This is a genomic window from Stutzerimonas marianensis (assembly GCF_022810315.1).
Classification (GTDB): domain Bacteria; phylum Pseudomonadota; class Gammaproteobacteria; order Pseudomonadales; family Pseudomonadaceae; genus Stutzerimonas; species Stutzerimonas marianensis.
The window spans coordinates 401773-456918 of the sequence record NZ_JALGRD010000001.1 but is presented as its reverse complement, the minus strand read 5'-3'; the positions used below and the strand labels follow the sequence as shown (position 1 = coordinate 456918).

General features: G+C 64.6%; 55 protein-coding genes, 1 other RNA gene and 1 pseudogene (2 of these 57 cut by a window edge). 31 read left to right on the top strand and 26 right to left on the bottom strand.

All coding sequences use genetic code 11. The features are described from left to right. The 5 genes and pseudogenes from mutY to MST27_RS22500 form a co-directional block, all read right to left on the bottom strand. Nucleotides 1-365, bottom strand: the beginning of a protein-coding gene (gene mutY / locus MST27_RS02005) for an A/G-specific adenine glycosylase (protein WP_243604528.1). Its footprint begins 703 nt before the window's first position; 365 of the gene's 1068 nt are visible here — the first part of the coding sequence; it begins with the start codon at nucleotides 363-365; its stop codon lies beyond the left edge, outside the window. Between the two features lie 11 nt (nucleotides 366-376). After that, a complete protein-coding gene (locus tag MST27_RS02000) occupies nucleotides 377-2596 on the bottom strand; it encodes an AsmA family protein (RefSeq protein ID WP_243604330.1) in 2220 nt (739 codons plus the stop codon). Nucleotides 2597-2728: 132 nt separating this feature from the next. Further along, on the bottom strand, nucleotides 2729-3127 hold the full coding sequence (gene panM / locus MST27_RS01995) for an aspartate 1-decarboxylase autocleavage activator PanM (protein WP_243604329.1): 399 nt from the start codon (nucleotides 3125-3127) through the stop codon (nucleotides 2729-2731). Nucleotides 3128-3215: 88 nt separating this feature from the next. Further along, nucleotides 3216-3491, bottom strand: a complete 276-nt coding sequence (locus MST27_RS22505) for an ANTAR domain-containing response regulator (protein WP_338052416.1) — start codon at nucleotides 3489-3491, stop codon at nucleotides 3216-3218. Between the two features lie 207 nt (nucleotides 3492-3698). Next, nucleotides 3699-4447: pseudogene (locus MST27_RS22500) on the bottom strand (nitrate- and nitrite sensing domain-containing protein); the annotation flags it as partial. Between the two features lie 164 nt (nucleotides 4448-4611). Between MST27_RS22500 and hisB the strand changes: the two are divergent. The 5 genes from hisB (at nucleotide 4612) to MST27_RS01965 (ending at nucleotide 8820) form a co-directional block, all read left to right on the top strand. Further along, nucleotides 4612-5205, top strand: a complete 594-nt coding sequence (gene hisB, locus MST27_RS01985) for an imidazoleglycerol-phosphate dehydratase HisB (protein WP_243604328.1) — start codon at nucleotides 4612-4614, stop codon at nucleotides 5203-5205. Then, nucleotides 5205-5843 carry an imidazole glycerol phosphate synthase subunit HisH gene (gene hisH, locus MST27_RS01980; RefSeq protein ID WP_243604327.1) on the top strand — a complete coding sequence of 213 codons (639 nt, stop codon included), beginning with the start codon at nucleotides 5205-5207 and terminating at the stop codon, nucleotides 5841-5843. Before hisB ends, hisH begins: the two co-directional genes overlap by 1 nt. Before the next feature lie 81 nt (nucleotides 5844-5924). Continuing rightward, on the top strand, nucleotides 5925-6668 hold the full coding sequence (gene hisA / locus MST27_RS01975) for a 1-(5-phosphoribosyl)-5-[(5-phosphoribosylamino)methylideneamino]imidazole-4-carboxamide isomerase (protein WP_243604326.1): 744 nt from the start codon (nucleotides 5925-5927) through the stop codon (nucleotides 6666-6668). A 96-nt stretch (nucleotides 6669-6764) separates the two neighbouring features. Then, nucleotides 6765-7535 (top strand): imidazole glycerol phosphate synthase subunit HisF, encoded by a 771-nt coding sequence (gene hisF, locus MST27_RS01970; protein ID WP_243604325.1) that lies wholly within the window; start codon nucleotides 6765-6767, stop codon nucleotides 7533-7535. A 538-nt stretch (nucleotides 7536-8073) separates the two neighbouring features. After that, complete coding sequence (locus tag MST27_RS01965; protein WP_243604324.1) at nucleotides 8074-8820, top strand: substrate-binding periplasmic protein; 747 nt, start codon at nucleotides 8074-8076, stop codon at nucleotides 8818-8820. Nucleotides 8821-8851: 31 nt separating this feature from the next. Here the strand turns inward: MST27_RS01965 and MST27_RS01960 are convergent, their stop codons facing one another. The 4 genes from MST27_RS01960 to gpmI form a co-directional block, all read right to left on the bottom strand. Next, nucleotides 8852-9670 carry a divergent polysaccharide deacetylase family protein gene (locus MST27_RS01960; protein ID WP_243604323.1) on the bottom strand — a complete coding sequence of 273 codons (819 nt, stop codon included), beginning with the start codon at nucleotides 9668-9670 and terminating at the stop codon, nucleotides 8852-8854. A 3-nt stretch (nucleotides 9671-9673) separates the two neighbouring features. Continuing rightward, complete coding sequence (locus MST27_RS01955; RefSeq protein WP_243604322.1) at nucleotides 9674-11011, bottom strand: S41 family peptidase; 1338 nt, start codon at nucleotides 11009-11011, stop codon at nucleotides 9674-9676. A 43-nt stretch (nucleotides 11012-11054) separates the two neighbouring features. After that, complete coding sequence (locus MST27_RS01950) at nucleotides 11055-12311, bottom strand: murein hydrolase activator EnvC family protein (RefSeq protein WP_243604321.1); 1257 nt, start codon at nucleotides 12309-12311, stop codon at nucleotides 11055-11057. A gap of 100 nt (nucleotides 12312-12411) precedes the next feature. Further along, nucleotides 12412-13947 (bottom strand): 2,3-bisphosphoglycerate-independent phosphoglycerate mutase, encoded by a 1536-nt coding sequence (gene gpmI, locus MST27_RS01945; RefSeq protein ID WP_243604320.1) that lies wholly within the window; start codon nucleotides 13945-13947, stop codon nucleotides 12412-12414. A 140-nt stretch (nucleotides 13948-14087) separates the two neighbouring features. Here gpmI and MST27_RS01940 point away from each other — a divergent pair, with 140 nt between their 5' ends. From MST27_RS01940 to secB, 3 genes are all read left to right on the top strand, one after another. After that, the gene (locus tag MST27_RS01940; RefSeq protein WP_243604319.1) at nucleotides 14088-14501 is read left to right on the top strand and encodes a rhodanese-like domain-containing protein; all 414 of its coding nucleotides are present in this window, start codon (nucleotides 14088-14090) and stop codon (nucleotides 14499-14501) included. Between the two features lie 2 nt (nucleotides 14502-14503). Continuing rightward, nucleotides 14504-14758, top strand: coding sequence for a glutaredoxin 3 (gene grxC, locus MST27_RS01935; protein WP_243604318.1), 255 nt, complete (start codon nucleotides 14504-14506; stop codon nucleotides 14756-14758). Between the two features lie 71 nt (nucleotides 14759-14829). Continuing rightward, nucleotides 14830-15321: a protein-export chaperone SecB gene (gene secB, locus MST27_RS01930; RefSeq protein ID WP_243604317.1), complete on the top strand. Its 492-nt coding sequence runs from the start codon at nucleotides 14830-14832 to the stop codon at nucleotides 15319-15321. Nucleotides 15322-15414: 93 nt separating this feature from the next. Here secB and MST27_RS01925 read toward each other — a convergent pair whose 3' ends face one another. After that, a complete protein-coding gene (locus MST27_RS01925; protein WP_243604316.1) occupies nucleotides 15415-16392 on the bottom strand; it encodes an NADPH:quinone oxidoreductase family protein in 978 nt (325 codons plus the stop codon). A 159-nt stretch (nucleotides 16393-16551) separates the two neighbouring features. Here MST27_RS01925 and MST27_RS01920 point away from each other — a divergent pair, with 159 nt between their 5' ends. Further along, the gene (locus MST27_RS01920; RefSeq protein ID WP_243604315.1) at nucleotides 16552-16959 is read left to right on the top strand and encodes a flagellar basal body-associated protein FliL; all 408 of its coding nucleotides are present in this window, start codon (nucleotides 16552-16554) and stop codon (nucleotides 16957-16959) included. Nucleotides 16960-16965: 6 nt separating this feature from the next. On the opposite strand, the gene MST27_RS01915 is transcribed toward MST27_RS01920, so the two are convergent. After that, the gene (locus MST27_RS01915) at nucleotides 16966-17415 is read right to left on the bottom strand and encodes an EVE domain-containing protein (protein ID WP_243604314.1); all 450 of its coding nucleotides are present in this window, start codon (nucleotides 17413-17415) and stop codon (nucleotides 16966-16968) included. A 194-nt stretch (nucleotides 17416-17609) separates the two neighbouring features. On the opposite strand from MST27_RS01915, the gene MST27_RS01910 reads away from it, so the two are divergent. Continuing rightward, the gene (locus tag MST27_RS01910) at nucleotides 17610-17753 is read left to right on the top strand and encodes a hypothetical protein (RefSeq protein WP_243604313.1); all 144 of its coding nucleotides are present in this window, start codon (nucleotides 17610-17612) and stop codon (nucleotides 17751-17753) included. A gap of 34 nt (nucleotides 17754-17787) precedes the next feature. Here MST27_RS01910 and MST27_RS01905 read toward each other — a convergent pair whose 3' ends face one another. From MST27_RS01905 to MST27_RS01890, 4 genes are all read right to left on the bottom strand, one after another. After that, a complete protein-coding gene (locus MST27_RS01905) occupies nucleotides 17788-18393 on the bottom strand; it encodes a 5-formyltetrahydrofolate cyclo-ligase (protein WP_243604312.1) in 606 nt (201 codons plus the stop codon). 6 nt (nucleotides 18394-18399) lie between these two features. Beyond that, a non-coding RNA gene (gene ssrS / locus MST27_RS01900) (6S RNA) lies at nucleotides 18400-18578 on the bottom strand. Nucleotides 18579-18611: 33 nt separating this feature from the next. Next, nucleotides 18612-18926, bottom strand: coding sequence for a cell division protein ZapA (locus MST27_RS01895; RefSeq protein WP_243604311.1), 315 nt, complete (start codon nucleotides 18924-18926; stop codon nucleotides 18612-18614). Next, complete coding sequence (locus MST27_RS01890; protein WP_243604310.1) at nucleotides 18923-19132, bottom strand: TIGR02449 family protein; 210 nt, start codon at nucleotides 19130-19132, stop codon at nucleotides 18923-18925. Before MST27_RS01890 ends, MST27_RS01895 begins: the two co-directional genes overlap by 4 nt. Before the next feature lie 121 nt (nucleotides 19133-19253). Between MST27_RS01890 and MST27_RS01885 the strand changes: the two genes are divergently transcribed. The 9 genes from MST27_RS01885 to gcvP all read left to right on the top strand — a co-directional run bounded on the left by MST27_RS01885 (nucleotide 19254) and on the right by gcvP (nucleotide 31109). Next, nucleotides 19254-19808 (top strand): YecA/YgfB family protein, encoded by a 555-nt coding sequence (locus MST27_RS01885; protein ID WP_243604309.1) that lies wholly within the window; start codon nucleotides 19254-19256, stop codon nucleotides 19806-19808. 13 nt (nucleotides 19809-19821) lie between these two features. Then, nucleotides 19822-21153, top strand: coding sequence for a Xaa-Pro aminopeptidase (gene pepP, locus MST27_RS01880; RefSeq protein WP_243604308.1), 1332 nt, complete (start codon nucleotides 19822-19824; stop codon nucleotides 21151-21153). 3 nt (nucleotides 21154-21156) lie between these two features. Then, nucleotides 21157-22335, top strand: coding sequence for a 2-octaprenyl-6-methoxyphenyl hydroxylase (gene ubiH, locus MST27_RS01875; protein WP_243604307.1), 1179 nt, complete (start codon nucleotides 21157-21159; stop codon nucleotides 22333-22335). A 40-nt stretch (nucleotides 22336-22375) separates the two neighbouring features. Continuing rightward, a complete protein-coding gene (locus MST27_RS01870; RefSeq protein ID WP_243604306.1) occupies nucleotides 22376-23596 on the top strand; it encodes a 2-octaprenyl-3-methyl-6-methoxy-1,4-benzoquinol hydroxylase in 1221 nt (406 codons plus the stop codon). A gap of 98 nt (nucleotides 23597-23694) precedes the next feature. Then, entirely contained in the window at nucleotides 23695-24696 is a 1002-nt protein-coding gene (locus MST27_RS01865; RefSeq protein WP_243604305.1) for an extracellular solute-binding protein, read from the top strand. 137 nt (nucleotides 24697-24833) lie between these two features. Beyond that, a complete protein-coding gene (locus MST27_RS01860) occupies nucleotides 24834-26453 on the top strand; it encodes an ABC transporter permease (RefSeq protein ID WP_243604304.1) in 1620 nt (539 codons plus the stop codon). 139 nt (nucleotides 26454-26592) lie between these two features. Next, entirely contained in the window at nucleotides 26593-27672 is a 1080-nt protein-coding gene (gene gcvT / locus MST27_RS01855) for a glycine cleavage system aminomethyltransferase GcvT (protein WP_243604303.1), read from the top strand. Nucleotides 27673-27752: 80 nt separating this feature from the next. Continuing rightward, nucleotides 27753-28142, top strand: coding sequence for a glycine cleavage system protein GcvH (gene gcvH / locus MST27_RS01850; protein ID WP_243604302.1), 390 nt, complete (start codon nucleotides 27753-27755; stop codon nucleotides 28140-28142). Between the two features lie 90 nt (nucleotides 28143-28232). Then, nucleotides 28233-31109 carry an aminomethyl-transferring glycine dehydrogenase gene (gcvP, locus tag MST27_RS01845; RefSeq protein WP_243604301.1) on the top strand — a complete coding sequence of 959 codons (2877 nt, stop codon included), beginning with the start codon at nucleotides 28233-28235 and terminating at the stop codon, nucleotides 31107-31109. 177 nt (nucleotides 31110-31286) lie between these two features. Here gcvP and yihA read toward each other — a convergent pair whose 3' ends face one another. Continuing rightward, nucleotides 31287-31913, bottom strand: coding sequence for a ribosome biogenesis GTP-binding protein YihA/YsxC (gene yihA / locus MST27_RS01840; RefSeq protein WP_243604300.1), 627 nt, complete (start codon nucleotides 31911-31913; stop codon nucleotides 31287-31289). A gap of 262 nt (nucleotides 31914-32175) precedes the next feature. Between yihA and MST27_RS01835 the strand changes: the two genes are divergently transcribed. The 5 genes from MST27_RS01835 (at nucleotide 32176) to MST27_RS01815 (ending at nucleotide 37223) form a co-directional block, all read left to right on the top strand. Beyond that, nucleotides 32176-32808, top strand: coding sequence for a c-type cytochrome (locus MST27_RS01835; RefSeq protein ID WP_243604299.1), 633 nt, complete (start codon nucleotides 32176-32178; stop codon nucleotides 32806-32808). Between the two features lie 183 nt (nucleotides 32809-32991). Then, nucleotides 32992-33621 (top strand): thiol:disulfide interchange protein DsbA/DsbL, encoded by a 630-nt coding sequence (locus MST27_RS01830; RefSeq protein ID WP_243604298.1) that lies wholly within the window; start codon nucleotides 32992-32994, stop codon nucleotides 33619-33621. 9 nt (nucleotides 33622-33630) lie between these two features. Continuing rightward, nucleotides 33631-34500 (top strand): endonuclease/exonuclease/phosphatase family protein, encoded by an 870-nt coding sequence (locus MST27_RS01825; protein ID WP_243604297.1) that lies wholly within the window; start codon nucleotides 33631-33633, stop codon nucleotides 34498-34500. Further along, nucleotides 34497-36311: a diguanylate cyclase gene (locus tag MST27_RS01820; protein WP_243604296.1), complete on the top strand. Its 1815-nt coding sequence runs from the start codon at nucleotides 34497-34499 to the stop codon at nucleotides 36309-36311. The genes MST27_RS01825 and MST27_RS01820 overlap by 4 nt, the downstream gene beginning before the upstream one ends. 132 nt (nucleotides 36312-36443) lie before the next feature. After that, on the top strand, nucleotides 36444-37223 hold the full coding sequence (locus MST27_RS01815; RefSeq protein WP_243604295.1) for an N-acetylmuramoyl-L-alanine amidase: 780 nt from the start codon (nucleotides 36444-36446) through the stop codon (nucleotides 37221-37223). 6 nt (nucleotides 37224-37229) lie between these two features. Here MST27_RS01815 and MST27_RS01810 read toward each other — a convergent pair whose 3' ends face one another. From MST27_RS01810 to algB, 3 genes are read right to left on the bottom strand one after another with little or no spacing between them, the layout of a single operon-like run. Beyond that, entirely contained in the window at nucleotides 37230-37637 is a 408-nt protein-coding gene (locus MST27_RS01810) for a DUF1330 domain-containing protein (RefSeq protein ID WP_243604294.1), read from the bottom strand. Between the two features lie 38 nt (nucleotides 37638-37675). Further along, nucleotides 37676-39463 (bottom strand): KinB sensor domain-containing domain, encoded by a 1788-nt coding sequence (locus tag MST27_RS01805; RefSeq protein ID WP_243604293.1) that lies wholly within the window; start codon nucleotides 39461-39463, stop codon nucleotides 37676-37678. Beyond that, nucleotides 39460-40806 carry a sigma-54-dependent response regulator transcription factor AlgB gene (algB, locus tag MST27_RS01800; RefSeq protein WP_243604292.1) on the bottom strand — a complete coding sequence of 449 codons (1347 nt, stop codon included), beginning with the start codon at nucleotides 40804-40806 and terminating at the stop codon, nucleotides 39460-39462. The genes MST27_RS01805 and algB overlap by 4 nt, the downstream gene beginning before the upstream one ends. Nucleotides 40807-41098: 292 nt before the next feature. Between algB and MST27_RS01795 the strand changes: the two genes are divergently transcribed. Then, nucleotides 41099-41536, top strand: a complete 438-nt coding sequence (locus MST27_RS01795) for a ferritin-like domain-containing protein (protein WP_243604291.1) — start codon at nucleotides 41099-41101, stop codon at nucleotides 41534-41536. Nucleotides 41537-41750: 214 nt separating this feature from the next. Here the strand turns inward: MST27_RS01795 and MST27_RS01790 are convergent, their stop codons facing one another. Next, nucleotides 41751-42050, bottom strand: a complete 300-nt coding sequence (locus MST27_RS01790; RefSeq protein ID WP_243604290.1) for a hypothetical protein — start codon at nucleotides 42048-42050, stop codon at nucleotides 41751-41753. On the opposite strand from MST27_RS01790, the gene MST27_RS01785 reads away from it, so the two are divergent. Both MST27_RS01785 and MST27_RS01780 read left to right on the top strand, forming a co-directional pair. Beyond that, nucleotides 42034-42204 carry a DUF1328 domain-containing protein gene (locus MST27_RS01785; protein WP_003282841.1) on the top strand — a complete coding sequence of 57 codons (171 nt, stop codon included), beginning with the start codon at nucleotides 42034-42036 and terminating at the stop codon, nucleotides 42202-42204. The genes MST27_RS01790 and MST27_RS01785 overlap by 17 nt on opposite strands. A gap of 370 nt (nucleotides 42205-42574) precedes the next feature. Beyond that, entirely contained in the window at nucleotides 42575-43804 is a 1230-nt protein-coding gene (locus MST27_RS01780; RefSeq protein ID WP_243604289.1) for a nucleoside recognition domain-containing protein, read from the top strand. A 70-nt stretch (nucleotides 43805-43874) separates the two neighbouring features. On the opposite strand, the gene MST27_RS01775 is transcribed toward MST27_RS01780, so the two are convergent. The 5 genes from MST27_RS01775 to MST27_RS01755 all read right to left on the bottom strand — a co-directional run bounded on the left by MST27_RS01775 (nucleotide 43875) and on the right by MST27_RS01755 (nucleotide 48118). Then, nucleotides 43875-44900: an AbrB family transcriptional regulator gene (locus tag MST27_RS01775; RefSeq protein WP_243604288.1), complete on the bottom strand. Its 1026-nt coding sequence runs from the start codon at nucleotides 44898-44900 to the stop codon at nucleotides 43875-43877. Nucleotide 44901: 1 nt separating this feature from the next. Beyond that, nucleotides 44902-46413 carry a tripartite tricarboxylate transporter permease gene (locus MST27_RS01770; protein ID WP_243604287.1) on the bottom strand — a complete coding sequence of 504 codons (1512 nt, stop codon included), beginning with the start codon at nucleotides 46411-46413 and terminating at the stop codon, nucleotides 44902-44904. A gap of 1 nt (nucleotide 46414) precedes the next feature. After that, complete coding sequence (locus tag MST27_RS01765) at nucleotides 46415-46858, bottom strand: tripartite tricarboxylate transporter TctB family protein (RefSeq protein WP_243604286.1); 444 nt, start codon at nucleotides 46856-46858, stop codon at nucleotides 46415-46417. 54 nt (nucleotides 46859-46912) lie between these two features. Next, entirely contained in the window at nucleotides 46913-47887 is a 975-nt protein-coding gene (locus MST27_RS01760; RefSeq protein WP_243604285.1) for a Bug family tripartite tricarboxylate transporter substrate binding protein, read from the bottom strand. A 63-nt stretch (nucleotides 47888-47950) separates the two neighbouring features. Further along, nucleotides 47951-48118 (bottom strand): hypothetical protein, encoded by a 168-nt coding sequence (locus MST27_RS01755; protein ID WP_243604284.1) that lies wholly within the window; start codon nucleotides 48116-48118, stop codon nucleotides 47951-47953. A gap of 175 nt (nucleotides 48119-48293) precedes the next feature. On the opposite strand from MST27_RS01755, the gene MST27_RS01750 reads away from it, so the two are divergent. Then, on the top strand, nucleotides 48294-48965 hold the full coding sequence (locus MST27_RS01750; protein ID WP_243604283.1) for a response regulator: 672 nt from the start codon (nucleotides 48294-48296) through the stop codon (nucleotides 48963-48965). Then, the gene (locus MST27_RS01745) at nucleotides 48958-50370 is read left to right on the top strand and encodes a sensor histidine kinase (RefSeq protein WP_243604282.1); all 1413 of its coding nucleotides are present in this window, start codon (nucleotides 48958-48960) and stop codon (nucleotides 50368-50370) included. The genes MST27_RS01750 and MST27_RS01745 overlap by 8 nt, the downstream gene beginning before the upstream one ends. Here the strand turns inward: MST27_RS01745 and MST27_RS01740 are convergent. Then, a complete protein-coding gene (locus tag MST27_RS01740) occupies nucleotides 50347-52296 on the bottom strand; it encodes a sensor domain-containing diguanylate cyclase (protein WP_243604281.1) in 1950 nt (649 codons plus the stop codon). The genes MST27_RS01745 and MST27_RS01740 overlap by 24 nt on opposite strands. Before the next feature lie 305 nt (nucleotides 52297-52601). Between MST27_RS01740 and MST27_RS01735 the strand changes: the two genes are divergently transcribed. After that, nucleotides 52602-53567: a TAXI family TRAP transporter solute-binding subunit gene (locus tag MST27_RS01735; protein WP_243604280.1), complete on the top strand. Its 966-nt coding sequence runs from the start codon at nucleotides 52602-52604 to the stop codon at nucleotides 53565-53567. Between the two features lie 129 nt (nucleotides 53568-53696). After that, on the top strand, nucleotides 53697-55146 hold the 5' portion of the coding sequence (locus MST27_RS01730) for a TRAP transporter permease (RefSeq protein WP_243604279.1). Its footprint extends 1103 nt past the window's final position; the window shows 1450 of its 2553 coding nt (coding positions 1-1450); it begins with the start codon at nucleotides 53697-53699; the stop codon falls past the right edge of the window.

Here is a 55146-nt window from a genome sequence, read left to right as displayed (position 1 = left end):
GCGGTCGAGCGACCGATGCCGGGCAGTTCGGCCAGTTGCTCGACGTCTCTTGGAAACTCGCCGCCATGCTCGGCAACGACCAGCTGGGCAGTCTTGTGCAGGTTGCGCGCGCGGCTGTAATAGCCGAGCCCGGTCCACAGGTGGAGCACTTCGTCTTCCGGCGCGGCGGCGAGCGCCTGGACGGTCGGCAGCGCCTGCATGAAGCGGTCGAAATAGCCGAGCACGGTACTGACCTGGGTCTGTTGCAGCATGATCTCCGAGACCCAGACACGGTAGGGCGTGATGCCTCGCTGCCAGGGCAGGTCCTTGCGGCCGTGACGGTCGTACCAATCGAGGATGGCATCGCTGAACTGCTCGGGGCTCATGGGTTCGGCGATCATCGGTTGAACAGGCCCTTGAGGGCGTCTTTCAGCTCCGGACTGACCTTGTCGCCGAGCTTTTCTTCGATCGTCTGGTTGAGTTTCTCGCCAGCGAGCCGCGCGGCGATCTTGCCCAGGCGGTCATTGTCGAAGCGACATGCCTTGGCACCCAGCTCCAGCGGACCGCGGCAGCGCAGTGGCCATTCGATGCCGACGTAGCGTTCGTTCACTTCGCATGCCGGATCGGGCATGGCGCCCTTGTCGCCTTCGACGAGGATACCGACACGGTAGTCCATACCCAGCACGCGCAGGTCGATGTCGCCTTCGCCGTTGACCGTCAGACCCGGAATGCTTGCCTTGAGATCACGGTTGCTGGCAACGCCGTTGCTGACGACCAGGTTGCCCCTGAGTTCACGGAACGGGGTGTCCTTGCCGCGGGGTTCGCCGCTGAGCGCCTTGCGGTTCAGGGTGGCGATGGCGCGGCAGACCTGCTGCTCGAGGTTGGCGTCGACGAGCACGCCGTTATCGATGATGAAACCGGCCTTGCCGTTGAGATTGTCGATCCAGTCTTTCTGACTGTTGCCCTGGGTGCGGAAGTCTCCGTCCAGATTGACCAGCCCCTTGACGGTCACCTTCTCGTCGAGGCTTTGCAGCAGACGCTCGACAGGAACGTGGACCAGGCGGCTCTGCAGGTTGAGCTGTGGCAGGGCCTGGCGCACGTCAAGCTTCGCCGAGCCTTCGACACGGCCGTTATACAGGTCGGCGCGCAGTGTCTCGAGCGTCAGTTGGCCGCCGGCGCTGCGGGCGCTGAGGGTCACATTTTCCAACGGCAGCTTCTTTGCGGTGAGGTTGGCCACGCTCAGGTTCAGCCGCGTATCCAGCCGTCGCAGCGTGTCGATGGGCAGCACCCGGGATTCGCTCCAGGCGTGCTGCGTGGGTTTGTCGGGCAGCGGTGTGGTGCCGCTGCCGACCACGACCGCCTCGGTGGCCTCGACTTCGCTGCGCCGGGCGGCGCCGGCCGAATCGTCCGGCGCCGTGGGCGGCAGGTAGCGATCGAGGTTCAGCCGGTCGCCCTTGAGGTCGAGGCGCACGGCCTGGCGCGCAAAATCGCTGATACCGGCCTGGCCGGTGAAGCGACTGTCGTCGAGCTGCAGGTCCATTTCTTCCAGCATGAGGCTGGTCGGCGTCGCGGCAACGCGGGTGACCAGCTCGGCCTTGCTCAGGGCAGTGCCGTCGGCCATCGCCGGTAACGGCTGGCCAATGCCTTCGAGGAACTCGCGCAGGTTGAAGGCCGCGATCGACAGGGTGCCGGCGACCTTGAGCTGGTCCTGCAGGTCTCGGGCCTTGAGCTCGCCGAGCCCGCGCACCTGGTTGGCGGTGAACTTGAGGCTGGTCCATTCGGCGACGTCGGCGGCGAGGTCGGCGAGCAGCTGGCCCTGTGCGCTGAAGTTGAGCGTCTTGCCCTGCAGCGGCTCACCCGAGGCTTCGCCGCTCAGGCGCATGTCTTCGAGCTGGTAGCGCTGCAGGCGGTTGTCGAAGCGCAACGTGCCCTGCAGTTCGGTGCGCGCGCGCATGACCGGCTTGTTGCTGCCGAAGAAGGCATTGAGCTTGAGCGGGATGGGGCTGCCTTCGCGGATGGCGCCGGTGGTCAGCTCGATGCCTTCGGCGCTGAGCTGCTGACCGGTGCGGGCATCGTGGTAGGCGACACGGGCGTCGGTCACGGTCAGGCTGTCGATATCCAGGCGCAGTGGGCGTGCGTCCGATGTTTCGGCTGTCTCGGCGGGTGCTTCGGCTGGCTCGTTGCTCGGCGCCTGCTCCGGCTCGTTGGCGACGGCGGAGCGGCCGATCCCTTCCCAGTTGCCGCGGCCCTGTTCGTCGCGCGCGAGCATCAGGTTCAAGCCGTTCACGGTGATGTCGCTCATCTGCACCTCGCGGCGCAGCAGCGGCATCACACGGACCGACAGGCCGAGCATGCGCAGGTCGGCGAAGGGCTGGTCGGGCGTCTCGACGCTGGCGAGGGTGGTTTCGTGCAGCTCAAGGCCGAGCCAGGGAAACAGGCTCCAGCCGATATCGCCCGCGATGTTCAGTTCGAGGCCGGCCTTGTCACGGGCCAGTTCGCGGATTTCATCCTTGTAGTCGTTGGGATCGAACAGGTGGGTGAGCGCGAAGCCCAACGCGACGAGGAGCAGCAGCAACCCGAGGATTACCAGGCCCAGGATCTTGCCGAGCGCTTTCATGGACGAGTCCTTGTGTTTGGCGTTCTGAAAGGCAGCGAGTATAGCGCCGCAGCTTGGCCGGGCGGCGCGGTGCGTGTTGGAGTCGTCGGCAAGGCGGCGGTTCCGGCGATGCGATGGCGCGTTGGCGGTGGCCTATAGCCGGTCCAGCGGCAGGTGCGTGCGGGCGGCCAGCGCCTGAGCATCGAGCTGCCCAGCCGGGGCGGCCAGACGCAGGGGTTTGCCGGCCTCACCCGCCAGGCGCTGGCTCTCTTCGAGCAGACGGCGGCCAACGCCGCGGCGACGCGTGACCTTGCGCACGCACAGGTGCGAAAGCTGCCAATGGTCGCCGCCCTGGCGCAGCAGCGCCGCGCCCAGGAGGCGGTCATTGAAGCGGCCGGCGATCAGGCTGCCATCGGCCACGGCGTGGGTGATCAGCGCGTCGGCGTCAGCGTGCGGGGCGAGTAACCAGTTCGGCGCGTCGGCGTAGATCTTCGCCAGGTCGATGCGATCCTGCGGGCTGGGGTCGGTAAGGGTTTCGACATAGACGGGCATAGGGCCGGGCACCTGTTCGAGTGATGCGCAAGCATAACCCTGCTGTCGCACGATCGCACGATGGCCCCTGAATGACGCCGCTTGATCGCTAACGCTGTGCCTGGACCCGACCCGCGGTTGCCAGCAGGCGTCGTGCGACATCCTCGATGCATTGGCTGTGGCGCATGGCTGACTGCCGCAGCATGGCGTAGGCCTCGCCTTCGTCGAGCTTGTGTCGATGGATCAGCAGCTGCTTGGCCTGTTCGATCAGCCGGCGTTCGTCCAGGGACTGCCGGGCCTCGCGCAATTGCTGCTGGGTTTCCTGCAGGCGTTGGGTCTGCGCTTGCAGCAGTTCGAGGGTCGTGCGGGACACCAGGGTGGTCATGCCGTCGTGCTGCGGGTCATTGCGCTGTACCGTGAACAGCTTTGTCTGTTCCATGGCGGCGTGCATGTCGACCAGGTCGTCCAGCAGGCGACGGTGGTCGTGCAGGTCGCGGCGTATGCATGCGATGCTCTGCTGGCAGCGCTCTTGCAGATCAAGCTCCAGGCGGGCCTCGACGGTTTTCATTGCGTCGATGCGTGCCGTCTGCAGCTCGAACCAGATATCACAGAGTGAAGCGTCCACCGGTGCGCCGGCATGGGCGCGTCGCACGACGTCCCGCAGGCGATACGCCTGCGCCTGGGCCTCGCTGTTGCTCAGGGCGTGCCAGAGCGCGAGAGCCGCCGGGCAGGCGCAGCGCGAAAATGTCTGGAACAGCGTGCCTGGTGGTCCAGTACCTGTTCCCACTGCACCAGCATCTGCTCGCTGAAGCAGCCGCTGGCGAAACCGTGCACGCCAAGGGCGCGCTCCTGGCCAGCCAGTTCCTTGCCCTGCATGAAATTGAACAGCGCCACCAGGCTGCGCGTCACTTCCGGGTTGCTGGCGGTGTCGGCAGCCTCGAAGATCACCGCCAGCAGGCCGCCAATCAGACGGGTCATGGCGTGGGTGGCCGCTTGCATGCCAATGTCGTGATCGCGAACGCGTCGTCGCAGGCGGGGCAAATCATCCAGGGCGTGCAGCGCGTAGGCGATGCGGGTGAACAGGCGGGTCTTGTCCGCGCCGCTGGCGTCCTGTTCGATCTTTTCCAGCGCCTGTGAGACCTGGAGGTGCAGGGCGTCAGCCTCGAGGCTGAGGCTGTCCAGCTGGCCGGCATGCTTCGAGGCGCCGCCGCTCAGGTAGACATTCGAGTAGCCGCGTTCCTTCTGCAGCGCATGGATCAGACGGCTCAGGCGCGTGACCAGCTCGCAGGTGGTGGTGAGGTCCTCCAGGCCCAGCAATTCGCTGCGCCGTGCGGCAAGCATGAACCGTAGCGTCGCCGGCATCTTTCGTCCGTGCATGATCAGCCCTCGGGTTCGCGTTCACCGGTTGCCTGCAAAATGCAGTCCATCGCCGGGCGCGTATCCCAGGGGCAGGGTTTGGGCCTATAATGCGTGCCTTTTTCGCCCCACGATCAGCGGAGCTGTTGATGTCCGAACGTACGGCTTGCGTAGAGCGCAACACCCTGGAAACCCAGGTCAAGGTGACGATCAACCTCGACGGCACCGGCAAGGGCCGGTTCGCCATCGGCGTGCCGTTCCTCGAGCACATGCTCGACCAGATATCGCGTCATGGTCTGATCGACCTGGACATCGAATGCCAGGGCGATCTGCACATCGATGACCACCACACCGTGGAGGACGTCGGCATCACGCTCGGCCAGGCCTTTGCCAAGGCCGTCGGTGACAAGAAGGGCATGACCCGCTATGGACACGCCTACGTGCCGCTGGACGAGGCGCTGTCGCGGGTCGTGATCGATTTCTCCGGCCGCCCGGGTCTGCAGATGCACGTGCCCTATACCCGCGCTACCGTAGGCGGTTTCGATGTCGACCTGTTCCAGGAGTTTTTCCAGGGCTTCGTCAACCATGCCCAGGTCACCCTGCATATCGACAACCTGCGCGGGCACAACACCCACCACCAGATCGAGACCGTGTTCAAGGCCTTCGGCCGCGCGCTGCGCATGGCCGTGACACTGGACGAGCGCATGGCCGGGCAGATGCCCTCGACCAAGGGTTGTCTGTAATGCAGACCGTCGCTGTCATCGATTACGGCATGGGCAACCTGCACTCGGTCGCCAAGGCGCTCGAGCACGTTGGCGCGGGCCGCGTGCTGGTTACCAGTGATGAACAGGTCATTCGCGAGGCCGATCGCGTGGTCTTTCCCGGGGTGGGGGCGATCCGCGATTGCATGGCCGAGATTCGTCGTCTGGGTTTCGACAAGCTGGTCCACGAGGTCAGCGTCGATCGACCGTTCCTCGGGATCTGCGTCGGCATGCAGGCCTTGATGGAGCGCAGCGAAGAGAACGGCGGCGTCGACTGCATTGGTCTGTTTCCCGGCCAGGTCCGTTACTTTGGCAAGGACCTGGAAGAAAACGGCGAGCGCCTCAAGGTGCCACACATGGGCTGGAACGAGGTCGAGCACGTCGTGGCTCATCCGTTGTGGCACAACATCCCGGCCGACGGGCGCTTCTATTTCGTGCACAGCTTCTACGTCGAAGCGGCACAGCCGCGCCAGGTCGTTGGCCGCGGTCACTACGGCAAAGACTTCGCTGCCGCGCTGGCCGACGGCTCGCGTTTCGCCGTTCAGTTCCACCCCGAAAAGAGCCACACCCATGGTCTGCAACTGCTGCAGAACTTCGCGGCGTGGGATGGCCGGTGGTAAGTAACTGAGCCCAAGCCCTGAGCTGAAAGCTGGAATCCGTTGCGCTTCAGGCTTCAGGCTCTTTTTCCGAAGGAAATAGCAATGCTGATAATTCCAGCGATTGATTTGAAAGACGGCGCCTGCGTGCGTTTGCGCCAGGGCCTCATGGACGACGCCACGGTGTTTTCCGACGACCCGGTCGCCATGGCTGCGCGCTGGGTCGAGGCCGGCTGTCGCCGTTTGCACCTGGTCGATCTCAATGGTGCCTTCGAGGGTCAGCCGGTCAACGGCGAGGTGGTCACCGCTATCGCCAAGCGTTACCCGGATCTGCCAATCCAGATCGGTGGCGGCATCCGTACCCTGGAAACCATCGAGCACTACGTGCGCGCCGGCGTCAGCTACGTGATCATCGGCACCAAGGCGGTCAAGCAACCGGAGTTCGTCAGCGAAGCGTGCAAGGCCTTTCCCGGCAAGGTCATCGTCGGCCTGGATGCGAAGGACGGCTTCGTCGCGACCGATGGCTGGGCTGAAGTCAGTGGTGTGCAGGTCGTGGACCTGGCGCGCCGTTTCGAGGCCGATGGCGTCTCGGCGATCGTCTACACGGACATCGCCAAGGACGGCATGATGCAGGGCTGCAATGTCGAGGCCACCGTCGCGCTGGCCAATGCCAGCCGCATCCCGGTGATCGCCTCCGGTGGTATCCATAATATCGGCGACATTCAGAAGCTGCTCGATACCAACACGCCCGGCATCGTCGGCGCGATCACGGGTCGGGCGATCTACGAGGGCACCCTCGACGTCGCCGAAGCGCAGGCGCTCTGCGATCTGAAGTTCAAAGACGAATAAATCGCGAGAGGCTGAAAGCCGGACGATAGCCGCGTTGCGCTTACGTCCAGCCTGCAGCCTCGAGCCTCCAGCGGCTTTACAGAGTAGGAGGCCTGCATGGCCCTCGCCAAACGCATCATTCCCTGCCTGGACGTGGACAACGGCCGTGTGGTCAAGGGTGTTCAGTTCGAGAACATCCGAGACGCCGGTGACCCGGTGGAGATCGCGCGTCGCTATGACGAGCAGGGTGCTGACGAGATCACCTTTCTCGACATCACCGCCAGCGTCGATAATCGCGACACCACGTTGCACACCGTCGAGCGCATGGCCAGCCAGGTGTTCATCCCGCTGACCGTGGGCGGTGGCGTGCGCACCGTGCAGGACATCCGCAACCTGCTCAACGCAGGGGCCGACAAGGTCTCGATCAACACCGCGGCGGTCTTCACGCCGGAGTTCGTCGGCGAGGCGGCCGAGCGTTTCGGCTCGCAGTGCATCGTCGTGGCGATCGACGCCAAGCGTGTATCGAAGCCGGGCGAGGCGCCACGATGGGAGATATTCACCCATGGCGGGCGCAAGCCCACCGGGCTCGATGCGGTGCTCTGGGCGCAGAAGATGGAAGCGCTGGGCGCGGGCGAAATCCTCCTCACCAGCATGGATCAGGATGGCGTGAAGAGTGGCTACGACCTTGGCGTGACCCGCGCCATCAGCGAGGCGGTGCACATCCCGGTGATCGCCTCGGGTGGGGTCGGCAACCTGCAGCATCTGGCCGACGGCATCCTCGAAGGCAAGGCCGATGCCGTGCTGGCGGCGAGCATTTTCCATTTCGGTGAATACACCGTGCCCGAGGCCAAAGCCTATCTGGCCAGCTGCGGTATCGTCATGCGCTGAAGCTCGCCGGGGCGGGCCGTACTAACAGGAACGCCCAGCCGCGTCATGCGGCTGTTGCCTTCAGGCGATGTTTGTCCTGCTTGCGCGGTCTATCGCTGAACGCTGTGGTAACTCAGCTGTAACTGCAACAGAACCACCTGCTCGCCGAGACCTTATCTGCCTTCCAGCTTGCTGCCTTCCCAGATGGCAGTCGATGGCACGCCGTCAGTGATGGAGACGTCACCGGCTGCGACCTCTGATCGAAGGCGCCCTTAGCGGGCATCGCCTTCATTCTTCGCCCCATTGCGGGGCGCCACCCATTCCCGATGGGCCTACGGCATTGCGGTGCCGCCCGCAGCTCGCCTTGGCTCATCGCCATTTCGGCTCGTCGTCGCTGCGTAGTAGCGAAACGATCGCGTGGCTGTGAGCTGCTTCTCATTTTCCCGTTTGTACATGGGCGTCTGGTTCACAACTTGCTAAACCTTTTGGAGGAATGCTGGCGTTGTGCCTGTCCAGTAGCAGGGGCGGTGGCGTGTTCGACCAAAAGGGAGTGCATTCGATGAGGCGTTTGTTTGTGGCGGTGCTGTTCATACTGGCGGTCGGCTCGGCCAGGGCCGCAGTGCCTGAGGACTACAAGCTCGTCGTCCTGACCGAGAATTTCCCACCCTTCAACATGGCGGCCGATGGCAAGAACTACGCAGCCGACCGCAATATCAGCGGCATCAACGCTGACATCGTCCGGGAAATGTTCAAGCGCGCCGGCGTTAACTACAGCCTTACGTTGCGCTTTCCCTGGGATCGCATCTACAACCAGGTCCTGGAGCACCATGATCAGGCGTTGTTCTCCACTACCTACACGCCGGAGCGTGAGCCACTGTTCAAGTGGGTCGGGCCGCTGGCAAGCACCGGCTGGGTACTGCTCGCGCCGCCGGGCAGCTCGCTGCGCCTGACCTCGCTCGAGGAGGCCAGGCAGTACCGCATCGGCGCCTACCGCAACGATGCGGTCAGCCAGCATCTGGAAGGCAAGGGCTTCGAGCCGGTCAATTCGCTGCGCGATCAGGAAAACGTCAGCAAGCTGCTCAAGGGGCAGATCGACCTCTGGGCGACTACCGATCCGGTTGGGCCGTATCTGGCCAAGCAGGAGGGTGTCAGCGGCCTGACCACCGTATTGCGCTTCAACGACGCGCAGCTGTTTCTTGCGCTAAACAAGCAAACGCCGGACGAGGTCGTGAATCGCCTGCAGAAGGCGCTGAACGACATGAAGAGCGATGGCTCGATTGACGCCATCCTGCGGCGCTACCTGTAGTGACCCGATCGGCGGTTGGGCTGACGGCCGTTCAGCGATAGATGCCGTTGCGCCCATGCGCCGCCATGGCGCGATTTGAGCGGGTGGCAATCATCTGACCGATATCGACCCAGTCGATGCCGGCCGCTTCCAGGCGGGGCAGCTCTCGCTCGAGCAGTGCCAGGGTGCTGGGGTGGGGATGGCCAATGATGACCACCGATCCCTGCTGTCGCGCCAGCGCCAGGGCCCGTTGAAACTGTAAAGCGACTGCCGCTGGGCTGGGGTCGTCATCGAGAAAGATGTCACGGGACAGGCTCGCCAGGCCTACCCGTTGCGCCGACGCCGCGGCGACGGTGCGTGCATTGGTGCGGCTGTCGAGGAAAAACAGGTGGCGCCTCTGCAGCTCGCTCATCAATGCCAGCATGGCTGACGGACGGCCGGTCATCTCGCTGCCCATATGATTGTTCAGACCGCTGGCGTGCGGCACGGCCTGCAGGGCTTCGTCCAGGCGCCGTTGCAATTCCTCGTCAGCCAAGCCGGGGCGCCAGGCATAGGGGCCACCTGCCGGCGCCATGGGCAGGTGAAGCATGACGGTCTTGCCCGCGCTGTTGGCCTTGTTGGCGAGCGAGGTGGCATGCGGGGTGCCGGGCAGAATGGCCAGCGCAACGGGCCCGGGCAACTGCAGCACCCGTTGATCGCGATGGGGGTTTTGCCCAAGGTCGTCGATGACCAGCGCCAGCCTTGGGCGGCTGGCACGGATGTGCTCGGGGGGTTCCGAGCCCTCGATTCGCACGCCTTCGGCGACAGGCGCCGCCGTGGCGTGCATCCAGGGGACCAAGACCGCCAGCGACAGCAGCGCTGCCCAGCGCATCGCTTACTGACCGCGGGTCAGGTTCAGTCCCTTGAGCAGGTTGAGCGCCTGTCCTAGCTGGAAGTCATCGTCCTGCGGCCGCTCCGAGTCGCTGACAATCTGCGTGCTGCTGGGGCGGTCCGGGCCGCCATTACCGTTGCCCAGGTGGCCGGCGAGGTCCGCCTCGCGGATGCCTTCGGCAGCCTGTTCGCGGGTCAGCTTGGCGCGAGCGACCTCGATGTCCGGTTCGATGCCCTGCGCCTGGATCGAGCGCCCCTTGGGGGTGAAGTACAGCGCGGTGGTGAGTTTCAGGGCGCGGTCATTGTTCAGCGGCAGTACGGTTTGTACGGAGCCTTTGCCGAAGCTGTCGGTGCCCATCACGACGCCACGCTTCTGGTCTTGCAGCGCGCCGGCGACGATCTCGGAGGCCGAGGCGCTGCCGCCGTTGATCAGTACGACCAGTGGTACGCCTTCGCTGGCATCGGCCGGGTCGGCATTGAAGCGCAGCTCGGAATTGGCGATGCGGCCCTTGGTGTAGACGATCAGACCCTTGGTCAGGAAGTGATCAGAAACCTCAACGGCCGCCTGCAGCACACCGCCGGGGTTGTTACGCAGGTCGAGTACCAGGCCGTTGAGCTTGTTGCCGTTGTTCTTGCGCAGCGCCGCCAGCGCCTTGCCAACTTCCTCGCCCGTGTTCATCTGGAACTGCGTGACCCGCAGGTAGCCGTAGCCCGGCTCCAGCATTTGGCTCTTGACGCTGTTGACCTTGATCACCGCGCGGGTCAGCTTGACGTCGAACGGCTTGCCGCCTTCGCGCACCAACGACAGCGAAATGTCAGTGCCCGGTTTGCCGCGCATCAGGTTCACTGCGTCCATCATGGACATGCCCTTGGTGGGCTTGCCGTCGATCTTGACGATCAGGTCGCCGGCCTCGATGCCGGCTTTCGAGGCCGGTGTGTCGTCGATCGGCGAAACCACCTTGATGAAGCCATCCTCGATCCCGACCTCGATGCCCAGCCCGCCGAACTCGCCGCTGGTGCTCTCCTGAAGGTCGGCGAAAGCCTCGGGTTCGAGGTAGGCCGAATGCGGGTCGAGGTTGCTGAGCATGCCCTTGATGGCGTTTTCCAGCAGGGTCTTATCATCGACCGGCTCGACGTATGCCGCCTTGATCCGGTCGAGAACTTCGACGAAGGTGCGCAGTTCGTCCAGTGGCAGCGGCGCCTTGCGGGCCGGATCCTGAGCCTCGATGGAGGTCGGTTCCGTATCGGCTGGCGGCTCCTGAGCCCAGGCGCTACCGTGCAACCCCAGCATGACCGCCAGGGCTAGGGTGGAGGGTTGGGCGAAACGGCGCAGGTGCAGCATGTCTGACTCCAGATAAGAGGGGGTGCGCTTGCGGCCAGGAGGCCTATCCTTGCGCGCGACACCATTGTGCGGGATCGCTCGGGCGACCCTGCTGGCGAATGGCGAAATACAGGGCGGCAGCTTCCTGTCCGCCGCTGTTGCCCACGGTCGCGATCGGATCGCCGGCCTCGACGATGTCTCCCGCGTCGCGGAGCAAGCTCTGGTTGTGGCCGTACAGGCTCAGATATCCGTTGCCGTGATCGAGGATCACCAGCAACCCGGCGCCACGCAGCCAATCGGCGAAAACCACCCGGCCGCCATGCACCGCGCGAACCTGGGTGCCGACGCGGGCGCCGATCAGCACACCATCCCACTTGGTTCGAGCGTCGCCGCCTCGCGGAGTGCCATACCGCGCGACCAGCTGGCCATCCACCGGCCAGGGCAACTTGCCCTTGGCGCTGGCAAAGGGGCCGCCGAAGCTGCCGCCCGCGCTAGAGACCACCGGGCCGCTCGGCTGTGCGGTGTTGCCGGCCCGCTGCTGCCGTGACTGCTCCTCGCGCGCTTGTGCGAGCGCCCGTTGGCGTGCCTGTTCGGCCTCGCGCGCCTGCCGCGCAAGGGTTTCTTCGATGGTTTTCAGCACGCGCTCCAGCTGCGCCTGCTCCTGCTTGCGCGCTTGCAGCTTCTGGTCGCGGCTGGCCCGATCGCGGTCCAGCTTCGCCAGTGTCTGCTGGCGTTCCTGACGCACTTCGGCCAGTTGCTCTCGGCGTTGCTTGAGACCGTCCTGCTGCTCGGCGAGCGTCGCCTGCTGCGCTTCGATGTTCCGCTCGACGTTGGCGAGCTGGCGCAGGGTCTCGTTGAAGCTCTCGACCTGTTCGAAACGCGCCTTGCTGAGGTAGTCGTAGTAGGTCAGGGTGCGGCTGAATTTCTCCGGGCTCTGCTGGTTCAGCAACAGCTTGAGGTATTCCTGGCGGCCGCTCTGGTAGGCCGCGCGGGCCTGGATGCCGATCAGGCGCTGCTGCTCGATGCGGGCGCCCTCGAGGGTCGTCTTTTCCTCGTCCAGACGCTCGAGCTCGGCTTCGCTGCGATCAATTTCCTGCTGGAGGGTGTCGACCTGCTTTTCCAGCTCGCCCATCTCGCTTTCGGTGCTCTGCAGTTGTTTCTGGACGCTGGATTTCTCCTGCTCGATCTGCTTGAGCAGCTTCTGCAGTTCCGCGACGTCCTGGCGTGCCGCCTCGATCTGTCGGCGTGCGTCGGCGCGTTCATCCGCGACGGCCGGGCCGAGCAGGCAGGCAAGCGCGAGGGCGAAAAGAATACGAGGCATGGGGAGCTAACCGAGAGTTCGACGACCGCCGTAGTATGCCTAAAAAATAAGCGGGAAGCTTGAAGCCCCAGCGGGAACCCGGGGCTTCGGCGGGCCGCTGTCAGCCCAGCTCCACGATCGAGTGGCCGGTCATCTCCGGCGGGACGGGCAGGCCCAGCAGGGTAAGCAGGGTCGGGGCCACGTCGGCGAGCACACCGCCTTCGCGAATCCGCGCCGGGCGCTTGCCGACATAGATGAAGGGCACCGGCTCGCAGGTGTGCGCGGTATGCGCCTGCCCGGTCATGACGTCTTCCATTTGCTCGACATTGCCATGATCGGCGGTGATCAGCGCTTCGCCGCCGACTTTCTCCAGGGCGTTGACGATCCGGCCCATGCAGCCGTCCAGGCACTCGACGGCCTTCACTGCCGCTTCGAATACGCCGGTGTGGCCGACCATGTCACCGTTGGCATAGTTGACGACGATGACGTCGTAGCGCTGCTGTTCGATGGCTTCGACAATGCGGTCGGTGACTTCCGGTGCGCTCATTTCCGGTTGCAGGTCATAGGTGGCGACCTTGGGCGACGGGATCAGGATGCGTTCCTCGCCTTCGAAGGGCTCTTCGCGGCCACCGGAGAAGAAGAAGGTCACATGCGCGTACTTCTCGGTCTCGGCGATGCGCAGCTGGGTCTTGCCGTTCTTGGCCAGGTACTCGCCCAACACATTGGTCAGTGCCTCGGGGACGAAGGCCGAGGGTGCCGGGATGCTCGCGGCATACTGGGTGAGCATGACGAAGCCGGCGAGCTGCGGAACGCGGGCCCGCTGGAACCCATCGAAATCGGGCTCGACGAAGCAGCGCGTCAGCTCGCGCGCCCGGTCGGCACGGAAGTTCATGAACACCACCGCGTCACCATCCTCCACGCGCACCGGCTCGCCGATGGTGGTGGCCTTGACGAACTCGTCGCTCTCGCCGCGCTCGTAAGCGGCGATCAGGCCGTCTACGGCATAGTCGGAACGGTACTGAGCCTGGCCATCGACAATCAGTTCGTAGGCCTGCTGAACACGATCCCAGCGATTGTCGCGGTCCATAGCGAAATAGCGACCGATCAGGCTGGCAATGCGTCCCTTGCCCAGGCGTGTGAAGGTGGCCTGCATGAGTTCGATCGAAGCCTGGGCACTTTTGGGGGGCGTGTCGCGGCCGTCGAGGAAAGCGTGCAGGTAGATATTCTCGGCGCCTCGCCTGGCCGCCAGTTCGGCCATGGCAACCAGGTGATCCTGATGGCTGTGAACGCCGCCGTCGGAGAGCAGACCGAGGATGTGTACGGCCTTACCGGCGCCGACCGCCTTGTCCACCGCCGTGCAGATCGAAGGGTTGTTGAAGAACTCGCCGTCGCGAATCGACTTGGTCACGCGAGTGAAGTCCTGATACACCACGCGCCCTGCGCCCAGGTTCATATGGCCCACTTCGGAGTTGCCCATCTGCCCTTCCGGTAGGCCGACATCCATACCGCTGCCCGAGATCAGTCCGTGCGGCTGGGTCGCGAGCAGTCGGTCATAGACCGGCGTGCGGGCGGCATGGATCGCATTGAATTCGGGGTTCTCGCTGTGGCCGAAGCCATCGAGGATCATCAGTACCAGGGGTTTGGGCGCGGCAGGCATGTATCTGGCTCCTTGCACGGGGGCGCGAAAATGGCGGCCAGTCTACTGGCTGGCCGGTTTGGCGTCACGATTCGCAGGGTTCAGCCTGGTAGGGGGGCTGTGTATACTGGCCCGCATTTTATCCCCCGGGTACCCATTAGATGGTCGCTAAGCTGATTGAATTCGTCTCTAACCACTATGTGCTGGTCAGCATCTTTCTGGTGCTGCTGGTTCTCCTGGCCATCACCGAAGCCCGCAAGGGCGGCAAGAGCCTGAGCAACCGGGAACTGACCGGCCTGGTCAACCGTGACGAAGGCGTCGTGTTGGACGTGCGCGCGAAGAAGGAGTTCGATGCCGGTCACATCGTCGACTCATTGAACATTCCCCACGACAAGCTGGTCAGCCGACTGGGCGAGCTGGAAAAACACAAGGCCAGGACGATCGTCGTCGTCGACGCCATGGGGCAGCACGCCGGAGCCGCCTGCCGGGAGCTACAGAAGGCAGGCTTCACCGCTGCGAAGCTGGCCGGAGGGATTTCCAGCTGGCGCGGCGAGAACCTGCCAGTGGTCAAATGAACATGCCTAACGTCGTTATCTATACCACCGCCTGGTGTCCCTTCTGCATCCGCGCCAAGGCGTTGCTGGATCGCAAGGGCGTCGCCTATGAAGAGATCGCCGTCGACGGCAAGCCGGCGCTGCGCTCGGAAATGGCCAGCAAGGCAGGTCGCACCTCGGTTCCACAAATCTGGATCGGTGACGCGCACGTCGGTGGTTGCGACGATCTGCACGCGCTTGACCGTGCCGGACGTCTGGATGCGATGCTGCAGGGCTGAGCGGTGTCGGCTGGGCCCGCGGCGCGGCTGCGGGATGATTGAACACTCCACGCACAATGAGAAGGCTTCACATGACTGAGCAAGCAAACAACGGAGCAGCCGGCCAAGAAGAGCAGGGCGCACAATTCTCCCTGCAGCGCATCTATGTTCGGGACCTGTCTTTCGAGGCGCCGAAGAGCCCTGAAATCTTCCGCCAGGAGTGGAACCCGAGCGTCTCTCTGGACCTGAACACCAAGCAGAAGTCGCTCGAGGGCGATTTCCACGAGGTCGTGCTGACCCTCTCCGTCACGGTCAAGACGGGCGAGGACGTTGCGTTCATCGCTGAGGTTCAGCAGGCCGGGATCTTCCTGATCAAGGGGCTCGAGGCGCAGGCCATGAGCCATACGCTAGGCGCGTTCTGCCCGAACATCCTGTTCCCCTACGCGCGTGAGACGCTCGACAGCCTGGTCACCCGCGGCTCTTTCCCCGCGCTGATGCTGGCACCGGTCAATTTCGATGCGCTCTATGCCCAGGAAATGGCCCGCATGCAGAAGGCAGGCGAGGCCCCGACGACCGCTCACTGATCGAGCCGGTCGCCATGCGCCGCCGCACGTTTGTGCCGGCGCAGTCAGCAGCCGCGGCGTCGCGCCCGGCTGCGTCTCGGGCCCGGTTCCGGGTCAGCGGACCTCCACCACGAGCTTGCCCACCGCCTTGCGCTGTCCGAGCATGTCGATGGCCTGTGGCGTCTGCTCCAGCGTGAACGTTTGAGAAACCAGCGGCTTGAGCTTGCCCTCGGCATACCAGGCGAACAGCTGCCTGAAATTGGCTGCGTTGTCATGCGGTTGGCGCTGGGCGAACGAGCCCCAGAACACGCCGACCAGCGAGGCGCCCTTCAGCAGCGGCAGGTTGGCCGGCAATGAAGGTATTTCTCCGGACGCGAAGCCAACCACCAGCATCCTGCCATTCCAGGCGATGCTGCGAAACGCCTCTTCGAACAAGGGGCCGCCGACCGGATCGTAGATCACGTCCACGCCCTGGCCGTCGGTCAGCGATTTGATGCGGTCCTTCAGGCTCGTCTCGTTGTAGTTGATCAGCTCGTCCGCACCGGCAGCCCTCGCCACCTCGAGCTTCTCGGCTGTCGAGGCGGCCGCGATCACTCTGGCGCCCATCGCTTTGCCGATCTCCACGGCAGCCAGCCCGACCCCGCCCGAAGCGCCCAGGACCAGCAGGGTTTCCCCGGGCTGCAGGTTGGCCCGCTGGCGTAGCGCATGCATCGAGGTGCCGTAGGTCATGCTGAACGCAGCAGCGGTGGTGAAATCCATCTCGGTCGGAATGGGCAGGGCATTTTGGCCCGGTACCGCGACCTGCTCGGCGAAGCTGCCCCATCCGGTCAGCGCCATGACACGGTCGCCGACCTTGAGGTGGGTTACCTTCTCGCCCACCGCGGCGATCACGCCGGCCGCTTCGCCGCCTGGCGAGAAGGGAAACGGGGGCTTGAATTGATATTTGCCCTGGATGATCAGGGTGTCGGGGAAGTTCACGCCGGCGGCATGCACATCGAGTAGCACATCGCCTTTCTTCAGGGTTGGAGTGGGGGCGTCTTCGATGACGAGTTGCTCGGCGGGGCCGAACGCTTTGCACAGGACCGCTTTCATCGGGCTTCCTTCGTTGTTCAGGTCAGTTCGCCTGGAGTCTAGAAGGCTCGGGCGCCCGCGCAACGAGCATGGTCGCCCCTGATAAGTGCTCATACGCCGGGCTTGGGTCGGCGCGGTGCAGTGGTTATGCTGGCGGCCTCGCGTCTGGAGTCGTCAGTTGTGAAACGTATTCTGGTTTTCTGCTTTGCCCTGTTGCTCGCCGTGCCGGCGATGGCCAATTCATCCGAAGGTGAGGAAGCCGCGGCGCCGAAGACGATTTATCACACGCTGGTACCGGCGCTGGTCGGCAACTATGGATCCGGAGCCAAGCTCAAGTATTACAAGGCCGACGTTGCGTTGCGCATCACCGGCACCGAGGCGGAAGCCAAGGTCAAGCATCACGAGCCGTTGATTCGTAATCAGCTGGTCATGCTCTTCTCGCAGCAGACAGACGCCAGCCTCGGCAGCGTCGAGGCCAAGGAGGCGCTGCGCCAGGAGGCGCTCAAGCAGGTCCAGGCCGTACTGAACCAGGAGGAGGGCCAGCCGCTGGTTGAGGACCTCTTGTTCAACAACCTGATCGTGCAGTGACGCCGCTCAGCGCAGCGAGAGAATGGCCTGCCACTGGGCCTCCGTCACCGGCATCACCGAAAGCCTGCTGGCCTTCTGCACCAGCGGCAGCTCAGCCAGTGCGGGCTCCCGCTTCAGGCGCGACAGCGGCAGTACCTGGCTGAAACGTTCACCGAAGCCGACATCGACGGCGCTCCAGCGGTTGGTTGCCGTGTCGGATTTCCCATCGAAGTAGGGGCTCTCCGGGTCCAGTGCCGTCGGGTCGGGGTAGGCTCCGCGGAGAATCCGGCCGATCCCGGCGACGCCGGGTGTTGCGCAGCTTGAATGATAGAAAAGGAATTCGTCGCCCGGCGCCATGGCGCGAATGAAGTTGCGTGCCTGATAGTTTCGTACTCCATCCCAGCGCGCCTGTTGGGCCTGCTCCAGGTCTTGGATGGAGAATTCGTCGGGTTCGGACTTCATCAGCCAGTACGGCATGGACTTTGCTCGTCTTTCAGAGTTATCAGGATTCTCAAGCTGAATCTCCCCGACAGTCGGTGACAGCGCGCGTTTGCGCTGCACCCGGCCATAGCGGAGAATGCCGCGCTTGAGGTTGGCAGTGTCGAGTCCCAGAACTAAAAGAGACCGACTCGACGGCAGCATTTTCGCCTGGCAGGGGGAGGCGAATACATATGAAACGCAAGCCGGATATTTTATGGGTATTGGTGCTTATCTTCGGGCTCGGCGTGGTTACCACGGGCTATACGCAGGGGCTCTGGGAACAGAGCGATGCCACCTCCGCGATCCCCATCAGTCACGCCCAGCAGCAACGCTGAGGTCCGCGCGGCCGCATGGATGCGGCCGCCTGACTCACTTCCCTCCGTACCAGCCGTCATCGGTCACCGTTGCCTGCAGGCTAACGTCCCAGCTTTCCAGCGGTAATCTGTCTACCTTCTGACACTCGTGCGCCAGGCCCAGTAAAGTCGGTTTGTGACATTTTTTGCGCACTTTTCGATAGGCCAGGCTGCGGTCGTAGAAGCCGCCGCCCATGCCGAGTCGCCCACCGAACGCATCGAAGCCCACCAGTGGCATCAACACCAGGTCCAGTGTCCAGATTTTGCGCTGTCGAGCGGGGCGAACGGCCGGCTCGGCAATGCCGAAACGATTGCTCCGCAGCGCTTCGCCGGGCATGAGCCGCTGAAACGCCATCCGGGTTCTCGGCCAGGCGTTCAGGACCGGTAGGTACGTAGACTTGCCGCGTCGCTGGGCTTCGAGCATCAGGGGGCGCGGGTCGATCTCGCCATCGTTGGGCAGGTACAAGGCGATGTGTCGGGCGCGGCGGAACAGCGGGTGTTGGGCGAGTTGGCGCAGGAGTCGGCGGGAGGCCAGGCGCTGCTGCTGTCCGGAGAGCTGCCGGCGTGCCTGGCGCAGGGTGCGTCGCAAAGCCGGGCGGGAAAGGCCGTCGGCCACGATCATGAAAGCAAGCTCCCCAGCATGCCGCTGCCCGCGTAGGCCCTTGAACCCGAGAGTTCAAGGTGGCGACTACAGAGTACCTTAAGGCTTTCCGTCAGGCGGACATGCACACCGGCACTACGTGTAGCCTCCATGGTGTTGCTTATCGGGAGAGGGTCATCGCCGACTGGCGAACATGCCAGGGAGTGGGCGCGAGTATAACGCAAACCGACTACCGTTGATCAGTTGCGCGGTGGGTTTGGATCGGCGGCAAGCGCGCTGTCGACCCGCTCGAGCAGGGTGCGTACGTGCTCGCGTGCGCTGTTCGCTTGGGCATCCAGACGATCATGCTTGTGCAAGAGCTCGTGCGTGATATTCAGGGCGGCCATGACGGCGACACGGTCGGCGCCGATGACCTTGCCGCTGCTGCGGATCTCGCGCATCTTTCGATCCAGATAGCTGGCCGCGCTCTCCAGGTTGCTGCGCTCTTCCGGTGGGCAGGCGATGCAGTACTCCTTGTCGAGGATGTGCACGGTAACGGTGTTCGGCTGGTTCATGAGTCCTGCTCCAAGGCTTTCAGGCGCGAAATCATCGCTTCGACCTTCACTCGAGCGATTTCGTTCTTCTCGATCAGATGAGCGCGCTCTTCGCGCCAGGCCTGCTCGCTGTGCAGCAGCAGACGGTTCTGGGCCTTGAGCTGTTCGACGCGCTGTAACAGCAGCTCCAGCTTGTTCGCCAGCATTTGCAGATCGGCGTCTTCCATGGGATTCCTGATGAGGGCGCTGCGGCGGGGCGGCCGTCTTCGATGGTCTTGGCTCGGGCGCCGATGCTAGGATACGAGGCCTCCATTCTAGTCATTAGCGCCCTTGCGCGCCTAGCAGCCAATGTCCAGTCAGAATTCTCCTTATGCTGCCTTCTCCACATTACTGGCCAGCAGTGCCCAGCCCGTAACCCCTGCCGAACTGCACGGTCTCCTTCTCGGGCGCAGTTGCGCCGGGGCCGGCTTCGATGCGGACGCCTGGATCGCCGACGCTACCGAGCTGCTGGGAGCAGAGCCGGACGAGCCAGTACGTCAGGCCCTTGTCGGCCTGCAGGAAATGGTCAAGGGCGAACTGGCCGGCGAGGATATCGCCATCGTCCTGCTGTTGCCCTCCGATGAGGCATCGCTCACCGAGCGCGCAACCGCGCTGGGGCAGTGGTGTCAGAGTTTCCTGACCGGCTTCGGCCTGATCGCCGGTGACCGCGCCCTGAGCAGCGAAGCGATGGAAGTCCTGCAGGACCTGGCGGCGATCGCCCAGGTACAGGGCTCGCTGGAAGAGTCGGAGGACGGCGAAAGCGACTACATGGAAGTCATGGAATACCTGCGCGTCGCGCCGATGCTGCTGTTCAGCGAATGCGCCAAGCCCGCTGCGCCGGTCCCCAAGCCTTCCCTGCATTGAGAGCTGTCCGTTCATGACCCGCATTCCCCGATCCGAATATGCGCGTCGGCGCAAGGCGCTGATGGAGCAGATGGAGCCCAACAGCATCGCCATCCTGCCTGCCGCACCGATGCACATCCGCAATCGCGACGTCGAGCACGTCTATCGTCAGGACAGTGATTTCCAGTACCTGTCCGGCTTCCCCGAACCGGAAGCGGTGATCGCACTGATTCCGGGGCGCGAGCATGGCGAGTATGTGCTGTTCTGCCGCGAGCGGGACCCGGCGCGCGAGCTCTGGGATGGGCTGCGCGCAGGTCAGGACGGAGCCGTGCGTGACTATGGCGCGGACGATGCGTTTCCCATCGGCGATATCGACGACATCCTGCCGGGCCTGATCGAAGGGCGTTCGCGGGTGTACTACGCCATCGGCAGCAATCCCGAGTTCGATCATCAGCTCATGGAGTGGATCAACACCATCCGCTCCAAGGCGCGGCAGGGTGCCCAGCCACCAAACGAGTTCGTCGCGCTCGATCACCTGTTGCATGACCTGCGACTGTACAAGTCGGCCAACGAGGTGAAGGTCATGCGCACCGCGGCGGAGATCTCCGCCCGTGCCCACATCAAGGCCATGCAGGCCAGCCGGGCCGGGCTGCATGAATACCACCTCGAAGCTGAGCTGGACTATGAATTTCGCAAGGGCGGGGCGAAGATGCCGGCTTACGGCTCGATCGTCGCGGCGGGCAGGAACGCCTGCATCCTGCACTACCGCGAGAACGACGCGCCGCTCAAGGACGGGGACCTGGTGCTGATCGACGCCGGTTGCGAGATCGATTGCTACGCCAGCGACATCACCCGGACCTTTCCTGTCAACGGTCGCTTCTCCGCAGAACAGCGCGCCATCTATGACATCGTCCTGGCGGCCAACCTGGAGGCTTTCAAGCACATTGGCCCAGGTAAGCATTGGAACGAGGCCCATGAGGCAACGGTGCGCATCATCACGGCCGGTCTGGTAGAGCTGGGGCTGCTGCAGGGCGAAGTCGACGAGCTGATCGCGGCTGAAGCCTACAAGCCGTTCTACATGCACCGTGCTGGCCACTGGCTCGGCATGGACGTGCACGATGTCGGCGACTACAAGGTCGGTGGCGCCTGGCGGGTACTCGAGCCGGGCATGGCGATGACCGTGGAGCCCGGTATCTACATTGCGGCGGATAATGCCGACGTACCGAAGAAATGGCGTGGCATCGGCGTGCGCATCGAGGATGACGTGGTGGTGACCCGTACCGGCTGCGAGATTCTGACCGGAGGCGTGCCCAAGGCTGCCGACGAGATCGAGGCGCTGATGGCTGCGGCCCGAGAGGTCGCCTGAAGCATGGCCACGCTGGCGATCGTCGGTGGCGGGCTGGTCGGCGCGAGTCTTGCGTTGGCACTGCAGGCCGGTGCCCGCGAGCGCGGCTGGAAGGTCCTGTTGATCGAGCCCTTCGAGCCGGGCCATGACTACCAGCCGAGCTATGATGCACGCTCCACGGCTCTTTCCTACGGCACCCGGCTGATCTACGAGCGTCTGGGCGTCTGGGCGCGTATCGCCGAGCGCGCCGAGCCCATCAGCCATATCCACGTGTCGGATCGCGGGCATCCCGGTGCGACCCGGCTCGACGCCGCACGCGAGCGAGTCCCGGCCCTCGGCTACGTCGTAGAGAACGCCTGGATCGGGCATTGCCTGTGGCAAGCGCTGGACGACGACGTGGTGACGCGTTATTGCCCCGCCGAGGTCGAGCACATGCAGCCGGTGGCGCAGGGTTATCGGCTTACGCTGACGGACGGGCGGATGCTCGAATGCGATCTGGCGGTACTGGCCGACGGCGGGCGCTCCGGGCTACGCGAGCAGCTCGGCATCGAGGTGCGGCGGTCGCCTTACGGGCAATGCGCGTTGATCGCCAATGTCACCCCCGGACAGGCACACGCTGGACGAGCGTTCGAGCGCTTCACCGAGCATGGGCCGATGGCCCTGCTACCATTGCAGGACAACCGCTGCGCCCTGGTCTGGACCCGGCCGAAAGCCGACGCCGATCGCCTGGCCGCGCTCGACGATGCGGCATTTCTTGTGCACCTGCAGGATGCGTTCGGCTTTCGTCTTGGCGGGTTCCGCCAGGTCGGCACGCGGCATCTCTATCCCTTGACGCTCATCGAAGCCGAGGAGCAGGTGCGCCGTGGCCTGGTGGTGCTCGGCAACGCGGCACACAGCCTCCACCCGATCGCTGGCCAGGGCTACAACCTGTCCCTGCGCGACACCGAGGCGCTGGCCGCGGCATTGCTGTCCAGCTCTTCGGCGCTGGGAGACCTGGCTGTTCTGCAGGCGTACCAGCGTCGGCAACGGCTCGATCAGACCTTCACGGTCGGCTTTTCCGATCGCCTGACCCGCCTGTTCGGCGAGGCCGGGACAACCAGCGTCCTGGCGCGTAACCTGGGGTTGATCGCACTGGACCTGTCGCCCCCGGGCAAAGGGTGGTTTGCGCGCCAGGCAATGGGGCTAGGCGTCCGCGAAGGCTGATATTTCCACACGGCCGCAACTGGCCACGCAGGAGAGAACGATGCATACGGACCTCATCATCGTCGGTGCGGGCATGGTCGGCAGCACGCTGGCGCTGGCGCTGAAGGATGCCGGGTTGACGATCAAACTGATCGACGCCGGGCCGTTGCAGTCGCAACCTTTCGACGAGCGGGGTGCGTTCGAACCCCGTGTCAGTGCGCTTTCGGTGGCGAGCCAGCGCATCCTGCAGCATGTGGGCGCCTGGGCGGGCATCGTCGAGCGCCGCGCCAGCCCCTATGTCGACATGCGCGTGTGGGATGGCTCCGGGACAGGCCAGATCCATTTTTCCGCCGCCTCCGTGCATGCCGAGGTGCTCGGTCATATCGTCGAGAACCGGGTCGTCCAGGACGCTTTGCTCGATGCCTTGAATCGCGCCGGTTCGATCGAGCTGATCGGCGAGGCGCGGTTGGAGCGGCTGCATCGTGATGACACCGGTTGGCGGCTGACCCTGGCTGATGGGCAGGTTCTTCACACCGCACTGCTGGTCGCGGCTGATGGCGCTCATTCGGCGGTCAGGCGCCTGGCCGGCTGTGAAACGCGCGAATGGGATTACCTGCATCAGGCGATCGTGACCAGCGTTCGCTGTGCCGACACGCACCAGCGCACCGCCTGGCAGCGCTTTACCGATGACGGGCCGCTGGCCTTCCTGCCGTTGCAGCGGGACACGGATGATCATTGGTGTTCGATCGTCTGGTCGACCACCGAATCCGAGGCGCAGCGCTTGATGGCGCTGGATGATGAAGGCTTCCGGCAGGCGCTGGGGCGGGCCTTCGAGTATCGCCTGGGTGAGGTGGTCGCGGTCGACCCTCGGCTGTGCATCCCGCTGCGTCAGAGACATGCGAAGCGATATGTGCAGCCGGGGCTGGCATTGATCGGCGACGCCGCCCACACCATTCACCCGCTGGCTGGCCAGGGCGTCAACCTGGGCTTGCTCGATGCGGCGGTGCTGGCCGAGGTGCTCGTCGCGGCAGTTGCTCGGGGCGCCGGGCCGGGGGACCTGCGGGTCCTGTCACGATTCGAGCGACGGCGCATGCCGCAGAACCTGGCGATGATGGCGGCGATGGAGGGCTTCGAGCGGCTGTTCCAGGCTGACGCCTTGCCGCTGCGTTGGTTGCGTAACGCCGGCCTCAAAGGCGTCCAGGCGATGCCCCAGGCCAGGGCTCTGTTTGTTCGTCAGGCGCTTGGCCTGGCAGGGGATTTACCTGCGCTGGCCCGGCCCTGACGCGACCTGTAATGCTTTGCATGAGTTGTCGCATTGAGCTATCAAATAGGATTCACTACTATTTGGCCTCTTTTGTTGACCCAAGATGAGGCGGATCCATGCAGGCAAGCAAAGGTTTAGTCGCCGCTCTGGCGCTCAGCGCGCTATCGAGTGCCGTTCAGGCTGCTGATGAGGTGGTGGTTTATTCCTCGCGGATCGACGAGCTGATCAAGCCCGTTTTCGATGCCTATACGGCCAAGACCGGCGTGAACATCAAGTTCATTACCGACAAGGAAGCCCCGCTGATGGCCCGTATCAAGGCCGAGGGCGAGAACACACCGGCAGACCTGCTCTTGACCGTGGACGGCGGCAACCTCTGGCAGGCCGAACAGATGGGCATCCTGCAGCCGCTGAACTCGGACGTGGTGAAAGAGAACATTCCGGCGCAATACCGCTCCTCCACCGACGCCTGGACGGGCCTGTCGCTGCGCGCGCGGACCATCGTCTATTCGCCCGAGCGCGTCGAGGCAGGTGAGCTGAGCACCTACGAGGCGCTGGCCGATGAGAACTGGGACGGGCGCCTCTGCCTGCGGACCAGCAAGAAGGTCTACAACCAGTCGCTGACCGCCACCCTGATCGAAACCCACGGTGCCGAAAAGACCGAGGAAATCCTCAAGGGCTGGGTGAACAACCTGGTGACCGATGTCTTCGCCGACGACACGGCGTTGGTCCAGGCCGTCGACGCCGGGCAATGCGACGTGGGGATCGTCAACACCTACTATTTCGGGCGTCTGCATGCGCAGAACCCGGAGTTGAAGGCCAAGCTGTTCTGGCCGAACCAGTCCGACCGGGGTGTGCACGTGAACCTGTCGGGCATCGGCCTGACCAAGAACGCGCCGCACCCCGAGGCTGCGCGCAAGCTGGTCGAGTGGATGACCACTCCGGAAGCGCAGAGCATCTTCGCCGACATCAACATGGAGTTCCCCGCCAACCCGTCCGTGAAACCCTCCTCGGAAGTGGCTGCATGGGGTGAATTCAAGGCCGACACCATTCCGGTCGAGGTGGCCGGCAGGCGCCAGGCGGAAGCGATCAAGCTGATGGATCGCGCCGGCTGGAACTGACGGCGCGACCGCAGCCGCGCCTCGTGCGCGGTGGCGGCCGTAGCGCAACGCCCGCCACTGACTAGCCAGTGGCTGAGGTTATACTCGACGCCCCCGATGCTCCGGGGGCGTTGTCATTTCTGCATTCCGAGGCCCGCGTGTCACATCCCGTCGAGCGTCGCTGGTACCCCATTACCCTTTCGGTTGCTGCGCTGGTCCTGTTGCCGTTGAGCGTGCTGCTGTTCAGCTGGAGCGACGTCGACACCAGCATCTGGTCGCACCTGTGGGAAACCCAGATGCCCAGGCTGCTTGGCAATACCCTTTCGCTGGTGGTCGGTGTCGGTGCCGGTGTAGTGCTGTTGGGTGTCAGCCTCGCCTGGCTGACCGCGCTGTGCGAGTTTCCCGGGCGGCGCTGGCTGGACTGGGCGCTGATGCTGCCCTTCGCGATCCCGGCTTATGTGCTGGCGTTCGTCTTCATCGGTCTGCTGGATTTTGCGGGGCCGGTCCAGACGCTGGCGCGAGAGTGGTTCGGCAGCGGCATCCGCTTTCCCCGGGTGCGCTCGACCGGTGGCGTCATCGTGGTGTTGGTGCTGGTGTTCTATCCCTACGTCTACCTGTTGGCGCGTGCGGCATTCATCGCGCAGGGCAAGGGCTTGATGGAGGCCGCCCGTGTGCTCGGTCAGTCGCCCTGGAGAGCCTTCTGGAGCGTGGCGCTGCCCATGGCGCGGCCGGCGATTGGCGCCGGCTTGGCGCTGGCGATGATGGAGACGCTGGCCGACTTCGGTGCGGTTGCGGTGTTCAACTTCGACACCTTCACCACGGCGATCTACAAGACCTGGTATGGCTTCTTCAGCCTGACCAGCGCGACTCAACTGGCCAGCCTGTTGTTGCTGGCCGTGATGCTGGTGCTCTACGGAGAGCGGCGCGCGCGTGGTGCCGCGCGCCCGGTGAATGACCGGGCGCGCTCGGCGCCGCTTTATCAACTGCGAGGTCTGAAGGCCGTGGCCGCGGCCAGCTGGTGTGGGCTGGTGTTCCTCTGCGCGTTCGTCGTGCCGGTGCTGCAGCTGCTGGTCTGGCTCTGGCAGCGCGGGCGTTTCGATCTCGACGAGCGCTACGTGGGGCTGATCCTGCACACCCTGTATCTTGGCGGTCTCGCGGCGCTGATCACAGTGGTCGTGGCCTTGTTGCTGGCGTTCGCCAGGCGGCAGGCGCCGGTGCGCTCGGTGCGTGCCGCGGTCGGGTTGGCCAACCTGGGGTATGCCCTGCCCGGTTCGGTGCTGGCGGTGTCGATCATGCTGGCCTTCAGTTATCTGGATCGCGAGCTGGTGGCGCCGCTGTCCGCCTGGGTCGGCGGAGCGGGCAAGCCGATACTGCTGGGCAGCCTCGGCGCGCTTCTGCTGGCCTACCTGATTCGCTTCATGGCGGTCGCTTTCGGGCCGCTGGAAACCACGCTGGCGCGTATTCGTCCCTCGCTGCCGCAGGCCTCGCGCAGCCTCGGCGTGGGTGGACCGGCGTTGTTCTTTCGCGTCTATTTGCCGCTGTTGGTGCCGGGTACCCTGAGTGCGGCCCTGTTGGTGTTCGTCGACGTGCTCAAGGAGATGCCGGCAACCCTGCTGATGCGTCCGTTCGGTTGGGACACGCTGGCCGTGCGGATTTTCGAGATGACCAGCGAGGGGGAGTGGGCACGGGCGGCTCTGCCGGCGCTGACGCTGGTCCTGGTCGGACTGCTGCCCGTGGTGATGTTGATCCGTCGGTCCGCTCGTCGCGTTGGTGGCTGATGGCGTACATCACCTCACCGTGACCTGTCACAACCTTGGGGCTACAATGCGCGCCATTCCAAAAACGCCGGGCGTCACGGTCCGGCACTAACAAGCTATACCCACGCCGCTTCGGCGACCTGCCCGGAAGGAGAAACCCATGGGTCAGCGTACTCCCCTCTACGATCAGCACCTCGCCCTCGGCGCCAAGATGGTCGACTTCGGCGGCTGGGACATGCCGCTGCATTACGGCTCTCAGGTCGAGGAGCATCACCAGGTGCGGCGCGACTGCGGGGTGTTCGACGTTTCGCACATGACCGTCGTCGACGTCTCTGGCAGCGAGGCCAAGCCCTATCTGCAGCGGCTGCTGGCCAATGATGTCGGCCGCCTCGCTGAAGTGGGCAAGGCGCTCTATACGGCAATGCTCAACGAGCAAGGCGGCGTGATCGACGACTTGATCGTCTACTTGACCGAGTGGGGTTATCGTCTGGTCGTCAACGCCAGCACCCGCGACAAGGACCTGGCCTGGATGACGGCGCAAGCGCAGGGGTTCGCGGTCGAGGTCCACGAGCGCCCCGACCTCGCGATGCTCGCGATCCAGGGGCCGAACGCTCGTGCCCGCACCGCCGAGCTGGTCAACCAGCAGCGCGCCACGTTGATCCAGGAACTCAAGCCTTTTCAGGGGCGCGCGGCCGGTGACTGGTTCATCGGCCGGACTGGCTACACCGGTGAGGACGGTCTCGAGATCATCCTGCCGGCGGTCGATGCGCAGGATTTTCTCAGTGAGCTGGTGGGTGCCGGTATCTCTCCGATCGGGCTGGGCGCGCGTGACACCCTGCGACTGGAAGCGGGTCTGAACCTCTACGGGCAGGACATGACCGAGGCGGTGTCGCCGCTACAGGCGAACATGGGCTGGACCGTGGCATGGGAGCCATCCGATCGCGCCTTCAACGGCCGCGAGGCGCTCGAAGCCGAAAGGACACGCGACGTGCCCAAGCTGGTTGGCCTGGTTCTGGAGGAGCGTGGTGTACTGCGCGCTCACCAGGTCGTGCGGGTCAATGGCAGCGGCGAGGGCGAGATCACCAGCGGCAGCTTCTCACCGACACTGGGCAAATCCATCGCCCTCGCGCGCGTACCCGCCGCCACTGGTGATCGTGCGGAAGTGGAGATCCGTGGCAAGTGGTACCCGGTGCGGGTGGTTCAGCCGACTTTCGTGCGTCACGGCAAAGTCCTGGTGTAAATTCCGCGGAGCGCTTCCCTGCAGCGGGCCGCAGGGCGCCTGTAGCGCCCGTCAATCGACAGCTTTTCGAGGATATGAACATGAGCGACATCCCCAGCGATCTGCGTTACGCCGCCAGCCACGAGTGGGCCCGCCTCGAAGCGGACGGGACTGTCAGCGTCGGCATTTCCGACCATGCCCAGGAGGCGTTGGGCGATGTCGTCTACATCGAACTGCCCGAGGTCGGGCAACAGCTCACCGCGGGCCAGCAAGCGGGCGTGGTCGAGTCCGTGAAGGCGGCGTCCGATATCTATGCCCCGATTTGCGGTGAGGTCGTGGCGATCAACGAACAGCTGACCGATTCCCCGGAAATGGTCAATGGCGAACCTTACGGCAGCTGGTTCTTCCGCGTGCAGCCCAACGATGCGGCCGAGCTGGAAAAGCTGCTCGATGCCGATGGCTACAAGGCCGCCTGCGACGCCGACGCCTGAGTCCCTTTATTCGAGCCCCGCGCTGCTGGCAGGTGAGTTTGTCTCACGTTGCCTGGCCGTCGGGGCTTTTCCTTTTTCGAGAGAGCAGTCATGTCCCAAGTGCCGCGCCTTTCCCAGCTTCAGCAGCCCGATGCCTTCCTTCGTCGCCATCTCGGACCCGATGCGGCCGAGCAGCAGGCCATGCTCGAAGCGCTGGGACTTTCCAGCCGTCAGCAGCTCGTCGAGCAGACCGTGCCGCCAGCGATCCGTTTGCAGGGTGAACTGGCGCTGCCGCCGGCACTGGATGAGCAGGGCGCGCTGGCCAAGCTGCGCAGCTACGCCGAGCAGAACCAGGTCTGGACCAGCCTGATCGGCATGGGCTACCACGGCACCATCACCCCACCGGTGATCCTGCGCAACGTGCTGGAAAACCCCGGTTGGTACACCGCCTATACCCCTTATCAACCGGAGATCGCCCAGGGTCGTCTCGAGGCGCTGCTGAACTTCCAGCAACTGACCATCGACCTGACCGGGTTGGATCTTGCCAACGCATCGCTGCTCGACGAGGCAACCGCCGCGGCTGAAGCCATGACGCTGGCGCGGCGTGTGGCCAAGAGCAAGAGCAACCGCTTCTTCGCCGACGAAAACTGCCATCCGCAGACGCTTTCGGTCATGAAGACCCGTGCCGAGGCGTTCGGCTTCGAGCTGGTTGTGGGGGCGGTCGAGGATATCGAGGGTGAAGATGTTTTCGGTGCCCTCCTGCAATATCCCGACACCCATGGCGAGATTCGCGACCTGCGGCCGGCCATCGAACGCCTGCATGAGCGCCAGGCGCTGGCCTGTGTCGCTGCTGACCTGCTCAGCCTCGTGCTGCTGACCCCGCCGGGTGAGCTCGGCGCCGATGTGGTGCTCGGCACGACGCAACGTTTCGGGGTGCCGATGGGTTATGGCGGGCCACATGCCGCCTACTTCGCGACGCGTGACGAGTTCAAGCGGGCCATGCCGGGGCGGATCATCGGCGTGTCCAAGGATGCGCGTGGCAACACTGCGCTGCGCATGGCCCTGCAGACCCGCGAACAGCACATTCGCCGCGAGAAGGCCAATTCGAACATCTGTACGGCACAGGTGCTGCTCGCCAACATCGCCAGTTGCTATGCCGTCTACCACGGGCCGGACGGACTCAAGCGGATTGCCCAGCGCACCCATCGCCTCACTGCGATCCTGGCGCATGCCTTGGAGCAGGGAGGGATCAAGCGCCTCAACCGGCACTTCTTCGACACGCTCACCCTGGACGTCGGCGGTGCCCAGACGGCTATCCTCGACAGCGCACGGGCGGCACGCATCAACCTGCGCATCCTCGGACGCGGCAAGTTGGGTGTGAGCCTGGACGAGACCTGCTGCGAGAAGACCGTCGAGCAGCTGCTGGCGATCTTTCTGGGCGCCGACCATGGGTTGGATGTCGAGACGCTGGACGCCGGTGACATCCCCAGCGGTATTCCCGAGGCGCTGGCGCGTCAGACCGGGTTCCTCGCTCATCCGGTGTTCAACAGTCATCACAGCGAGACCGAGATGCTGCGCTACCTCAAGCAGCTCGAGAACAAGGACCTGGCGTTGAACCAGGCCATGATCCCGCTGGGTTCCTGCACCATGAAACTCAACGCCACCAGCGAGATGATTCCCATCACCTGGCCCGAATTCGCCAATCTGCACCCCTTCGCGCCCCAGGAACAGGCCCAGGGCTACAAGCTCATGATCGACGAGCTGGAGGCCTGGCTCTGTGCGATCACCGGCTTCGATGCCATCTCCATGCAGCCCAACTCGGGCGCGCAGGGTGAGTACGCCGGCCTGGTCGCGATCCGCAAGTATCACGAGAGCCGCGGCGAGGGGCAGCGCGACATCTGCCTGATCCCGTCGTCGGCTCATGGCACCAATCCGGCCTCGGCGCAGATGGTCAGCATGCGTGTGGTCATTGTCGAATGCGACAAGGCGGGCAACGTTGATCTTGAGGATCTCAAGCGCAAGGCAGCCGAAGCAGGTGACCGGCTGTCCTGTCTGATGATCACCTATCCGTCCACCCACGGTGTGTACGAGGAAGGCGTGCGGGAGATCTGCGAGGCTATCCACGCCCAGGGCGGCCAGGTTTACATGGATGGCGCCAACCTCAACGCGCAGGTGGGCCTGGCACGCCCGGCCGATATCGGCGCCGACGTGTCGCACATGAACCTGCACAAGACCTTCTGCATTCCTCACGGCGGTGGCGGCCCGGGCATGGGGCCGATCGGCATCAAGGCGCACCTGCAGCCTTTCGTGGCGAACCATCCGGTCATCGAGCTGCAGGGCCCGAACCCGGAAAATGGTGCGGTCAGTGCCGCGCCCTGGGGCAGTGCCAGCATCCTGCCGATCAGCTGGATGTACATTGCCATGATGGGCCCGCAGCTGCGTGAGGCCACCGAGGTCGCCATCCTCGGCGCCAACTACCTGGCCAAGCGTCTCGGCGATGCCTTTCCGGTCCTTTACAGCGGCCGCAACGGGCGCGTCGCGCATGAGTGCATCATCGACCTGCGTCCGCTGAAGGCGCAGACCGGGATCACCGAGGAGGACGTCGCCAAGCGGCTGATCGACTACGGCTTCCATGCACCAACCATGTCCTTCCCGGTGCCTGGAACCCTGATGATCGAGCCGACCGAGAGCGAATCCAAGGCCGAACTCGACCGCTTCGTCGAGGCGATGCTGAGCATTCGTGCCGAGATCGCCAAGGTCGCGAGTGGCGGCTGGCCCGTTGAGGACAACCCGCTGGTACGCGCGCCTCACACCCTGGCCGACGTCACCCACCTCTGGGATCGTCCCTATAGCGTCGCCGAGGGCGTCACGCCGACAGCCCACACGCGCGCGCACAAGTATTGGCCTGCCGTGAATCGGGTAGACAATGTCTTTGGTGACCGCAACCTGTTCTGCGCCTGCGTACCGGTTGAGGCGTACAGGGACTAAGGGACCGAGATCAGCGCGCTGGAGGCTGGAGGCTGGACGACCCGGCTCCGGCCTTTGGCGCGCGATAGTGGATAGTCGTGGTCAGGCGATCCGGGCTTGAGGGCGGCCGTCTCGGTACCTGCAAAGACGGCCGTTTACGTCTGAGAGTGCGGCGCCCTGCCTGCACTCGTTCCGCTTTCAGTCTTCGTCCAGCACCCCCAGCAGCTCGGCGAGTTTGAGCTGGGCCTCTTCAACACCCTGGCGCTTCGGCGCGGAAAAAAGCTGAACGCTGACGCCCTCACCCCAGCCTTTGTGGATATCGCGCTGGATGGCCAGCAGGGCATTCTTTGCCGCACCAAAGGCGAGTTTGTCGGACTTGGTCAGCAGGATATGCAGTGGCAATTCGCTCGCGGTGGACCAGTCGAGCATCATCCGGTCGAACTCGGTCAGCGGATGGCGAATGTCCATCATCAGGAACACGCCGGCCAGACTTTCGCGGCTGCTCAGATAGGCTTCCAGGTGACGCTGCCAGTGCTGCTTCAGTGGAATCGGGACCTTGGCGTAGCCATAACCGGGCAGGTCAACCAGTCGATGCTCGTCATCCAGACGAAAGAAATTGAGCAGCTGTGTCCGGCCCGGTGTCTTCGAGGTGCGGGCGAGATTGGCGTGGGTGAGGGTGTTCAGGGCGCTGGACTTGCCTGCGTTTGAGCGCCCGGCGAAGGCGACTTCCAGCCCCTCGTCAGCCGGGCATTGGTCGACCTTGGCGGCGCTGGTCATGAAGGTCGCTTGCTGGCAGAGACCGAGGATCGGGTTTTTAGGGAGCATGGGCAGTCCGGTGAATTGCGCAGGGGTGCGGCAATGGTTCATTTCCGTTTCAGGAGCGCCAGTATATAATGCCGCAGATTTTGTGTGCGCTTTGGTCTTGACATGAATCCCCGTGACGATCACGTCAGCGCCGCGTTCGAGCGCTGTAGGGACGCGCAGGTTTCAAACCAAGCCATGCGACATAACGAGCAATGCCGCGGCTCCGGCGGTCGGCCTGCCGAATAAGATTCTTTTAACCCTTTAGCCGTAGTTGGATGAGCTGATGAACAAAGTACTCGTGAGTCTGCTGTTGACCCTTGGCATCACCGGTATGGCCCACGCGGCTGGAAATGCCGAAGCCGGCAAGGAAAAGGTCGCCGTCTGTGGTGCCTGCCACGGCGCCGACGGCAACAGCCCTGCCCCGAACTTCCCGAAACTCGCGGGTCAGGGCGAAAGCTACCTGCTCAAGCAGCTCCAGGACATCAAGGTGGGCAGCGCGCCTACCGCCGAGCCGGGCGTGGGCCGCAAGGTTCTGGAAATGACCGGCATCCTCGACCCCTACAGCGATCAGGACCTTGAAGACATTGCCGCTTACTTCGCCAGCCAGAAGATGACGGTCGGCATGGCCGATCCGGCGCTGGTCGAGCACGGCGAAAAGCTCTTCCGTGGCGGTAAGGTGGAAGAGGGCATGCCGGCCTGCACCGGTTGCCACTCGCCGAACGGCGCGGGCATCAGCCTTGCCGGCTTCCCTCATCTGGGCGGCCAGCACGCGGCGTACACTGCCAAGCAACTGACCGACTTCCGCGAGGGTAACCGCACCAACGATGGCGATGCCGCCATCATGCGTACCGTCGCGTCGAAGCTGAGCAACAAGGACATCGAAGCCCTGGCGAGCTACATCCAGGGCCTGCATTGATCCTCTAGTCGATCGGTGGACCGAGAGGGCGTTCAAGGCGTGAGCCGGGACGCCCTTTCGTCGTTTTCGGCATCGCTATAATCATGTCAAGAGTTTGAAAAGCCGCGGAAAGCGCTGGCGAGCCGCAACGAATTGCTGCAGCCTGTTGCCATCCGGTCAGCATTCACAGCCAAGGGAGTCACCATGCGTAAACTCGTTCTCAGCGCCGTTCTCGTCACCGCAAGTCTGTTTGGCCTGCCGGCCACTGCGGCGGAATTCCAGGCGGGGAAAGAATACGTCGAGCTGAAGAATCCGGTGCCTGTCGCTGAGCCAGGCAAGATCGAGGTCGTCGAGCTGTTCTGGTATGGCTGCCCTCACTGCTACCAGTTCGAGCCGGTGCTCAACCCCTGGATCGAGCAATTGCCCGAAGACGTCGATTTCAAGCGCATCCCGGCCATGTTCGGCGGTGTCTGGAACGTGCATGGTCAGATGTTCCTTGCGCTCGAATCGATGGGCGTCGAACAGAAGGTCCATGACGCGGTGTTCAATGCCTATCACCGTGAAGGCAACAAGCTCGACACGCCAGAGAAGATGGCCGAATTCCTGGCCGGGCAGGGCGTCGACAGCGACGCCTTCCTCAAGGCCTACAAGTCGTTCGGCGTGAAGGGCCGCGCCGAACAGGCGAAGAAACTCGCCATGGCCTATCAGATCACCGGCGTGCCCGTCATGATCGTCAACGGCAAGTACCGCTTCGACATCGGCTCGGCGGGTGGACCGCAGCGGGCACTGGAAGTCGCCGACTTCCTGATCGAAAAAGAACGCGCTGCGCAATAAGGTCACGGCATGCTGCGCCGTTGGAGTTCGCCGCGTCTGGCCGGTCCGGGTCAGGCGCGGGTCAATCCGCTCTGTCTGGACTCCAGCGGCTTGCCCTGCAATGGCAGGCTGCGACTGCTGAGCTTCAACATCCAGGTCGGCATCAGCACCGAGCGTTACCACCATTACCTCACACGCAGCTGGCAGCACCTGTTGCCGCATCAGGGGCGTGCGCAGAACCTGCAGCGCATCGGTGAGCTGCTCGCCAACTATGATCTGGTTGCGCTGCAAGAGGCCGACGGCGGCAGCATGCGCTCCGGCTTCGTCAATCAGGTCGAGCATCTGGCGCAACTCGGCGCCTTCCCCTATTGGTACCAGCAACTCAACCGCAACCTCGGGCGCTTCGCGCAACACAGTAACGGTGTGCTCAGCCGCCTCGAGCCACAGGGGCTGGAGGACCATCCCCTGCCCGGTCCATCGGGGCGCGGTGCGATCCTGCTGCGTTTCGGGGAGGGCGAGGACGCGCTCGTGGTTGTGGTCATGCATCTCGCCCTCGGCGGCAATACCCGAACACGCCAGCTGGCTTATATTCGCGAGCTGATCGGCCCATACCGGCATCAGGTATTGATGGGCGACATGAACACCCATGCCAGCGACCTGCTGGAACATTCTCCGTTGCGCGACCTCGGTTTGCAGGCGCCGCAGATCGAAGCCACGTTTCCCAGCTGGCGCCCGAGCCGGTGCCTGGATCATATTCTGCTCAGCCCGAGCCTGACGCTCGAACGTGTCGATGTGCTGGCCCGGGCGAGCTCCGATCATTTGCCCGTTGCGGTGGAGATACGGTTACCGGACTCGATGCACGGCGATGCGCTGCCGGTTCCCAAGGTAGGGTTGAAGTGAGCGACGACGCCAAGCGCTGGAAAGAAAAGTACCTAAGCTCGCTGGAGCAGCAGGAGCGCCAGGAAAAACGCTGGGAAACGCGGCTGGATCTGCTGCGACGCAGCCTGGTGCGCAGCAGCTTTGCGGTCGACGGAGCTGACCCCGCCGTCGACCAGTGCATGCGCGAACTGCGCGAAATTCTCAGAGACGATGTCCAGGATGATCGCCTGGGGGCGCTGGTGCCGCGCCTGGAGCGAGCAGTTCTGGATACCGAGCGCAGCAAGCAGGATCGCCTCGAGCAGTTGACCGCGGCGCTTCACCGTCTGGTCTCGCCATTGCTCGAGTTGCCGCTGCCGGGCGAGATCCGCAAGCCCCTGAAAAAATTCGACCGTCAGCTTGACGAGCGGGCGGCGCAATCGCGCGAGCTGCCATCGCTGATCGGCGAACTGGGCGAGCTGCAACACCAGGCATTGGCGGTGCTGGACCAGACCGGGCCCGCTACGGTCGGTTTGCTTGGCCGCCTGTTCGGTACACGGGAGCGTCATGCCCCGCCCCCGAGCGGGGCGGCCACCGACGCGAGTCCGCAGTCCATGGACCGCGCCGAAGACCTGTCTGATTCCACAGCAGCGCCCGCATCGACGCCCTTGCCCGGACGCGATACCACGCCCATGGACGAGCAGACCGCCGCGACGGTCGTGCCACCCGCCGAAATCGAACCGACCCCGGCGCCGGATCTGAGCGCCGACGCCGATGCGCGCTATCGGTTGCCGGAGTCGCCGGAGCAGGCCTACAGCGCTATTGCCGAGCGGGTTGAAAGCACGCTGTTCGGGCTGCTGGACGGGCTGCAGTTACCCGAGCACCAACAACCCCAGGCACAGGCCCTGCGTGAACGCATTCAGCATGGCCTGAACTGGTATGAGCTGGTGCCGGTACTCGACGACCTCGCCCAGCTGTTGCTGATGGTGGCGGATCAGGGTCAGCGCGAATTCGAAAACTACCTCAAGCTGCTCAACGAGCGTCTGGCTAGCATGCAACAGAGCCTGAGCTCTGCCCGCGAGGGTCATGCGCAAAGTCAGGAGGTCGCCCAGGCGCTCGACGAAGAATTGCGCCAGCAGGTCGGTGGGTTGCAGAGCAGCATGCTCGAAGCCAAGGACCTGCCATCACTGAAACAGGCCGTGCAGACGCGTCTGGATGGGCTGCTCGAAACCGTCGACCTCTATGAGCAGCAACGTGGCGAACACGAAAAGCGTCTGAGCGAGCGTCTGAGTGCGCTCGTCGGGCGAGTGGCGAGCCTGGAGGAGGCGGCGGTCGGGATGCAGCAGCACCTCGAAGAGCAGCGTCAGAAAGCGCTGCAGGATCCCCTGACGCAGCTGGCCAACCGGGCGGCCTGGGATGAACGACTCGAGCTGGAGATGGCTCGGCAGCAGCGCTATGGCGGTCATTTGCTGCTCGCGGTACTCGATGTCGATCATTTCAAGCGGATCAACGACAGCTTCGGCCATCTGGCCGGCGATCGTGTGCTGAAGATCATCGCCAATGAACTGCGCAAGCGGTTGCGCAAGACCGACTTCATTGCCCGGTTCGGTGGCGAGGAGTTTGCCCTGCTGCTGCCGGAAACGCCCCTCGAGGCAGGGCTGCCGCTGATCGATGGCCTGCGCGCCGGCATTCAGGCCTGCCCGTTTCACTTCAAGGGCGCGCGGCTGGAGGTCACGCTATCGGGAGGCGTCACCGATTTTCGCGAGCGTGACAGCGCCGAGGCGGTGTTCCAGCGGGCCGATCAGGCGCTCTACCGGGCCAAGGGCAACGGGCGCAACCGAATCGAAACGGCCTGACCAGGCGGTCTGGACCCAGGTTGCGCCCCGCGTATACTGGCCCGTCTCTTCAGGCGCCACGCGAAAATGTCCATGGCACGGCCAGCGGCCTGCCGTCTGCCTGAGTCATTCTGTTGTTGACCCGAGGTGACCATGAAAGCCCTGATCCTAGGTGCGCTGGCCGTTCTGCTGGCCGGCTGCGCCAGCGGCCCCCGCATCGACACCCGCCACACGTCCCTCGGCCAGGACAGCCGCGCGCAGTTCATCGTGCTGCATTACACCTCAAGCGATCTGCAGCGCTCGCTGGAAATCCTCAAGGGGGATGGCGTCAGCAGCCACTACCTGATCGGTGAATTCCCGGCGACCATCTACCGACTGGTCGACGAGGATCGGCGCGCGTGGCATGCCGGCGAGAGTCAGTGGAACGGCCGGACCTGGCTCAACTCCAGTTCCATTGGCATCGAGCTGGTCAATCGCGGCTACGTCGAGGATGCACAGGGCCGGCGCCTTTGGTATCCCTATTCCGAAGCGCAGGTCGACGCCCTGGTCGTGCTGCTCAAGGACATCATGCAGCGCCATGGGCTCAAGCCCGGCGCTATCGTCGGACACAGCGACATCGCGCCTCAGCGCAAGGTGGACCCGGGTCCGCTGTTCCCTTGGAAGCGTCTCGCCGACGAGGGGCTCGTGCCATGGCCGGATGCCGTGGCGGTGGCGCAGCAGCGGCAGGTGTTTGCCGAGCAGCTGCCCGACATCGGCTGGTTCCAGCGGCAACTGGCCGCGCAGGGCTACAAGGTGCCGACACATGAGCATCTGGACCTGGAAACCCGCAACGTCATCGCTGCCTTCCAGATGAAGTATCGGCCGTCACGCTTCGACGGCGAGCCGGACGCCGAAACCGCAGCGCTGCTGGCGGTACTCAACACGCCATCCTGAGCCGTTCTAGCTTCGCTCGGTGCAGCCGATCAGCCGCGAATCGGCCAGCGCGGCGGTGCGGTGGGGGGTCGCGGCGCGGTATTCCGGATCGGCAAGCATCGTCAGAAAGGCTTCCGGCGAGGGGTAGCGGACCAGCAGCATCTCATCCCATGCCTCCTCTTGCGGAGCGATCAGCGCAACGTGGGCTGCGGCCATCAATTGCACGCTACCGCCCACGCCACGGACCTTCGTCAGTGCGGTCCGGCTGTAGCGGGCGTAGGCCTCGCGGCCACTGCAGGGCGTCTGGGTCGGGTCGTCCGCATAGTCCGCCTGATCGCGGAAGCGCAACAGGTTGAGCATGAGGATAGGCGTGCCGGCGGGCATCCGTTCGGCAAATTGCTGCAGCTGTTCGGCGGTGGGGTTGAGGCTCGGCATGGCGGCTCCTGACGCGGGATCGGGATCGCCCTGCCGGCTCAGATCGGCAGGGCGATGTAGAAGATGGTGCCGTGCCCGATGCGCGAATGCACGCCGATGCGACCACCATGCAGCTGGGCGATTTCCTTGCATAAGGCCAAGCCCAGTCCGGCGCCACCGCGCCGCCGGCCGATCTGCACGAAGGGTTCGAAGATCCGCGCCTGTTGGCTGTAGGGAATGCCTTCTCCGTTGTCCTCCACGCTGAGGATCACCCGCTCGCCGTGGTGGCGTGCCAGCAGCCTGATCTCGCCGCCTTTGGGTGTGTGCCGCAGCGCGTTGCTGAGCAGGTTGTCCAGCACGCGCTCCATCTGTTGACGGTCGAGCAGCAGGGTGGGCAACGAGGGCTGCAGTTCGAGCTGGATCTCGATGTCATTCTGCGCCGCAGCATCGACGAAGCGTTCGCGCGCTTCGTTGAGCAGTACGGCCGGATCGCAGGGGACCGGCTCGAGCTTCTGCTGGCCGCTCTGGTAACGCGAGAAGTTCAGCAGGTCGTTGATCAGCGTGACCAGCCGCTGCATCTCCTCGTGCACCGTGCTGAACAGGTCGGCCTCGCGGCTGCTTTCGGGATAGTGGGTGCGCTCGCGCAGCAGGCTGAAGGCCATCTGCATGCCGGTCACCGGCGTGCGCAGCTCATGCGAGGCACGCAGGACGAACTCGTTGCGCACGCGCTCGAAGGTGCGCTGGTCGGTGACGTCGTGAAGCACCATCACCGCGCCGCTGATACGACCGTCGTGATGGTTCACCGGGCTCATGCGCCAGGACAGCAGGCGGCGCTCGCCGTCGGCTTCGATCACCAGGTCGTCGGGCGGGCCGGACAGGGGCTTGTCATCCAGCACCAGGCGTGCCGCTTCGTCCAGCTCGGGATGGCCGAGCGCCTGCCCGAGGGTGGAGCCGATATGTTCGGTTTCCCACGCCAACTGACGCTGCGCGACAGGGTTGGCATGCTCCAGTCGACCCTGGCGGTCGATGATCAGCAGGCCGTCGTCAATGCTGTCGAGCAGGGCCTGCAGGCGCTGTTGGCCGTTGACCAGGGCGTCGATGTTGGTCTGCTTGAAGGTATGCAGCGCCTGCGACATCAGGCCGAAGCGACGGCTCAGCGAAGACAGTTCGGCAATCGGCGACGAGGGCAGCGTGATGTTGAAATCGCCGCGCCCGATCTGGTCCGCCACACTCGATAGTTGCTCGATGGGATCGCCGAATCGCCGAGCGAAGCTGTGCGCCGTGATGAAGCCGATCAGCAGGACCGCGACGCCGGTCAGGCCGAGTAGGCCGGCGAGCAGCTGGGCGCGCTCGCGGCTGCGGATCTCGGTGTCGCGGATCTGGTCGTACGCATCCTGCTGCATCTCGACCATGAGCGAGCGGACCTTGTCGAAGGCGCGGCTCAACCCGTTGTCCTCGAGTAGCGTCAGCGTCTGCGCGGCCGGCGCTTCGAGGGCGGCGAGGAATTCGCCGTAGGCCTCGCCAATGGCGCGGTAGTCTTCCCGGCTGGGTTCGTCGGCCGCTTCGGCCAGGCCTTTCGCCAGGGCCGTTTCGAAGGCCTGACGCGGCTGGGCAAGGGCGGTGTTGTCCCGATCCTGGCGCACCAGGATCAGCAGGTGGTTGCCCAGCGCCTGGCGCAGCTTCTGATTGGCCTCGATCACGCCGAAGTTGTCGCGGATCAGCTTCTCCTGACTCTTGGCCATCTGCACCACGCTGACCAGGGCCAGGACCAGCCCCAGCAGCGCAACCGTCATCAGCGCCGAGAACCCGAGAAACAGCCGGGTCCGGAGCTTCATCTGAATTTTCATAGGCCGTATTGCTTGCGCTTCCGGTAGAGGGTCGAGGCGTCGATGCCCAGGGTCCGGGCGGCCTGTTCGAGGGTCTCGCTGGTGCTCAGCACGCCGGCGATGTGGGCACGTTCCAGTGCTTCCAGGCTCATGGCCTCGCCGATGCGCGGCGCGTTGCTGACCGCCTGATCAGCCAGGCCCAGATGGCTGACTTCGATCATTGCTTGCGGGCAGATGATGCTGGCGCGTTCCACCACGTTGCGCAGCTCGCGCACATTGCCTGGCCAGCGGTAGGCCTTGAGCGCAGCGATGGCGGCATCGCTGAAACCGCGAGCCGGGCGGCCATAGCTCTTGACGAATGACGCGAGGAAGCGCTCGGCCAGTGTCAGCACGTCTTCGGGGCGTTCGCGCATCGGCGGCAGATTGAGCGTGATGACGTTCAGCCGGTAGAGCAGGTCCTCGCGGAACTTGCCTTCACGGACCATCTCTTCCAGGTTGAGGTTTGTGGCCGCGAGGATGCGCACGTCGGCCCGCCGGGTGACCGGGTCGCCCACTCGTTCGTATTCCTTGTCCTGGATGAAACGCAGCAGCTTTGGCTGCAGGGTGAGTGGAAAGTCGCCGATCTCGTCGAGAAACAGAGTGCCCCCGTCGGCCTGGTTGACGCGTCCCAGGGTGCTTTCCGTGGCGCCGGTGAAGGCGCCGCGGTTGTGTCCGAACAACTCGCTTTCCATCAGGTCCGCCGAGAGCGAGGGGCAGTTGATGGTAATGAAAGCCTTCTTGGCGCGCCGGCTCCAGTTGTGGATGGCGCGCGCCAGTTCGCCCTTGCCGGTGCCTGACTCGCCAAGAATGAGGATGTTGGCGTCCGTGTCGGCTACCTGTCGTGCGGTTTCCAGCACGTTCATCATGGCCGGGCTGTGCGAGCCGAGCGCATCGTTGCGCTTCTGCACCTCGCCTTCGAGCGCCTCCAGGCGCGCGGCCATCTGGCGGACTTCCAGCTGCTTCGCCGCGGACAACCGCAGCTGCTCGGGACTGCAGGGTTTGACCAGATAATCCGCAGCGCCGGCCTGCATGGCGTCCACTGCCGTATCGACCGCCGAATGCGCGGTGACGATCACCACGCGCATCCAGGGCGCGAGTACACGCATTTGCTGCAGGACATCCAGGCCATTGTCCTCGCCCAGGCGCAGGTCCAGAAAGCAGAGATCGAATACCTGGCGCTGCAGGATCGCTTCGGCCTGTGAAGCGCTGGCGGCGGTGACGACCGTATAGCCACGATCTTCCAGGCAGTAGCGGAAGGTACGCAGGATCGCGGCCTCGTCATCTACCAGAAGGATGCGGCCACCGGTGTCGGTCGTTTGGTCCATGGATGCTCCAGGTCGGCAAAGCAGATTTGGCTGGCAAATCGGTAAAAGAGACGGATGGCGGCCCTGCGGGCAGGGCGGCTGCGCTTCGGCGCCTGCATTAGTCTACGAAAAGTCTTGCAAGTTGCACGGTCGAGATAGGGCATTACTGCAGGCTGCAATCAGACGGCAATCGCGCTGCGCTTTCAAGCCATTGATTTGCAATGATTCTGCATGGACCTCCGGGTGGCACGTCGCTTGCGACTGATGCCCCACCTGTCTGACAAGCCCCTGCAGGGTGCATTGGAGGTTTCCCATGGCGCACAACATGTCCCAACTCAACGAGCTGATCGAGATCACCCGTGACGGCCAGCACTTTTACCAGCATGCGATGGAAGCGGTGAAGGATGTCGAGCTCCAGCATCTGTTCCGCGACCTCGCACAGGCCAAGACGCACGTCATCCAGGCGCTTTCGGTAAAGGTCGCGGCGAACCAGGAGCAGCCAGCACAAGGCGGCACCACCGCCGGCAAGCTGCGCGAGGTCTACGCCGACACCAAGGCACGCCTGAGCGACCCCGACGCTGTCTACGTGGACCAGCTCGACCAGGCCGAGGAGCGCATTCTCGGCGCTTTCGAAGATGCGCTGAAGACCGCTGAACCCGACGTGCGTGCCTTGCTGGCCATCGAGCTGCCGAAGCTGCGCGCCTGTCATGCCCGCATCCATGCACTCAATCATCGCGACGAGGGCCGTTGAGACCAAGGGATTAGGTCGTCGTGCAATTCGCACGGCCTCGCTTCAGGGTATCGTGCAATTTAAATTGACAGCCCCTCGAATGAGTATCCTAAGTAACTGATATATATAGAAAAATTAAACTATTAAAGCTGGCATGAGGTCTGCAATCTCCTAAGTAATTCAGATTGCCCCGCATGCTTAGAAGGAGTTGAGGATGAATCGCAACGCACGCTTCTCACTGGTTGGAAAGGCTTGTCTTACTGCTGCGGTCGTGACCCTTCTCGTTGGTGCCGAGCGACCGATGTCGCAACCGCTCAGCCAGACGCAACAGCAGCCGGCGGAACGAATCCGCCTGTATGACGCTCAACCGGTAGGGATCGTGCAGACCGGGCCCGCACCCAGAACGATCGATTATGTGCAGGTCCGGTCCGAACAGCGTTGGGTTTTCTGAGCCGTATCCATCAGCCTGATCCTGACGATCCTGCTGAGAAGTTTCTGAACCGAAGAGGAGAGACACCATGCTGAGTTGGGCCATTACCTTCCTGATCATCGCCATCATCGCTGCGGTACTGGGCTTCGGTGGTATCGCAGGCACGGCAACGGGCATCGCGAAGATCCTGTTCGTCGTGTTCCTGGTGCTGTTCGTGGCATCGCTGATCTTTGGCCGTGGTCGCGGCCCTCGAGTCTGACGCGACATGCCGCCCGCGAGGGCGGCTGCAACACCTCGACGGAAGTGTCACGGACAGGAAGCCAGCATTCAGAGGCGCTGCAAAAGTGGCGGCTCGTTCGATCTAGATGCCGCTGACAAGGCAGGTATCTTTCCCGCGTGGCGGGTGAACCAAGGGGTCGGGACGCTCTGCGTTTGGAGCGACCTAGGGGTACAGGGGGTACCTCCGGCAAAGGACCAGGTTCAGTGACGCGCAACCGAAGGTGGCTTTCACCACCTTCGGTCTGCATCTTTCCGTTCTCCCTCCGTTTCACCCATTTCCCCGGCCAAACGCATGACCGCTGGCAGTTCACGCCGCTATCATCGCGCCCAGTCATCCGCGGGAGAACAACATGCTCAATGGCCTCTGGCTTGGCTTTTTCGTGGTCGCAGCGATCGCGGCCCTGGCGCGGTGGCTGATTGGGGACGACCCGGCGGTGTTCGCCGCGCTGGTCGAGAGCCTTTTCGCCATGGCCAAGCTGGCCGTGGAAATCATGATCGTGCTGTTCGGCACCCTGACGCTGTGGCTCGGGTTTCTGCGCATCGCCGAGAAGGCCGGTCTGATCGAGCTGCTGGCGCGCGTGCTCGGGCCGCTGTTCCGTCGCTTGATGCCCGAGGTGCCGGCCGGCCATCCGGCCCTGGGGTTGATTACCCTCAATTTCGCCGCCAATGGCCTTGGCCTGGACAACGCCGCCACGCCGATCGGGTTGCGGGCGATGCGCGCCCTTCAGGAGCTCAATCCCACTCCGGCCGTCGCGACCAACGCGCAGATCCTGTTCCTGGTGCTCAACACCTCCTCCCTGACGCTGCTGCCGGTCTCCATCTTCATGTACCGGGTACAGCAGGGCGCGGAGGATCCGACCCTGGTCTTCCTGCCGATCCTGTTGGCGACCACGGGCTCGTCGCTGGCGGGCTTGCTCGCCGTCGCCCTGGTTCAGCGCCTGCGAATCTGGGATCCGGTGGTGCTGGCCTATTTCGTTCCGGGCGCGCTGCTGCTCGGTGGTTTCATCGCGCTGCTGGCCGGCTTGTCGGCGACCGCCCTGGCCTCGCTGTCCTCGCTGCTCGGCAATCTCACCCTGTTCGGGTTGATCATCGCCTTCATCGTGATCGGCGCGCTGCGCAAGGTACCGGTCTACGAGAGTTTCGTCGAAGGGGCGCAAGAGGGCTTCGAGGTTGCCAAGAGCCTGTTGCCCTATCTCATCGCAATGCTCTGCGCGATCGGGGTGCTGCGTGCTTCAGGCGCGCTGGAGTTCGGCCTCGATGGTATCCGTTGGCTGGTCGAGGTGCTGGGGTGGGACACGCGCTTTGTCGAGGCGCTGCCAACGGCGTTGGTCAAACCGTTTTCCGGTAGCGCCGCGAGGGCAATGTTGATCGAGACGATGCAGAGCCAGGGCGTCGACTCCTTTCCGGCGCTGGTGGCGGCGACGGTGCAGGGCAGCACCGAGACGACCTTCTACGTGCTGGCGGTGTATTTCGGTGCGGTCGGGATTCAGCGCGCGCGGCATGCGGTGGGCTGTGCTTTGGCGGCGGATGCCGCGGGGATCACCGCGGCGATCCTGGTGTGCTATTGGTTTTTTGGATAAGCGGCGGGGGCTGGCTCAGACTCGTCCGTCAGGTTGCCGCGCCACGCGCGGGTGCAGCACCGAGCGCGCGCTAGCCCGCCAAGCGCTGCCATCCGCGAAACAACGGTTCCGCCAGAAACATCACCAGGAACAACCTCAACACCTGCACTGCCGTCACCAGCGCTACCGACAGCTGCAGCGCTTCGGCCGTCAGGCAGAGTTCAGTGATGCCGCCAGGCATCATGCCGAGCATGAGCGAGGTCTGGTTCAGCGTCGCGGCCCAGCCCAGCGCCTCCGCAAGGCCGGCTGCCGCCGCCATGGCCAACAGGGTGAACAGCAGCACCCGTAGCAGGAACCCCGGTGCGTTGCGAAAGAAGGGGCGATCGAAATGACAGCCCAGCGAGCAGCCGATTAGCCATTGGCCGACCTGGCCGGCACCGGGAGGCAGACCGAGGTGCAGGTCGAAGGCCACCGCGGCGATGGCGCAGGCAGTCAGCGGGCCTAGCATCCAGGGGTTGGGCTGGCCCAGGCGCTTCCACAACAAGGCTAGCAGCGCGCCGGCCGGTAACAGCACGGCCAGCCAGGCCCAGCTCACCGGATACGGCGCCGGCGGCTCGACCGGCGGCAGGCTCCAGGTGAAGAGCGCCGGCACCACCAGGACCACCAGCAGCAGGCGCAGGCTGTGCGCGGCAGCGACCCGTGCGGGCTGGGCCTCGTGGCGCGCGGCCAGATTGACCATCTCGCTGGCCCCGCCCGGCATGCTGGCGAAGAAGGCGGTAGCCCGGTCGACCCCGCCGCGCATCAACACGACGAGGCCGATCAGACCGAGCAACAAGGTGCCGAGGGCCGCTGCGAGAATCACGCCGAAGTGGCTCAGCACCTGTTCCATTACCTCGCTGGTGAAGTGCAGGCCGATGGCGCTGGCGATGATCCATTGGCCGGTCTGGCGACCGCGTGGCACTTCCTGCACCAGCCAGCCGCTGCAACGCACTAGGATCACCGCCAGCAGCGAGCCGACCATCCAGGGCAGCGGCCAGTCCGCCAGGCTGGCAAGCCAGCCGCCGATGGCGCCCACCAGTGGGGTCGCCCACCAGCGGGGCAAGCGCAGGTCGCGCATCTCAGCCCTGCGTCGCAAGGGCCGCGCGGCGACGGCTCAGGTACCAGCGGATACCCGGCATTGCCAGCATCAGCACGGCCATAGCCCAGAGGGCCAGGGTAATCGGGCTGCCCCAGAGGATGCCCAGCTCGCCGTTGGAAATCGACAGCGCGCGACGCAGGTTGTCTTCCATCATCTCGCCGAGGACGAAGCCGAGGATCAGCGCCGAGAGCGGGAAATCCAGCTTGCGCAGCAGATAGCCGAAGACGCCGAGGCCGACCATCAGCACCAGGTCGAAGGTCGTGCTGTGCACCGAATAGACGCCGACCATGCTGATCACGGTGATTGCCGGCACCAACACCCAGTTCGGCACGGCGAGCATGCGCGAGAACAGGCCGACCAGCGGGATGTTCATGATCAGCAGGATCACGTTGCCGATGAACAGCGAGGCGATCAGCCCCCAGACCACGTCGGGCTGCTGTTCGAACAGCAGCGGGCCGGGTGTGATGTTGTACAGAGTCAGTGCGCCGATCATCACCGCGGTGGTGCCCGAACCCGGCACGCCGAGGGTCAGCATCGGGATCAACGAACCGCAGGCCGAGGCGTTGTTGGCCGCTTCCGGGGCTGCGAGGCCGCGCAGGTCGCCGTCGCCGAACTTTCCGCTGTCACCGGCCAGGCGCTTCTCGCTCATGTAGGTCATGGCGCTGGCGATGGTCGCTCCGGCGCCCGGCAGGGTGCCGATGACGAAGCCGGCCACGGCGCTGCGCACCATGGTCCAGAAGGTCAGGCAGAACTCCTTGAAGTTGAACAGCAGCCGGCCGCTGGCCTTGACCGCTTTCTGTCCGCTGTGGGTCTTCTCCAGCATCAACAGGATCTCGCTGACGCTGAAGAAACCGATCACCACGATGACGAACTGGATGCCGTCGGACAGGCTCACGCTGCCGAAGGTGAAACGGTACACGCCGGTGGTCGAGTCGACGCCGACCGTCGCCAGGCCCAGGCCGATCAGCGCCGACATCAGCGTCTTGACCGGCTTGTCGCCGACCATACCGCCGAGGCAGGCGATGGCGAAGATCATCAGCACGAAATATTCGGCCGGGCCGAAGGCCACCGCCCATTTGGCCAGCAGCGGGGCGAAGAGCACCACCCCACAGGTAGCAATCATGCTGCCGATGAAGGAACTGACCGCCGACAGCGAGAGTGCGATACCGGCCTTGCCCTGGCGCGCCAGCGGATAGCCGTCGAGGGTGGTCATTACCGCGGCGGCGTCGCCCGGCACGTTGAGCAGGATCGCCGAGATGCGGCCGCCGTATTCGCAGCCCAGGTACACCGCGGCGAGCAGGATCAGCGCGGTTTCCGGCGGCAGGCCCAGGGCGAAGGCCAGCGGCAACAGGAGCGCCACGCCGTTGATCGGGCCCAGGCCTGGGAGCAGGCCGACAATGGTGCCGACGAAGGCGCCGAACAGCGCCACGAGCAGGTTGGTCGGTCGCGTGGCGACATCGAAGCCCTGCATCAAGAAATTCAGTGTTTCCATTTCAGCTCTCCAGCAGACGCAGCACGCCCAGCGGCAGCGGTACGTCGAGCAGGTAATCGAACAGGCCGTAGAGCAACAGGCCCAGCAGCACACCACTGATCACGCATGGCCACAGGCGACCGTTGAACAGCAGGCCCAGGGCGAAGCCGGCCAGTGCGGTTGAGACCACGAAGCCCAGCGGCTCGAACAGCAACGCGTAGGCGAGCAGTACCAGGATGCAAAGGGCGGCGCGGCGGGCCATGGCCCAATCGAAAGCCGGCGTCGGCTCGCCCTTGGGCTTGCACAGCAGCCAGAGCGAACCGATGCCCATCAAGAACAGCAGCAGCAGCGGGTAGGCGCGCGGGCCGACCGGGTCATAGGCGAACGGCGCCTCGAAGCCCCAGGCGAGCAGCGCGAGACCGGCACAGGCGAGCAGCCAGGCCGCAGCGAAGACACGAACGTACATTGGAGTTACCTCGGCAGGAGTCGGCGCCGCGAGGGGCGCGGCGCCGACAGGGTGTTACTTGACCAGGCCGAATTCGCCGGCGAGGTCCTTGTACTCCTTGACCTGCTTGTCGACGAAAGCCTTGAGCTCGTCGCCGGTCATCGACAGCGGGAAGAGGTCGCGCTGTTCACGCAGCTTGGCGAAATCCTCGTCGGCCAGCAGCGTGTCGAACTGGGTCTTCCACCAGTTGAAGTCCTCGTCGCTGACTTCCGGGCCCATGTAGAAGCCACGGATCACTGGCCAGCTGATGTCGAACCCCTGCTCCTTCGCCGTCGGGATTTCGCTCATCTTGCCCGGCAGGCGCTCGTCGGACAGCACCGCAAGGATGCGGATCTTGCCGGCGTCGAGCTGCGGTGCCACTTCACCCAGGCCGCTGCTGGTGACCTGCACATGACCGCCGAGCATGGCGGTCAGCGTCTCACCGCCCCCTTCGAACGCCACGTAGCGCAGCTTCCTGACATCCACGCCGGCGGCGCGGGCGATCAGTGCGGTCTGCATCCAGTCCTGACCGCCGATGGTGGCACCCGCACCGAAGACCACGTTACCCGGGTCCTTCTTCACAGCGGCGATGAGGTCGTCGAGGTCCTGGTAGGGCGAGTCGGCACGAACCGAGATGGCGCCGTAGTCGGTGCCGATGCCGGCCAGCCAGCGCACCGCGGACTCGTCATAACGGCCGAACTTGCCCTGGGCCAGGTTGAGCAGCGAGCCGCTGGAAAAGGCCGTGATGGTGCCCGGCTCTGCGGCGCGCTGGGCGACGACCGCGTTGTAGGCGACTGCACCGACACCGCCCGGCATGTAGGTGACACGCATCGGTGCTTCGAGCAGGCCGGAATCCTTCAGGCCGCTCTGGGCCAGCTTGCAGGTCAGGTCGAAGCCGCCGCCGGGTTTGGCCGGGGCGATGCATTCGGGACGCTTGGGCTCGGCCATCAGCTGGCTCGAGAGCATCAGGCAGGACGAGAGCAGGGCGAAACGACGGATTGCGTTCTTCATGGTTGTCTCCTTCGGTTTCTTATTGTGGACGGCTTTACCAGATCGACAGGCTTTAGCTGACGATCAGGCATTTTTCATCGACGCCGCCGGCGAAATCGGAGCGGTACTTGGGGTCTGCAGCGTGGCGCTGTCGTCGACGAAACCGGCCTGGGCGAAAGGCGCCAGCGAGGCGGCTATGACGGCAAGGGCGAGACGGGCATCTACGGGTGTTTGTCTGACGACAGTCAGCATTCTGGATCTCCACTATTGTTTTTGTTGTGACGGCCAGCGGCCGTGTCGGTGGTTCTGGCCACCTGTGTCGATCCTAGGCGGCGAAACTTTCACCAGCCTTTCACGGGCGACAGCAGCGCACGGCGGGCCCAGTCGCTACACTGGCGCACCTTGCGAATCGGGCAGAGGACAGGCAATGCGGATACTTCTCGTCGAGGACCACCCCCAGCTCGCCGAAAGCGTGGCTCAGGCGCTGCGGGCTGCCGGCTGGACGGTGGATCGGCTCGATGATGGCGTGGCGGCAGACCTGGCGCTGGCCAGCGAAGACTACGCGCTGGCGATTCTCGATGTCGGCCTGCCTCGGCTCGATGGCTTTCAGGTGCTGGCGCGTCTGCGTGAAAGGGGCAAGACGCTGCCGGTGCTGATGCTCACCGCGCGCGGCGAGGTGAGCGACCGGGTGCACGGCCTCAACCTGGGCGCCGACGATTATCTGGCCAAGCCCTTCGAGCTGTCGGAGCTGGAGGCCCGGGTCAAGGCGCTGCTGCGCCGCAGCGTGGCCGGCGGCGAGCGCCAGCAGCGCTGCGGCGCGCTGGTCTATGACCTGGACGCGCGCCGCTTCAGCCTCGACGGCCAGGCGCTGAGCCTGACGTCGCGCGAGCAGGGCGTGCTCGAGGCGCTGATCACCCGGCCGGGACGGGTCATGAGCAAGGATCAGCTCGCCGCGCTGGTCTTCGGCCTCGACGAGGACGCCAGCGCCGATGCCATCGAGATCTACATCCACCGGTTGCGCAAGAAGCTCGAAGGCGACGCGGTGCGCATCGTCACGTTCCGCGGGTTGGGCTACCTGCTGGAGGCCGTGGATGCCTGATCCGCGCCCGCACGCTGGAAGCCTGCGTGCAGGATTGATGCTGTGGCTGGCGGCGCTGCTTGCGCTGCTGTTGCTGTTCAGCAGCTGGAGCGCTTACTGGAACGGCCGGGCCGCTGCCGATACGGCTTATGACCGCACCTTGCTGGCCTCGGCGCGGGCCATCGCCGACGGGTTGGTGACCAACGATGGCAAGTTGCGCGCCAACGTACCCTACGTCGCGCTGGATACTTTCGCGTACGACAGCGCGGGGCGCATCTACTATCAGGTGCTGGATACTGCCGGGCGGCTGGTCAGCGGCTATGAAAACCTGCCGGCGCCAGGTCCGGAGGTTCCGCGCACCGATGACTATCCGGCCCTGGCGCGCTTCTATGACGGCCAGTTCCAGGGCCAGGGCGTGCGCCTGGTCAGCCTGCTGCAACCGCTCAGTGACCCCGAACTCACGGGTATCGCCGAGATCCGCGTCGCTGAAACCCTGGGCGCGCGCGAACGCATGGCGCGCAGCCTGCTCACCGATACCCTCTGGCGGGTCGGGGTGCTGGCGATCGCCGCGCTGTTGCTGGTCTGGCTGGCGGTGAGTCGGGCGTTGCGTCCGCTGGGGCGGCTCAGTGAGGCGGTGGAACTGCGCGAACCGGACGATCTGCGTCCACTGCCGCTGGTGTCCGTGCAGCGGGAGTTCCGGCCGCTGGTGCTTGCCCTTAACCATTTCACCGAGCGGCTGCGGGGCCAGCTTGAACGACAGGCGCAGTTCATCGCCGACGCCTCCCACGAGTTGCGCACCCCGCTGGCGGCGCTCAAGGCACGCCTCGAGCTGGGCCTGCGCGACCCGGAACCGCAGCGCTGGAAGCAGACCCTGGAAGAGGCTGAAGAGCACACCGATCGCGTCGTGCACCTGGCCAACCAGCTCCTGTCCCTGGCGCGCATCGAAAGCGGCGCGCAATCGATCGCCGAGGGTGGTGCCCAACGCCTGGACCTGTCGCAGCTGGCCCGCGAGCTCGGGCTGGCGATGGCCGCGCTGGCCCATCAGCGGGGCGTGGCCCTGGCGTTGGAAGCAGACCGGCCGGTATGGGTGCATGGCGAACCGACCCTGCTCAACGAACTGCTCAGCAACCTGGTCGACAACGCCCTGGCACATACGCCGGCCGGTGGCAACGTGGTGATTCGGGTCCTGCCGCAGCGCATTCTGGAAGTCGAGGATGACGGCCCCGGAATCCCGGCCAGCGAGCGTGAGCGGGTCTTTGCGCGCTTTTACCAGGTTGCTCGGGGGCGCGGGGCGGGGCTTGGTCTGGCGATCGTCGGTGAGATCAGCCGCGCCCATCGCGCCGGCGTCGAGCTGGGGCAGGGCGCGCTGGGTGGTTTGCTGGTCAAGGTACGCTTTCCCTCGTCAGACCCTGATGCCAGCGATTGAGGGCATGGCGGTGATTGGCGCGCAGGCGACCTGGTTGCGACCGCTGTGCTTGGCGCGATAGAGCGCGGCATCGGCTGCAGCGAGCAGTTGCGCCGGCGTGCAGTCGGGTAGCGATTCCAGCGTCGTCACGCCGATGCTGATGCTCAAGGTCAGTCGCGTTTCGCCATGGACCGGCTGGAGTCGCTGGACCGCCGCGCGGATGCGCTCGGCCTGCTCGACAGCCTCCTGCGGGCCAAGCGCCGGCAGGATCATGGCGAACTCCTCGCCGCCATAGCGGGCCACCACGTCCCCGGCCCGCTGGCCGTGCTGGCGAAGCGTTTCGGCGACCTGACGCAGGCATTGGTCGCCAAACGGGTGGCCGTAGGTGTCGTTGATGCGCTTGAAGTGGTCGATATCGAGCAACAGCACCGACAACGGCACTTCGGTGCGGATCGCGCGACGAATCTCCTCGTCGAGCATCAGATCGAAATGGCCCCGGTTGTGCAGCTGGGTCAGCGCATCGGTGACGCTGACGCGCGCGAGCTGAGCGTTGACCTGCTCCAGGCCGCGCTTGGCATCCTCCAGGGCCCGGGTACGTTCGTAGACGCGTGCTTCCAGCGCTTCGTTGTTGCGGATCTGCAGCGCCAGGGCCTCCTGTTGCGCCTGTAGCCGGGATTCGCGCTCGAACGCCAGGGCTTGCGAGGCGCGCAATGCGCTTTGCTGGGCGCTGATCCGCCGCTCACGCTCGTGATTGATGCGCTCGGCCAGCGCGATCGAGAGCAGCACGAACTCGGTGAACATGCCGATCAGCTGGCCGTGCAGCGTCAGCGGCGTCAACGGCAGAACGCCCTCGAGGGCGAGCAGATGCGCGATGGTCGCCAGGAGCAGGGTTGCCCAGGCGATGGTAAACATTCGGGCCGAGCCATTTCCGCGCAGCCAGAGGTTGATCACAGCCGCCATGGTCAGCACGCAGTGCACGAGTACCATCGGCTCGATCGCCAGGTAGCGCGCCAGGTCGGGTGCGGCAAGGAGCGTCAGGATCACCACCACCCAGTAGATCATCAACCCCCAGGTTACCTGCCATGGCCAGCCACCGTAGCGGCGGGTGCCCAGGAAGCGGCTGGCGAAGAGCAGGGGTGTAAACAAACTCAGAGCGGCGGACAAGGCATAGAAGCGGCGCGTGAGCGGGGGTGTTTCCGGCCAGAGGAACAGCTGGCCGAAGCCGGTCATCGCCAGGATGTAGAACAGCGCGCAGAGCAGGTAGACGACATAGAACAGGTAGGCCGTATCGCGGGTGAAAACGAACAGGCTGCAGTTGTAGAGCAGGATGACCAGCATGCCGCCCAGAAACAGGCTGATCATCGCCACATCGGCAACCTTGTCCGCGGCGAAGGCCGCCTCGTCGAGCAGGGTCATCGGCAACGCCATCAGCTCCCGCGCCTGCAGCTGCATGTACACCACCACCGGCTCGTCCGGCACCACTGTGAGCGGGAACACCAGGTTGTGGCTCTCGACCGGCCGAACGGCCATGGGCAGGTGATCACCCGCCCGCATCAAAGGGCCCCAGGTGCCGCGGTCGGGGTAGAACAGGCGAACACGCACCTCATCGAACACCGGCCATTTCAGGCTCAGATACCAGGTGCTGGCGTCGGGAAGCGCGCGGCCGTCAAGGGCGAAGCGCAGCCAGGCCCCTTCAGACTGCTTGCCCAGGTTGGGTTTGCCGAGCGGCTGCCAGGCCCAGTTTTCGGTTGCGGCCGCCGGGAAGGCCGCGTCGCGGTGCCCTGCCACCCATTCGATGCTGCCGGCGTGCAGTGTCAGGCCATCCTTGGAAAGGATGTCCGGGCCGGCGGCCATGGCTGACGAACCGAGCAGCACAGCCAGCAGGGCCATCAGACAACGGAGCGTGAGCAGGCGGATATGCATCGTAACGGTGAGACCTCGGTTCATCGCTCGGTGGCCGGTCGAGCATTCGGAGCGCAGGGCAAAGCGCGAACGATACGGATGATATCGTTTTGATTGCATCGGGAACTGGCCAGTGGCCCGGCCGTCTATCGGAAGCCGGAACGGCAGCGTGTTCAGCCGCGTAGCCGCCCGGTGAGCACACGCGGATTTCGCAACCGGCGCGGTTGTGAGCTGCGTGCCCACGGCTTTTCATTCGTGCCAGCGGTTCGGACCGGTTAAACTCCGGGTTCCGATCGAAAAGGCCCACAAGGTTCGGCCGGATTTAACAACAACTCAAAAGGAGATATCCCATGAAAGGCGCATCCTTCGCATGGGTCCTGTCAGCAGCACTGGCGGGCACCACCTTCGCTGGCGTGGCTCAGGCACAAGAGAATTTCGTCACCATCGGCACCGGCGGCCAGACGGGTGTTTATTACGTAGCCGGCCAGTCGATCTGCCGCTTCGTCAACCGTAACGCCGAGGACCTCAAGTGCAACGCCCCGGCCAGCGGCGGCGGCGTGGCCAACGTCAACGGCCTGCGCAGCGGCGAGTTCAACTTCGGCATCATGCAGTCGGACCATCAGTACAAGGCGATGGAAGGCGTGGCGCCGTTCGAGAAGGAAGGCAAGATGGATGACATCCGCGCCGTCTTCTCGCTGCAGAGCGAAGTCTTCACCGTGCTGGCGCGCCGTGACGCCAACATCAAGGGCCTCGACGATCTGAAAGGCAAGCGCGTCAATATCGGTAACCCCGGCTCCGGTCAGCGCGACACCCTGGAAGAAATCATGAAGGTCAAGGGCTGGGACAAGTCGGCCTTCGCCCTTGCCGCCGAGCTGAAGCCGGCCGAGCAGGCCAGCGCGCTGGGTGACAACAACATCGACGCCATGACCTACTTCGTGGGCCATCCGAACGGCGCGATCCAGGAAGCCACCACCACCGTCGATGCCGTCCTGGTACCGATCACCGGCCCGGAAATCGACAAGCTGCTGGCCGACAAGACCTACTACACCAAGGCCGAGATTCCCGGCGGCCTGTACAAGGGCAACGACAACGCCACCCAGTCGATCGGTGGCAAGGCCGTGCTGTCCACCACCTCCAAGGTCGACGCGGATGTGGTCTACAAGCTGGTCAAGTCGGTGTTCGAGAACCTCGAGCGCTTCCAGCGCCTGCACCCGGCATTCAAGGACCTGAAAGCCGAAGACATGATCAAGGTCGGCCTGTCCGCCCCGCTGCATGAAGGTGCCGAGCGCTACTACAAGGAGCGTGGCTGGATGTAACGGACCCGGGCCCGCTGCGCTCTGCGGCGGGCCTGCCGTCCGCGGCTCTCGTCTGAAAACCCGTGCGTCTTGCTTCCCGAGCCACGGGTTTTCGCGGTTTCCGTTACCTGAAAAAACAGGCCACATTCGATGCAAGACAAACAACTGTCCACCGAAGAACTGATCGCCCAGGACGTCGGCGCACGTTCGCCGGCCGGCGTGATGTCGGCGGTGATCGCCGGACTCGCGCTGCTCTGGTCGCTGTTTCAACTGTGGATCGCCTCGCCGCTGCCCTTCGTGCTGGGCTTCGGCGTTCTGAATGACACCGAGACTCGCTCGATTCACCTGGCGTTCGCGCTGTTGCTGGCGTTCCTGGCCTATCCGGCCTTCAAACGCTCGCCAAGGGATCGCGTACCGCTGGCCGATATCGCCCTCGGCCTGGTCGCCGCCGCCGCGGCTGCCTACCTGTTCATTGCTTACGAGCAGCTGGCCCAGCGCCCAGGCAACCTGACCACGATGGACCTGGTCACCGCCTGCGTCGGTATCCCGCTGTTGCTCGAGGCGACCCGACGGGCGCTCGGCCCACCGCTGGCGATCATTGCCCTGGTGTTCCTCGTCTATAGCGTCGCCGGCCCCTGGATGCCCGGCCTGCTGGCCCATCGTGGGGTGAGCTTCACGGCGCTGGCCAATCACCAGTGGATCACCACCGAAGGGGTGTTCGGCATCGCCCTCGGCGTGTCCACCAGCTTCGTCTTTCTCTTCGTGCTGTTCGGCGCGCTGCTCGAACGAGCCGGAGCCGGGCACTATTTCATCCAGCTGGCCTTCAGCATGCTCGGCCACCTGCGTGGTGGACCCGCCAAGGCTGCGGTCGTCGCTTCGGGCATGACCGGCCTGATCTCCGGCTCGTCCATCGCCAACGTGGTCACCACCGGTACCTTCACCATCCCGATGATGAAGCGCACCGGCTTCTCGGCGGAGAAGGCCGGCGCGGTGGAAGTGGCCTCCTCGGTCAACGGCCAGATCATGCCGCCGGTGATGGGGGCGGCGGCCTTCCTGATGGTCGAGTACGTCGGCATTCCCTACGTCGAAGTGATCAAGCATGCCTTCCTGCCGGCGCTGATTTCCTACATCGCGCTGCTCTACATCGTTCATCTGGAAGCTCTCAAGCTCGGTCTGACCGCACTGCCACGGGCCAACGTGGCCAAGCCGTGGATGCAGCGCCTGATCGGCTTCGCCTTTGGTGCGGCGCTGATCTCGGGCCTCTCGCTGGCCGTCTACTACGGTCTCGGCTGGTTGAAACCCGTGCTGGGCGATGCCACGCTGTGGGTCGTCGGCGTGTTGCTTGCAATCGTCTACCTGGGCCTGCTCAAGGTCGCCGCGAGCAATCCACCGCTGCCGGCAGAAGACCCGAATGCCCCGCTCGAGCAACTGCCCCAGACCCGCCCCGTATTGCTGTCCGGCCTGCATTTCCTTCTGCCGGTAGTGGTGCTGGTCTGGTGCCTGATGATCGAGCGGCTGTCGCCCGGCCTGTCGGCCTTCTGGGGCTCGGTGATGCTGGTGATCATCCTGCTCACCCAGCGGCCGCTGCTGTCGATGCTGC

Coding starts and splice junctions, on each gene's coding strand:
- MST27_RS02000 (WP_243604330.1), bottom strand. CDS start 2,596: ATGAAAGCGCTCGGCAAGATCCTGGGCCTGGTAATCCTCGGGTTGCTG.
- panM (WP_243604329.1), bottom strand. CDS start 3,127: ATGCCCGTCTATGTCGAAACCCTTACCGACCCCAGCCCGCAGGATCGC.
- MST27_RS22505 (WP_338052416.1), bottom strand. CDS start 3,491: ATGACCACCCTGGTGTCCCGCACGACCCTCGAACTGCTGCAAGCGCAG.
- hisB (WP_243604328.1), top strand. CDS start 4,612: ATGTCCGAACGTACGGCTTGCGTAGAGCGCAACACCCTGGAAACCCAG.
- hisH (WP_243604327.1), top strand. CDS start 5,205: ATGCAGACCGTCGCTGTCATCGATTACGGCATGGGCAACCTGCACTCG.
- hisA (WP_243604326.1), top strand. CDS start 5,925: ATGCTGATAATTCCAGCGATTGATTTGAAAGACGGCGCCTGCGTGCGT.
- hisF (WP_243604325.1), top strand. CDS start 6,765: ATGGCCCTCGCCAAACGCATCATTCCCTGCCTGGACGTGGACAACGGC.
- MST27_RS01965 (WP_243604324.1), top strand. CDS start 8,074: ATGAGGCGTTTGTTTGTGGCGGTGCTGTTCATACTGGCGGTCGGCTCG.
- MST27_RS01960 (WP_243604323.1), bottom strand. CDS start 9,670: ATGCGCTGGGCAGCGCTGCTGTCGCTGGCGGTCTTGGTCCCCTGGATG.
- MST27_RS01955 (WP_243604322.1), bottom strand. CDS start 11,011: ATGCTGCACCTGCGCCGTTTCGCCCAACCCTCCACCCTAGCCCTGGCG.
- MST27_RS01950 (WP_243604321.1), bottom strand. CDS start 12,311: ATGCCTCGTATTCTTTTCGCCCTCGCGCTTGCCTGCCTGCTCGGCCCG.
- gpmI (WP_243604320.1), bottom strand. CDS start 13,947: ATGCCTGCCGCGCCCAAACCCCTGGTACTGATGATCCTCGATGGCTTC.
- MST27_RS01940 (WP_243604319.1), top strand. CDS start 14,088: ATGGTCGCTAAGCTGATTGAATTCGTCTCTAACCACTATGTGCTGGTC.
- grxC (WP_243604318.1), top strand. CDS start 14,504: ATGCCTAACGTCGTTATCTATACCACCGCCTGGTGTCCCTTCTGCATC.
- secB (WP_243604317.1), top strand. CDS start 14,830: ATGACTGAGCAAGCAAACAACGGAGCAGCCGGCCAAGAAGAGCAGGGC.
- MST27_RS01925 (WP_243604316.1), bottom strand. CDS start 16,392: ATGAAAGCGGTCCTGTGCAAAGCGTTCGGCCCCGCCGAGCAACTCGTC.
- MST27_RS01915 (WP_243604314.1), bottom strand. CDS start 17,415: ATGCCGTACTGGCTGATGAAGTCCGAACCCGACGAATTCTCCATCCAA.
- MST27_RS01910 (WP_243604313.1), top strand. CDS start 17,610: ATGAAACGCAAGCCGGATATTTTATGGGTATTGGTGCTTATCTTCGGG.
- MST27_RS01905 (WP_243604312.1), bottom strand. CDS start 18,393: ATGATCGTGGCCGACGGCCTTTCCCGCCCGGCTTTGCGACGCACCCTG.
- MST27_RS01895 (WP_243604311.1), bottom strand. CDS start 18,926: ATGAACCAGCCGAACACCGTTACCGTGCACATCCTCGACAAGGAGTAC.
- MST27_RS01890 (WP_243604310.1), bottom strand. CDS start 19,132: ATGGAAGACGCCGATCTGCAAATGCTGGCGAACAAGCTGGAGCTGCTG.
- MST27_RS01885 (WP_243604309.1), top strand. CDS start 19,254: ATGTCCAGTCAGAATTCTCCTTATGCTGCCTTCTCCACATTACTGGCC.
- pepP (WP_243604308.1), top strand. CDS start 19,822: ATGACCCGCATTCCCCGATCCGAATATGCGCGTCGGCGCAAGGCGCTG.
- ubiH (WP_243604307.1), top strand. CDS start 21,157: ATGGCCACGCTGGCGATCGTCGGTGGCGGGCTGGTCGGCGCGAGTCTT.
- MST27_RS01870 (WP_243604306.1), top strand. CDS start 22,376: ATGCATACGGACCTCATCATCGTCGGTGCGGGCATGGTCGGCAGCACG.
- MST27_RS01865 (WP_243604305.1), top strand. CDS start 23,695: ATGCAGGCAAGCAAAGGTTTAGTCGCCGCTCTGGCGCTCAGCGCGCTA.
- gcvT (WP_243604303.1), top strand. CDS start 26,593: ATGGGTCAGCGTACTCCCCTCTACGATCAGCACCTCGCCCTCGGCGCC.
- gcvH (WP_243604302.1), top strand. CDS start 27,753: ATGAGCGACATCCCCAGCGATCTGCGTTACGCCGCCAGCCACGAGTGG.
- gcvP (WP_243604301.1), top strand. CDS start 28,233: ATGTCCCAAGTGCCGCGCCTTTCCCAGCTTCAGCAGCCCGATGCCTTC.
- yihA (WP_243604300.1), bottom strand. CDS start 31,913: ATGCTCCCTAAAAACCCGATCCTCGGTCTCTGCCAGCAAGCGACCTTC.
- MST27_RS01835 (WP_243604299.1), top strand. CDS start 32,176: ATGAACAAAGTACTCGTGAGTCTGCTGTTGACCCTTGGCATCACCGGT.
- MST27_RS01830 (WP_243604298.1), top strand. CDS start 32,992: ATGCGTAAACTCGTTCTCAGCGCCGTTCTCGTCACCGCAAGTCTGTTT.
- MST27_RS01825 (WP_243604297.1), top strand. CDS start 33,631: ATGCTGCGCCGTTGGAGTTCGCCGCGTCTGGCCGGTCCGGGTCAGGCG.
- MST27_RS01815 (WP_243604295.1), top strand. CDS start 36,444: ATGAAAGCCCTGATCCTAGGTGCGCTGGCCGTTCTGCTGGCCGGCTGC.
- MST27_RS01810 (WP_243604294.1), bottom strand. CDS start 37,637: ATGCCGAGCCTCAACCCCACCGCCGAACAGCTGCAGCAATTTGCCGAA.
- MST27_RS01805 (WP_243604293.1), bottom strand. CDS start 39,463: ATGAAAATTCAGATGAAGCTCCGGACCCGGCTGTTTCTCGGGTTCTCG.
- algB (WP_243604292.1), bottom strand. CDS start 40,806: ATGGACCAAACGACCGACACCGGTGGCCGCATCCTTCTGGTAGATGAC.
- MST27_RS01795 (WP_243604291.1), top strand. CDS start 41,099: ATGGCGCACAACATGTCCCAACTCAACGAGCTGATCGAGATCACCCGT.
- MST27_RS01785 (WP_003282841.1), top strand. CDS start 42,034: ATGCTGAGTTGGGCCATTACCTTCCTGATCATCGCCATCATCGCTGCG.
- MST27_RS01790 (WP_243604290.1), bottom strand. CDS start 42,050: ATGGCCCAACTCAGCATGGTGTCTCTCCTCTTCGGTTCAGAAACTTCT.
- MST27_RS01780 (WP_243604289.1), top strand. CDS start 42,575: ATGCTCAATGGCCTCTGGCTTGGCTTTTTCGTGGTCGCAGCGATCGCG.
- MST27_RS01775 (WP_243604288.1), bottom strand. CDS start 44,900: ATGCGCGACCTGCGCTTGCCCCGCTGGTGGGCGACCCCACTGGTGGGC.
- MST27_RS01770 (WP_243604287.1), bottom strand. CDS start 46,413: ATGGAAACACTGAATTTCTTGATGCAGGGCTTCGATGTCGCCACGCGA.
- MST27_RS01765 (WP_243604286.1), bottom strand. CDS start 46,858: ATGTACGTTCGTGTCTTCGCTGCGGCCTGGCTGCTCGCCTGTGCCGGT.
- MST27_RS01760 (WP_243604285.1), bottom strand. CDS start 47,887: ATGAAGAACGCAATCCGTCGTTTCGCCCTGCTCTCGTCCTGCCTGATG.
- MST27_RS01755 (WP_243604284.1), bottom strand. CDS start 48,118: ATGCTGACTGTCGTCAGACAAACACCCGTAGATGCCCGTCTCGCCCTT.
- MST27_RS01750 (WP_243604283.1), top strand. CDS start 48,294: ATGCGGATACTTCTCGTCGAGGACCACCCCCAGCTCGCCGAAAGCGTG.
- MST27_RS01745 (WP_243604282.1), top strand. CDS start 48,958: ATGCCTGATCCGCGCCCGCACGCTGGAAGCCTGCGTGCAGGATTGATG.
- MST27_RS01740 (WP_243604281.1), bottom strand. CDS start 52,296: ATGAACCGAGGTCTCACCGTTACGATGCATATCCGCCTGCTCACGCTC.
- MST27_RS01735 (WP_243604280.1), top strand. CDS start 52,602: ATGAAAGGCGCATCCTTCGCATGGGTCCTGTCAGCAGCACTGGCGGGC.